Here is a 56,878-nt window from a genome sequence, read left to right as displayed (position 1 = left end):
CGGCCTTGCGGGGTGCGTGGCCGCGCACGGTCGCGACGGTCACGAGCGCGCCGGGTTCCCGGCGGTCCCGCAACCGCGCGACCGCGGCCACCCAGGTCATGTCAGGCATGGCTCAGGGCGCTCGTGCCGGTGCGCGACGGCACGCCGGCGCGGGCCGCCTCGATCGCCCAGTACACCGCTTCCGGGGTCGCGGGGGAGGCGAGTTCCACACTGGCCCCGGCCGGGCCGAAGGCGGCCGCCGCCTGCCGCAGTGCCTCGCGGACCGAGAACGCCAGCATCAGCGGGGGCTCGCCGACCGCCTTCGAGCCGTAGACCGCCCCCTCCTCGGTGGCGTTCGTCAGCAGGGTGACGTGGAACTCCTCGGGCATCTCCGAGAAGCTGGGCAGTTTGTAGGTGCTGGCGGCCTGCGTCAGCAGCCGGCCGCGGCCCGGTCCGTCGCCGGTGTCCCAGCGCATGTCCTCCAGGGTGAGCCAGCCGGCGCCCTGGACGAAGCCGCCCTCGACCTGCCCGATGTCGATCATCGGGGAGAGGCTGTCGCCGACGTCGTGCACAATGTCGACGCGCCGGATGCGGTAGGCGCCGGTGAAGCCGTCCACCTCCACCTCGGTGGCGGCGGCGCCGTGGGCGAAGTACTTGAACGGCGAGCCGTGGAAGGCCTTCGCGTCCCAGTGCAGCCCCTCGGTGCGGTAGAAGCCGGCCGCCGAGAGCTGGACCCGCTGGAGGTAGGCGGTGCGGACCAGGTCGTCCCAGGCCAGCTCGCGGTCGCCGCCGAGGACGCGGGCGACGCCCTCGACGATGCGCACGTCCGAGGCGTTGGCGCCGAGCTGGGTGCCGGCCACCTCCAGCAGGCGGCCGCGCAGCTGTTCGCAGGCGTTCTTCACGGCCGCGCCGTTGAGGTCCGCTCCGGCGCTGGCGGCGGTGGCGGAGGTGTTGGGCACCTTGTCGGTGCGGGTCGGTGCCAGCCGGACCTTGTGCAGGGGGATGCCCAGGGTGGTCGCGGCGACCTGGATCATCTTGGTGTGCAGGCCCTGGCCCATCTCGGTGCCGCCGTGGTTGATCAGGACCGAGCCGTCCTTGTAGATCAGCACCAGCGCGCCGCCCTGGTTGAAGGCGGTGAGGTTGAAGGAGATGCCGAACTTGATGCCGGTGAGGGCGAGGGCCCGCTTGGTGTCCGGGTGCGCGGCGTTGAAGGCCGCGATCTCGCGCCGGCGGTCGGCGAGGGCGCCGTTCTCCTTGACCTGCTCCCAGACGGCGGTGATCCGTTCGGGCTGGGTGACGGGCTGCCCGTACGGGGTGTGCTGGCCGGGGCGGTAGAAGTTGCGCTCCCGCAGCTCGGTGGGGTCGAGGCCGAGAAGGGGCGCGCACCGGCCCATGACGTCCTCGATCACCAGCATGCCCTGGGGGCCGCCGAAGCCCCGGAAGGCGGTGTTGGAGACCTTGTTGGTCTTGGCGACGCGACCGGAGACGCGCGCGTTGGGGATCCAGTAGGTGTTGTCGATGTGGCACAGGGCCCGGGCCACGACCGGCTCGGACAGGTCCAGGCTCCAGCCGCCGTCGGCGGTGAGGGTGGCCTCCAGGGCCTGGATGCGGCCCTCGGCGTCGAAGCCGATCTTCCAGGCGGCGTGGAACCCGTGGCGCTTGCCCGACATGGTCAGGTCCTGGGTCCGGTTGAGCCTGACGCGGACGGGCCGGCCGGTGAGCCTGGCGCCGAGGGCGGCGACGGCCGCGAACCCGTGCGGCTGCATCTCCTTGCCGCCGAAGCCGCCGCCCATCCGCAGGCACTGCACGGTCACCTCGTGGCTGTGCAGCCCGAGGACGTGCGCGACGATCTCCTGGGTTTCGGAGGGGTGCTGGGTGCTGCTCTGGACGAAGACCTGTCCGGCCTCGTCGATGTGGGCGAGGGCCGCGTGGGTCTCGAGGTAGAAGTGCTCCTGCTCGGAGAAGCGGAACTCGCCCGTGAACACGTGCGCGGAGTCGGCGAATCCGGCGTCGACGTCGCCGGCCAGCATGACGGGGCGGGCCCCGTGGAAGCTCTCGGCCTCGATCGCCTCCGACAGGGTGACCAGCGAGGGCAGTTCGTCGAGTTCCACCTCGACGGCGGCGGCGCCGAGCCGGGCGGCCTCCAGGGTCTCGCCGAGCACCCAGGCGACGGCGTGGCCGTGGAACATGACCGTGTCGGGGAAGAGGGGCTCGTCGTGCTTCATCCCGGCGTCGTTGACGCCGGGCACGTCGGCCGCGGTCAGTACGCGGACGACGCCGGGCACTTCGAGCGCGGGTCCGGTGCGCAGGGCGGTGATCCGGCCGTGGGCCTTCATGACCTGGACCGGGTAGGCGTGCAGGACGTCCTTGGTGCGGTGGATCAGGTCGTCGGTGTAGAGGGCGGCGCCGGTGACGTGCAGGCCGGCGCTCTCGTGCGGCAGGGGGAGCCCGACGGCGGGCTTTTCGGGGCGCTGGGACAACTGGCTCATGAAGACACCGCCTCGGTGGTCTGTGCGTACAGCTTCAGCAGGCTCTGGCCGAGCATCGCGGAGCGGTACCCGGCGCTGGCGCGGTGGTCGTCCATGGGCGTGCCCTCGGCCCTGAGCACCTCGGCCGCGGCCTCGGCGGTCTCCCGGGTCCAGGCCCGGCCCTCCAGGGCGGCCTCGGTGGCGAGGGCGCGGATCGGGGTGGCGGCGACGCCGCCGAGGCCGATGCGCGCCTTGCGGACGGTCCCGTCCTGGATGTCGAGGGCGAAGGCGACGGCGACGCTGGAGATGTCGTCGAAACGCCGTTTGGCGATCTTGTGGAAGGCCGTGACGGGCGACAGCGGCAGCGGGACGCGGACGGCGCGGATGAGTTCGCCGGGGCGGCGCACGCTCTGCCGGTAGCCGGTGAAGTAGGCGGCGAGGGGGACTTCGCGTTCGCCGTCGGCGTCGGCGAGGACCACCGACGCCTCCAGTGCGAGCAGCACCGGCGGGCTGTCGCCGATGGGCGAGCCGGTGCCCAGGTTGCCGCCGAGGGTGGCGCTGTTGCGGATGAGCCGGGAGGCGAACTGGGGGAAGAGCTCCGCGAGGAGGGGGACGCGGCCGGCGAGGCGGCGTTCGATCTCGGTGAGGGTCTGGGCGGCGCCGATCTCGATGTGGCCGGACGCGATGTCCAGGGCGCGCAGTTCGGGCAGCCGGTCGACGGCGATCACGCAATCGGCGCGGCGGGAGCGGATGTTGACCTCGACGCCCCAGTCGGTGCTGCCGGCGACGACGACGGCCCCGGGCCGCTCGCGCAGCAGCCGCAGCGCTTCGGCCAGGGTGCCCGGCCGCAGGAAGGCTGCGCCGCCCTGGGTGTAGGCGGTGGCGGCGGGCCCGGGCGGGGCCTGCTCGCGGCGCCGCGCGAGGGGGTCGTCCCCGGTGGGCGTGCCGACGGCGAACGCGGCGTCGCGGATGGGGCGGTAGCCGGTGCAGCGGCAGAGGTTGCCGCTCAGGGCGTGCAGGTCGAAGCCGTTCGGGCCGTGTTCGGGGCCGGCTCCGGCGTCCGTCGCGGCGTGGGCGCAGCGGTCGGGACGGTAGTACTCGGCGGCCATGCTGCAGACGAACCCGGGGGTGCAGTAGCCGCATTGGGAGCCGCCGCGGACGGCCATCTCCTCCTGGACGGGGTGCAGGGCCGGCGGGGTGCCGGGCTCGCCCGCGGTGGCGAGGCCTTCGGAGGTGACGACCTCCTGGCCGTCGAGTGCCGCGGCCGGCACCAGGCAGGCGTTGACGGCCACCCAGTCGGTGGGCTTGTCCACGCCGGGCCGGGCCACCAGGACCGAGCAGGCACCACACTCGCCTTCGGCGCAGCCCTCCTTGGTGCCGGTGAGGCCGCGTTCGCGCAGGAAGTCCAGCACCGTGGTGTGGGGCGCGGCCGGCGCGAGCGGGGTCTCTTTCCCGTTGACGGTGAGGTGTGCCGCTGTCATCGCGCGGCCTCATTTCCGAACATAACGGGGTTGGTCGTCCTAGTCGCCATATTTCAGGAGCTTTCTCTTTCGGTGGCGCAGCTCGAAGAACCCGGGGCGCGCACGTCGGTATGACGGCGCGCCACGGGCGGTGCGGGAGAAACAGGAGAAACGGAGAAACCGGGGCCGCGATCGGGCACACCGGGATGAGGGGGGCGTTCAGCAGCCGTGTGCTACACGGCCGGGGGCCCAGGCGACCTCGTGGGCGGGGCGGAGCGGTGCGGAGACGGTGGACATCCGACGTCGCCTCCTTCCCTGGGCTCACGAGTCGTTCCGCCCGAAGCTACGACGCCGCAGGTTGATCGGTCAAGCACCTGTCCACGGGGCGGCGACGGGCTGCCCCGTGGACCTGGCGCGATGATCCGCCCGGTGGCGGTCAGCGGCCGGTGTCGAACACCGGCGGCTTCAGGCCCTTGAGGCAGCTGGTGCCGGGGGCCGTGGGGGTGTCGAAGAAGGAGACCACGATGGACTGGGCGCACTTCGAGGTCGCGAAGACCACGTGCGGCTCGTACGGGACCGTGACGACGGTGGCCCGGCTCAGGGTGCGGGCGACGTACGGGCCGTTGGCCGCTCCGGTCTGGGAGTCGAAGCCGCCCGAGATGGCCAGGGTGGGGACGTCGCTCGTGGTGGCGTCCCGGATGGAGCGCGGAGCGGCGGGGACGTTCCAGGTGTCGCAGTCCTGGTGGAGGAAGGCGAGTTGCGGGGACTGGGACTGGACGGTGCGCGGGAAGGACGGGAAGGCCTCCTCGCCGCCGCGCAGCGCCGCGTCGCGGGCCTCGTACGGGGTCCACTCGCTGCAGAAGACGCCGTAGACCAGTCCGTGGGACACCCGGCCGACGGCCTGGGGGCTGTACTTGGCGGCCGACCACTGCTCGGCGATCCGCTGGGGTCTGCCGTGGTCCAGCTCGTCGAGGGCCCGGGGCACCTGGGTCGCGACGTGGGTGGCCGAGGTCAGCCAGTTCACCAGGGCCACGCCGTCCAGGACCACCTTGACCTGCCGGTGGGTGTCGGGCAGCTTCACGGTGGTGGTGACCGGCTTGGCCTGGAGTTCGCCCACGAGGCGTTCGAAGGTGGCGGGCAGGTTCGGATAGCGGTCGTTGCAGGCGGGCTGCTCGGCGCAGGCCTTGAACAGGCCGTCGAAGCCCTGCTTGGCGGCGCTCCAGGTCAGGGCCTCACCGGCGGTGGAGGGCGGCAGGATGCCGTCGATGCCGACCGAGCGGATGCCCTCCGGGTGCAGGCGCAGGGTGACGAGCGCCAGCTGGGTGCCGTAGGAGATGCCGTACAGGTTCCACTGCTTGAGGCCGAGCGCGGTGCGCAGGTCCGCGAGGTCGGCGGCGCTCTCGACGTCGTTGTAGGCCCCGAGGTCGGCGCCGAGGCCGGCCAGCCGGTCCCGGCAGGTCTTCGTGGCCTGGACGTGCAGGCGTTCGGTGTCGGGCGAGTCGTAGGCGAGTCCGGTCGCGCGCGCGTTGAACTCGTCGATGTTCGGGCAGGTGAGCGCCGGGTCGGCGGAGTACGTACCGCGCTGGGACATGAAGATGACGTCGCGGTCGCGGTTCAGGCCGCCGTCGAGGGCCAGCTTCACCTCGCTGACCGCGTCGTCCCCGGGGCCGCCCGCGAGCCAGACGATCGGGTCGGGCCGGGGGTCGGCCGCGAGCGCCGGCACGATCGCCACGCCGAGCCTGATCTTGCGGCTGCCGGGCTTCGTCCGGTTCTCGGGCACGGTGAGCGTTCCGCAGCGGGCGCCCTTGAGTCCGGGGGCCGGGTCCGCCGTCCTGGGGCAGGGGCCCGGGTCGAAGCGGGCGTCGCCGGCCGCGCGGGCGGCCGTACCGGCCGGACGGGCGTGGGCGGGCACCGTGAACAGGCCGGTGACGAGGACGCCGGCGGCCAGGGCGGCCGAGGTGGTGCGCAGCCGCCTCGCGGTGGTGCTGCGGCGGGGCTTGCGGTGGAGTGTCATGTGCCCTCCGGCTCGCTTCGGGCGGTCACTTCGGGGTGATCGTGAACGGGGCCGGCGCGAGGCCGGTCACGCATCCGGTGTCGGGTGCGGTGGGGCGGTCGAGGAAGGAGGCGAGCACCTTCGCCGCGCAGGGCGACTGGGGGACCACCCAGTGCGTGATCCCGGGGATCTTCACGGAGGTCGAGCGGGACAGCGTACGGGCCGCGTCCTTGGCGAACTCCGAACCGGTCTTCTGGTCGAAGGTCCCGGAGAGGAGCAGCACCGGCAGGGAGCTGACGGCGGCCACCCGCTGCTGTGCGGCACGGTCGGGAACGTTCCAGGTCCGGCAGACGTCGAACTGGAAGGGAAGTTGCGGTGTCTGCGCGAGGACGGTGTCGGGCCAGCCGGGGAAGGCCTTGCGGCCGGCGGCCAGCACGTCGGATTCCGCGACCCCCGGCGTCCATTCGGCGCAGGCCACGGACTCCGTCAGCCCGTGGGCGGTCATGCCGAGGGACGGGGTCGCGTCGACCGCCCGGGCGCGGGCGAAGCGGTCGGGTTTCCCGTGGGCCAGTTCGTCGATGGCCGCCGGGACGTCGACGGGCTTGATGGTGTTGGCGACCAGCACGTTGAGCACCGCTCCCCCGTCGAGGACGACCTTGACCGGGTTCCCGCCCTTGGGCGGGGAGGCGGTGAGCGTCAGCGGGTGGGCCTCCAGCCTGCGCACCTGTTCGTCCAGGGTCCTGCGGAGGTCCGGGTAGCGGTTCTCGCAGGCCGGCTGGGCCGCGCAGGCGTCGAGGATGGCGCCGACGCCCTCCTGTGCGCTGGGCCAGCCCCAGGGCAGGACCACGCTCTGCGGGGGCGTCACCGAGTCGATCGCCACCGCGCGGATCCCCTCGGGGTGGGTGCGCAGGAGGGTGAGGGCGAGGTTGGTGCCGTAGGAGTACCCGTAGACGTTCCATCGCGCGATGCCGAGGGCCGTGCGCAGGTCGGCGAAGTCGGCCGCGTTCTCCACGGTGTTGTAGGCGCCGAGGTCGGTCCCGTCGGCGGTCAGCCGGGCCCGGCACTGTTTGAAGGCGTCCAGCATCTGCGACTTCGCCTGCGCGGAGTCGTAACCGAGGCCCACGTAGCGGGCGTTGAAGCGGTCCACCTCCGGGCAGGCCAGGTTCGGCTCGTCGTAGCGGTTGCCGCGCTGCGCCATGACGATCAGGTCGCGGCCCGCGTTGAGCCCGGAGGAGACCAGGAAGGGGATGTCGTCGAAGGTCTCGCCGCCGGGGCCGCCGGCCATGAACACCACGGGCTCGGCCGCGGGCTTCGCCGAGACGGCCGGGAGGACCGCGGTGGCCAGCCGGAGGGTGCGTCCGCCGGGGCGGGCCCGGTTCTCGGGGACCTCCAGGAAGCCGCAGCGCGCCTTGGCCAGCTCGGGGACCGGTTCGGCCGTCTTCGGGCAGGGGCCGGGCACGAACCGTGCCCGGGACGACGATGGGGACGAGGAGGAGGACGAGGACGGGGCGGGGGACGCGGGGCCGGGGGTGGCGGCGCCCGCCGGCGCGGCCATCAGCCCCGTCAGGAAGACCAGGGCGGCCGCCGCGGCCGCCGTGTCGCGGGTGTGTTTCGCCATGGGATCCCGTTCCTCTGCCGGCTCCTGCGGCTGCCCGTTGCGGACAGCGGCGCGACGGTATGGGCGGAACGTACGCATTTCGACGCTACCGGGTCCCCCGGGCCGACGCACTCCGGCGGCCGCGGGCGTCCGGTGACGGGCCCTGTCACCGGACGCCCGGCACCGGTCCTACCGGACCGGCTGCTGCTGGGTGACGCAGTGGATGCCGCCTCCGCCCGTGCCCAGGCGGTCGATGTTCAGCTGCTCGATCACCCGGTCCGGGTAGAGGCGGGCGAGGGTGGCCCGGGCCGCCGCGTCGGCGCGGGTGTCACCGAAGTGGGCGGTGATGACGGCCCCGTTGCACAGGTAGTAGTTGGCGTACGAGGCGAGGAAGTCCCGGTTCGTCGAGCGGATCTTGCCGTAGTCGGGGCCCTGGATCCGCTCCACGGCCATGCGCGTGCCGTCGGCGGCCGTGGCGGCGGACAGGACCTGGTACTGCCGGCGGGCGTCCTCGGCGTAGGCGTCGGTGTCCGTGGCCAGGGGCATCTGGACCACGGCCCGGCCGGGGGCGAGGAAGCGCGAGGTCGCGTCCACGTGGTCGTCGGTGATGTCCTGGCCGGCCACGCCGTCGAACCAGATGACCTCGGATGCCCCGTAGGCGGTGCGCAGCGCCGCCTCGACCTGTGCCTGGGACAGCCCCGGGTTGCGGTTCCTGTTGACGAGGCTGCTGCGGGTGGCCATGAGGGTGCCGGCGCCGTCCTGTTCGACCGCGCCGCCCTCCCCGACCACCCCGGCGGCGGTGAAGGGGACCCCGGCGTAGGCGGCGATCCGGCCGGCGACCAGGGCGTCGCGGGCGTGGGTCTGCTTGCCGCCCCAGCCGTTGAAGTTCAGGCCGACGGCGTCGAGGCCGCCGGCCCCGTCGGTGCGGAAGACCGGTCCGCTGTCGCGCATCCAGCAGTCGTCGACCGGGATCGAGGTGATGACGGTGACGGTCGGGCCGGCCAGGGAGCGGGCCCGGGCGGCGCTCGCCGAGTTGGCGCAGAGGTGGACGGGTTCGTACTTGGCGATGGTCCGGGCGATCAGGGCGATGTCCGACTGGACTCCGGAGAGCTTGCCGCCCCAGATGGAGCCGCTGTCCGGGAAGGCCATCCAGGTGCGGGTGTGGCGGACGTCCTCGGCCGGTACGCGGAACGCGCCGGCCGCGGCCGGGCGGGGCGCGGCGGCGGCCCGGGCCGGGCCCTCGGACGCGGCGAGACCTGCGGCGGCGGCGATTCCCGTGGCGGCGGCCGCCGTCAGGAACCGGCGTCTGTCCATGGCCGCGCCCTCGGGCCGTTTCCTCACGTGGTCGTTCATGACGGTTCCTCCGATGCTCCAACTGCCCACGCGGACGGTGGGGTTGGCCGGAAAGCTAGAACTGGCCAAGCGCTCGGTCAATACGTGCGGCAGGCTTCTTCCGGTGGATCGGGGAAAACCCCAGGTGGCGTGGTGGAGGCTGGTTAGAGTGGCGCCCATGGCAGCTTCCGCGCAGCACTCCGAGGTTCCGCCCGCCCCGCCCGTACGGGCCCCCCGGCCGCGCGCCTCGGCCAAGGGCGAGCAGACCCGGGCACGGCTGATCGCCGCCGCGCGGACCCTGCTGGCGGGTGAGCCGGGGGAACGGTTCACCACGCGCAACGTGGCGGCGCTGAGCGGGGTTTCGCACGGGATGTGCCACTACCACTTCCAGGACCGCACCGATCTGGTCCTGGCGGTCATCGCGGACATCCACCCCGAGTGGATCACCCCGCTGGAGGAGGCCGTGTCCGGCCCCGGCACCTTCGCGGAGCGCGCCGAGCGGGTGGTCGGGCTGCTGGGCCGGCCCGAGGGCGCGGAGCTCTCCCACCTCCACTCCGCCCTGCACTGGCACGCCCTGAACGACGCCCGGGTGCGGGAGGGGCTGGAGGCCGAGTACCGGCGCTGGCGCGCCTGTTTCGTCGCGCTCTTCCAGGTCCTGGCGGACGAGCGCGGCGGCGGCCTGGACCCCCGCCCGCTGGGTCTGGCGGTGGCCGCGGCCGTGGACGGGCTGGCGGCCATGGAGTCCCTGGGCGGCGAGACCGGCACCGAAGCCGTCTCCGGCGCCGGCGGCGAGCCGGTCCTGCGGACCTTGATCCGCACCCTCGCCGCCGGCGCCTGAGGCCCCCGTTCCCGCCACCCCCTACAGCGCCCTGCGGGCGGCCGCGATGGCCTGCGGGTCCCAGCCCGGGCGCGGTACCGACTCCAGGAGCAGCCGGGTGTACGCGTGCCCGGGCGCGGCGAGCACCTCCGTCGTGGGGCCCGCCTCGACGATGCGGCCCCGGCGCATCACGACGATCTCGTCGGTGACGCACCGGACGACGCCGAGGTCGTGCGTGATGAACAGGTACCCGATCCGGGTCTGCTCCCTGATGTCGGCGAGCAGGTTGAGGATCTGCGCCTGCACCGAGACGTCGAGCGCGGCGACGGCCTCGTCCAGGACGAGGACGGCCGGTTCGACGGCCAGGGCGCGGGCGATGGCCACGCGCTGGCGCTGGCCGCCGGACAGCTGCCGGGGCAGGGCGTCGGCGGCCCGGGTGCCCAGGCCGACCTGGTCGAGCAGCTCGCGGACCCGCCGGCCGTGGTCGCGGCCGGGGAAGTGCAGGCCCAGCGGTTCGCGCAGGGCCGCCTCGACGCTGGTACGGGGGTCGAGGGAGAGGTAGGGGTCCTGGAAGACCATCTGGACCTCCCGGGCCCGGGCGAGCCGCCGGGCTCTCCCCCGTCCGCCGCCGGGGGCGGTACGGGACCGGCCGCCGACCAGGACCTCGCCTCCGTCGGCCTCCTCCAGGCCGACGATGATCCGGGCCGTGGTGGTCTTCCCGGAGCCGGACTCCCCCACGATCCCCAGCGATCCGCCCGCCGGGAGGGCGAAGGAGACGTCGTCCACGGCGCGCACGGGCCCGTAGGAGCGGCTCAGCCCCTTGACCTCCAGTACGTTCTCCGTGTCCCGTACGGCATCCACGTCATCGGGCATCGACGGCGCTCCCTTCGAGCCGGTCACCGTGGTGGCAGGCGGCCAGGTGGTCGGGCCGGCCCGGGGCGGCGGCCGGCAGCGGGGCCCGCTGGTCGCAGACCTCGCTGGCGAGTGGGCAGCGGGCGGCGAAGGCGCAGCCGGGCAGTTCCCGGCGCAGGTCCGGCGGCTGGCCGGCGATGGCGGCGAGCCGGCCCCGGGGGCCGTCCATGCGCGGGGTGGAGGCGAGGAGGGCGGCCGTGTAGGGGTGGCGCGGCCGCGCGAAGAGCTCCTCGGCGGGGCCGGTCTCGGCGATCCGCCCGGCGTACATGACGTAGACCCTGTCGCTGATGGCGGCGGCGAGGTCGAGGTCGTGGGTGACGAACAGCAGTCCGGTGCCGAAGCGTTCGCGCAGCGCGGCCAGCAGGGCGATGACCTCGGCCTGGCTGGTGACGTCGAGTGCCGTGGTGGGCTCGTCGGCCAGCAGGAGCGCGGGGTCCCCCATGAGGGCGGCCGCGATGACGACCCGCTGGAGCATGCCGCCGGATACCTGCCCGGGGTACTTGCGCCGGACGGAGGGGTCCAGGCCGACGGCCCGCAGGAGTTCGGCGGCCCGCGCGTCGGCCTCGCCCCGCCCCATGGCTCCGGTGAGGGTGACGCTCTCGGTGAGGAAGTCACCGATCCGGCGCAGCGGGTTGACCGCGGCGCGGGGGTCCTGGAAGACCATGGCCGCGGTGCCCGACCGGACGGCGCGCAGGGCGGCGGCGTCCATGGTGAGGACGTCCCGGCCGCCGACCTCGACCGTGCCCTCGACGGCCGCGCCGGGCGGCAGCAGGCGCAGGGCGCTGCGCGAGGTGAGGGTCTTGCCGGAGCCGGACTCGCCGACGAGGGCGACGGTCTCTCCCGCGCCGACGGTGAGGTCGACCCCGTCGAGGACGGGGCGGGCGGTGCCGGGCAGGGTGATCCGCAGCCCGCGGACGTCGAGGGCGGGGGCGGAGGGGTCGGGTGTTCTCATCGGTCTCTCCTGGCGACGCGGTCCGCCCAGTGCTCGCCCACCACGTTGAAGGCGACCACGGTCAGCACGATGACGGCGCAGGGCAGGATCGCGGACAGCGGGTAGCCGTGCTGGACGGCGGTCTGTCCGTCGAAGACCATGCGGCCCCAGTCGGGGGTGAGCGCGGGGACGCCGAGTCCGAGGAAGGACAGGCCGGCGAGGTCCATGAGGGCGTAGCCGAAGTTGACGGCGGACTGGGCGAGGACGACGGGGGCGATGTTGGGCAGGACGTGGCGCAGGCAGATCTGGAGGGCGGAGTGGCCCTGGACCCGGTAGGCGCTGACGTACGGCCGGGCCCGTTCGGCCAGGACCAGGGAGCGGGTGAGGCGGCTGACGTAGGGGGTGTAGGCCACGGTGAGGGCGAGGACCGGGGCGAGCAGCCCCTCGCCGTAGACGGAGATGATCAGGATGGCGAGCAGCATGCCGGGGAAGGCGAAGACCAGCTCGGTGCCGCGGGAGACGACGGAGTCCGGCCAGCCCCCGCGCCAGGCCGCCGCCGTGCCGAGGGCGATGCCGGCAACGGTGGAGAGGGCGACGACGCCGAGCGGTCCGAGCAGGGAGGTCCGCGCGCCGAGCAGCAGCCGGGAGAGGGTGTCGCGGCCGGCGGCGTCCACGCCGGAGGGGTGTGCGGCGGAGGGCGCGGCGAGGGCGTCGCCGAGGTCGACCGTGTTGGGGTCGTGCGGGGCGAGCCAGGGCGCGAGCAGGGCGGCGAGGACGACGAGGGCGACGAAGGCGAGGCAGGCCAGGTGGAGCGGGGAGCCTGCCGCGCGGACCCGGGCGAGGCCGGGTCTGCGGGTCAGTACGGCGGTCACGTGGATGCCCTCCTGGAACCGAGGGTGACCCGGGGGTCGACGAGGGGCAGGGCCAGGTCCACGAGCAGGTTCACGGCCATGAAGAGGGCGACGATGATCAGCGAGATGGCCTGGACGGTCGGGAAGTCCTTGGTGGTGGTGGCCAGTTCGAGGAGCTGGCCGATGCCGCCGACGCTGAAGGCGCTCTCCACGAGGATGGTGCACACCAGCAGGGTGGAGACGATCAGGCCGCCGGTGGTCAGCACGGTCCCCAGCGAGTTGCGGAAGACGTGGCGCCGGATGACCTGGCGTTCGGGGACGCCGCGGCTGCGGGCGACGGTGACGTGTTCCCCGTCGAGGGCTTCGAGCATGGCGGAGCGGGTGACCCGGGCGAGCATGCCGATCAGGTACAGCGCGAGGGCGACCGAGGGCAGGACGAGATGCCGTACCAGGTCCCCGAAGCCGCCGTCACCCGTCCCGCTGCTGGGGAACCAGCCGAGGCCGACGGCGAACAGGCCCTGGAGGAGGACCGCCGCGACGAAGGACGGGGTGCCGACGGCGAAGGTGGTGGTGACGAGGATCGCGGAGTCGGTGGCCCCGCCGCGGACGGCGGCGACGCGGCCGAGCAGCAGGCCGACGGTGACGACCACGACGAGCGACATCCCGATCAGGACCAGGGTGGTGGGCAGCCGGTCGGCGAGCAGCCGGGAGACGTCGGTGCGGTAGGTGATCGACCGGCCGAAGTCCCCGTGCAGGACGTCGCCCAGCCAGCGCAGGTAGCGGACGAGGAAGGGCTCGTCCAGGTGGTACCGGGCGTTGACGGCGGCGAGGGCCTCGGGCGAGGCGGAGCGGCCGGCGAGCAGGAAGCCGGCCGGGCTGCCCGGCGCCAGGTACAGGGCCCCGAAGACGACGAACGAGGCGACGAGCAGGGTGGCGGCCATCTCCGCCACCCGTCGTACGGCGAACCTGAGGAAGTTCACCGCGCGGCCCCGACGTCCGCGGCCCACGGGTAGTACATGTAGGAGATGGTGGTGGGGGCGCCGGTGATCCGCTTGTTCATGAACAGGGCGGTGGGCCATTCGGCGACGGGGATCCACAGCAGCTGTTCCGAGGCCTGGTGCTGGAGCCTGGCCGTGATGTCCATGCGCTCCCGCGCCGGGTAGACGGCGGTGGCCTCATCGACGAGGCGGTCGTACTCGGGGTCGCTGTAGCCGCCGAAGTTGAGGTAGGCGCCGGTCTTGAAGTTGACCAGCAGGTCGAGCGGGTCGGTGATCGAGTCGTAGTAGGTGAGCGGGAACATGTCGATGCCCTCGCGCGCCTTGGGGTCGGTGAACAGGGCGGTGAAGGCGTTCGGGGCGATCGTCTTCAGCCGGATGTCCAGGCCGATCCGGGTGCCGGCCGCCTGGACGGCGGTGGCGAGGAGGGAGACGTCCTGGCCGATGGAGCTGGTGGCCACGGTCAGGGTCTTGCCGGTGGCCCCGGCCTCCTTGATCAGGGCCGTGGCCTTCTCGATGTCCTGTCCGGTGGGCGGCAGTCCGTCGAAGGCGGTCTTGAGGGTGCGCTCGGGTGCGGCGGCCCAGGCGGCGTGGGAGGTCAGGGAGTTGGTGACGGTGCCCGCGCCGCCGAGTCCGGCCTTGACGAAGCCGGTGCGGTCGAGGGCCAGGGACAGGGCCCGGCGGACGCGGATGTCGCCGAGGGGGCCCTTCATGTCGGTGATGTTGACGTTGACCGTGCTGAGGCCCTCGCCGAAGAAGAGCTTGCCCGTTCCGCTGTCGCGCAGCCGGGCGTAGCTCTCGGTGGGGATCAGGTAGCCGCCGTCGGCCTCCCCGCTGAGCAGGGCGTTGGTGCGGGCGGAGGGGTCGGTCAGGATGCGGAAGACGGCCTTCTTCGACTTGGCCCTCGTGCCGTGGTAGCCGTCGAAGCGGTCCAGCTCGATGGACTGGCCCTTGTTCCACGCGCCCAGTCTGAAGGGGCCGGTGCAGCCGAGGTCGCCGGTGGTGCCGTAGTCCTTGCCGGCGGCCTCGACGGTGGCCCTGGACGCCACCACCCCGGCGGCGGTGGCCATGTACTGGGGGAACTGCGAGTCGGGCTTCTTGAGTTTGACGGTGACCTGGAGCGGGCCGCTCTGGGCGACCGAGGCGACGTTCTGGAAGACCTGGGCCCAGGCGGCGGCGTTCTCGGGGTCCATCTGCCGGGTGAGGCTGAAGACGGCGTCGTCGGCGGTCATCTCCCGGCCGTCGTGGAAGCGGACGCCGGGGCGCAGGTCGTAGACCCAGGTGGTGGGGTCGGGGTTGGTCGCCTGCCGGGCCAGGCCGGGTTCCGTGGTGAGCGAGGGGGTCCAGCGCATCAGGCTCTCGCACACGTTGGACAGCACGGTGTTCTGCGGGTAGTCGAAGGCCGCCGTGTAGTCGAGGGTGGGCGGCTCGGCGTAGACGGCCCAGGTGAAGGAGTCGATCTCGCCGCGGGCCTCCGGGGTGGAGGGCGACAGCTTCACGTCGGTGACTCCGCCGGCGGCCTGGTCCTTCGGCGGGCCGGAGCAGGCGGAGAGGAGGGCGCAGGAGGTCAGGACGGCGGTGACGGCGGCGGCCGTGCGCGGGAGGAGGCGGGGGCGTCTGCTCGTGCGGGGTGGGGATGTGGTCATCGTCGCGCTCTTTCGTTCCGGGAGGGGCGGGGGGAGGAGCGGGGCGGACCGCCGGTGCGGGCGGTCCGCCTGGAGCGGCAGAACCGGGCTGTGTCCTTGGGGTCAGTCGGCGGCGGGCAGGGCGGGGATCTGCTGGGTGACGCAGTGGACGCCGCCGCCTCCGAAGGCGATGGCCGGCGCCCGGACGCCGACGATCTTGCGGCCGGGGTGGGCCGAGGCGATGACGGCCAGGGCGTCCTCGTCCTGGGGCACCCCGGCGACCGGGACGACGACCCCGCCGTTGGCGATGTAGTAGTTCAGGTAGGACACCTCGATCTCGGCGCCGGCGAGACCGGTGAAGGCCGTCTGCGGGAGCTCGATGATCTCCAGGCGGCGGCCCCGGGCGTCGGTGACGGCCTCCAGGACGGCGCGGTTGGCGCGCATCCGGGCGTAGTCGGGGTGGTCGGGGTCGGAGGGCAGGGAGACGACGACCGTGCCGGGTGCGGCGAAGGCGCAGACCCCGTCCACGTGGCCGTCGGTCTCGGTGTCGCGCAGGCCGCCGTAGGGCAGCCAGATGACCTTGGTGACCCCGAGCCGGGCCTTCAGCTCGTCCTCGATCTCCTCGCGGGTCATGCCGGGGTTGCGGTTGGGGTGCAGGAGGCACTGCTCGGTGGTGATGAGCGTGCCCTCGCCGTCGACGGTGAGGGCCCCCCCTTCGAGGATCATGCCGGAGGGGATGCGCTCGACACCGAGGTGCTCCAGCAGCAGGGAGCTGATCCGGTCGTCGGCGTCGAAGGGGTGGTGCTTGCCGCCCCAGGCGTTGAAGCGGAAGTCCACGCCCGCGCGGCGGCCTTCCCCGTCGAGGACGAACAGCGGGGCGGAGTCGCGGAACCAGGAGTCGTCCAGCGGCAGCTCGATGACGGTGACGCCGTCCCCGCAGTGGCGGCGGGCGTCCTCGGCGAACCCGGGCGGGGCGACCATGGTGACGGGCTCGAACGCGGAGACGGCGCGGGCGACGTTCGCGTACTCCTCCTTGGCGTCGGCCAGGACACCGCCCCACAGGTCCTCGCGGGTGGGCCAGGCCATCAGACAGCCCTCGTGCGCGGACCACTCGGCGGGCATACGGTATTCAGCCATCAGGTGTCTCGTTTCTTCTGTCGGCGGAGTCTTCCACCGAACTGAAATTTCAGTCAAGAGTGGGCGGTAAAGGAAGCGCGGGCGCCGGCCGGCCTCAGAGGAAGTAGAGGCGGTTGAGGGAGACCCGGTCCGCCGGCTCGGAGCGCAGGGGTTCCCCGTCGAGGGTCACGAGGCCGCTTCGCGGGTCCACGTCGACGTCCCCGAGGCGGGCGTTGCCGATCATGCTGGCCGGGCCGATCCCCCGGGTGCCGCGGACGGCCACCCTGCGGCGCCGGGTGCCCAGCGCGTCGTACGGGGAGCCGAAGGAACCGGACTCGGCGGCGGCGCGGCTGACGAAGGCGACCGAGAGGTCGGCGGGGGCGGCTCCGTGGGCACCGAAGAGCGGGCCCAGGACCAGGGGTTCGCAGCAGTCCGTGGCGGCGTTCGGGTCACCCGTGACCCCGTAGGCCGGGAAGCCGGACTTGAGCACCATCTGCGGCTTGGCGCCGAAGAACTGGGGGCGCCAGAGCACGATGTCGGCGAGCTTGCCGACCTCGATGGAGCCGATCTCGTGGGCCAGGCCGTGGGCGATGGCCGGGTTGATGGTCAGCTTGGCCATGTAGCGCAGGACGCGGGCGTTGTCGTCGCCCTCGCCGTCCCCGTCCATCGGCCCGAGCTCGCCCTTCATCTTCCCCGCCATGGCGAAGGTGCGGCGGACGGTCTCCCCCGCGCGGCCCATGCCCTGGGCATCGGAGGAGGTGATCGCGATGGCGCCCAGGTCGTGCAGGACGTCCTCAGCTCCCATGGTTCCGGCGCGGATGCGGTCGCGGGCCATGGCGGCGTCGCCGGGGAGGTCCGGCTTCAGCGCGTGGACGGAGACGATCATGCCGTAGTGCTCGGCCACGGCGTCCCGGCCGAAGGGCAGGGTGGGGTTGGTGGAGGAGCCGATGACGTTCGGCACGCCCGCCATCTTCAGGACGTTGGGGACGTGCCCGCCCCCGCAGCCCTCGATGTGGAACGCGTGGATCGTGCGGCCTTCGAGGACGCGCAGGGTGTCCTCCACCGACAGGCACTCGTTGAGGCCGTCGCTGTGCAGGGCCACCTGGACGTCGTGCTCCTCGGCCACGCGCAGGGCGGTGTCCAGGGCGCGGGTGTGGGCGCCCATGTCCTCGTGGACCTTGAAACCGCAGGCACCTCCCTCGGCCAGCGCCTCGACCAGGGGCGCGGCGTCCGAGGAGGAACCGCGGGCGAGGAAGCCGATGTTGACGGGCCAGGCGTCGAAGGCGTTGAACCCGTGTCTGAGTGCCCAGGGCGAGTTCACGCCGACACCCCAGGTGGGCCCGATCTCCTGGCCGATGATCGTGGTGACGCCGCTGGCGAGCGAGGCCTCCATGATCCGCGGGGAGAGCAGGTGGACATGGGTGTCGACCGCCCCCGCCGTGGCGATCAGGCCCTCGCCCGCGATCATCGTCGTGCCGGTGCCGACGACGACGTCGACCCCGTCGAGGGTGTCCGGGTTGCCGGCCCGGCCGATCGCGTGGATCCGGCCCTCCCGGATACCGATCGACACCTTCCGGATGCCGAGGACGGCGTCGATGACCAGGGCGTTGCTGATCACCACGTCACAGGTCTCGCGGACGGCGGCGGCCTTCAGGTGCAGCCCGTCGCGGGCCGTCTTGCCGAACCCGGCCAGGAACTCGTCACCGGGCTTCTGCGCGTCCGATTCCACCCGGACGACCAGCCCCGAGTCGCCGAGCCGGACCCGGTCCCCCGCGCGGGGGCCGTGCACCGTGGCGTACTCGTACGGATCAATGTGCCGGCCGCCCGGGGCGCAGTGGTCGCTGTGGCGGGACGGTCTGCTCATGCCGCGCTCCCTTCCGGGGCCGCCGCGCCGAGGTAGCCGCAGGCGGCGGCCCGGCGCAGGGCCTCGGCCTTGGCGCCGGGGGCGTCGAGGGGGCCGTCGACCAGCCCGGCGAAGCCGATCGCGATCCGCGCGCCGCCGATCGGGACCAGCCCCACCTCGACGACGGCGTCGGGGTCGAACCGCGTGGACGAGCCCGCCGGGACGCACAGCCGCATGCCGTAGGCGGCGGCGCGGTCGAAGTCGAGGCGGGGGTTGGCCTCGAAGAAGTGGAAGTGGGAGGTGACGCTCACCGGCACGGAGGCGGTGTTGCGCACGGCCAGGGTGAGCGCGGGCTCCGACGCCTCGACCGTGCCGGCGCCCGGCAGGACGGCGCCGGGGGCCTCGTCGTCGCGGGGCCGTGCCCCGAAGGGGTCGCCGACCGCCGCGAGCCGGGTGCCGTCCTCGAAGACGGCCTCGACCATGACCTCGGTGACGATGTCCACCACGCCCGGCAGTACGTCACCGGGGCCGAGGACACAGCGGCCGCGTTCGAGGGCCTCGGCGAGGCGGACGCCGTCGCGGGCGGCCTCGCACACCGTGTCTGCGATCAGTGCGGTGGCCTCGGGGACGTTGAGCCGCAGGCCCCGCGCACGCCGGGCCCGGGCCAGCTCGGCAGCGCTGAACAGCAGGAGCCGGTCGCGTTCGGTGGGTGTCAGCGGCACGGGGACCACCGCCTACGGGAAACATTCATGATCATTCCTTTGGATTGCACCCGGCCCGTAGATGACGTCCGGGCGACGCGAGGAACTGTGGCACTGACTGAAAATTCAGTCAAGAGTGCGGACGAGGAAAAGCCCCGGCCTACGGCAGGACGGGACCACGCGGTCGCATCCGGGCAGGCCGGGGCGGCCCACCGGGGGCGGGAAGGGGGCGAGGCGCGACGCCTCAGTACCGCTGGAGGCCGGCCAGCTCGGCGTCGATGGCCCCGCGCATCAGCTCGCGCGCGTGGCCGATCCGGATCCCGCCGCTGAGCCAGCGCATGCTCAGCCCCTCCAGCAGGGCGGTGAGGCGTTCGGCGGCCTCGGCGAGCGAGGAGGCGGTCGCCATCGGCTGGACCTGTCCCAGCAGCGCGGCGACCTCCTGGACCCACACCAGGGTGGCCCGGGCGAGGTCCTCGCGCAGCACCTCGTCGAAGACGGCGCTGGCCCGCAGCTCACCCCAGGCCGAGCTGTTCTCCCGGACCTCCACGGTGTCCTGGAGTTCCAGCAGCAGGGTCTCGTCCAGCTCCTCCCGGGGGGTGAGGGGAGGGGCGTCCGGGTCTCGGTCGGTGGTGTAGCGCTCGGCGCGGTCGTTGATGAACTCGAGGGTCTGGCGCAGGACCCCGGTACGGTCCTTGAAGTGGTAGTAGATCAAGGCGGTGGACACCCCGGCCTCGGCCGCGAGCTCTTCCACGCGCAGCCCGCGGACCCCGCGCCGGGCGATCACCCGGGCGGCCGCTTCGAGGATCTGAGTGCTGCGAGACGCCATGACCCGCACCTTACCGGGGCGTTCGGCCGCAGGCGCACGCGGCCCGTCCCCGGTCCGGCGGACCTGCCGGGGCACGGCGGCCATCAGACCGCCGGGGGGACGGCCGGGTGCGACTGGGTGGCGCAGTGGATGCCGCCGCCACCGCTCGCGATGCCGTCGATGACGATCTGCACCACCTCCCGTCCGGGGTGGGCGGCCTGCAGGATGGAGTAGGCCACGCCGTCCGCGTAGGCGTCGCCGAACCGGGGGACGATCACCGCCCCGTTCGGGGTGTAGTAGTTGGTGTAGCTGGACAGGAACTCCTCCCCCTTGCCGGTGATCTTCTTGCGGTTCGGGCCGGGCAGCTCGGTGACGGCCAGAGCGCGGCCCCGGGCGTCGGTGGCGGCCCGCAGGACCTTCTTGGTCTCCTCGTAGACCGCGACCCACTTGGGGTCCGTGCCGGGTCCGGGCTGGTCGAGGATGACCTTGCCCGGGGCCGTGAAGCGGGCCAGGCAGTCGATGTGGCAGTCGGTGATGTCCGCGCCCGCCAGACCCGGCGCCCAGATGACCTTCTCGATGCCGAGCGCCGTCTTCAGCTCCTGCTCCACCTGCCGCTGCGTCATGCCCGGGTTGCGGTTGGGGTTCACCAGCGAGCTGACGGTGGCCAGCAGGGTCCCCTCTCCGTCGGTCTCCAGCGAGCCGCCCTCGCCGGTGAAGCCCGCCTGGATCCGGCTCACGGCGTACTCGCCGAGGAGGATGCCGGCGGCCGCGGCGTCGTTGGCGTAGGGCTGGGCGTACGGGGTGCCCGTCTTGCCCCAGCCGTTGAAGTTGGTGTCCACGCCGGCGACGGCTCCCGGGCCCGCCAGGAAGGTGGGGCCGAAGTCGCGGATCCACAGGTCGTCGACCGGTATCTCGATGACGTCGATGGCGTGGCGGGCGCCGCGTCCGCACTGGTAGCGGGCGTCGGCGGCCTGGCCGGGGCGGGCCAGTACCACGACCGGCTCGAAGCGGGAGATCGTGTGGGCGACGTTCGCGACGTCCGCGCGTACGTTCTCCAGCCCGCCGCCGCCCCAGACCCGGGAGAGGGCGGGCCAGGCCATGTACGTGCGGACGTGCGCGTCGGTCTCGGCGGGCATGGTCAGCCCGGCCGGGGCGCCCGCCGCGCGGGCGAGGGCGGAGGGGAGGGCCGGGCCGAGGGCCGCCAGCGGCAGGGCCGCCGCGCCGAGCTGGAGCAGCCTGCGACGGGAGGTGGTGGGCGATTCCATGGGGGCTCCCTGATGAGGAGGGATGGGGATTGATCGGCATCCTTGCGCTAACTGAAAATTCAGTCAATACATCGAGGGGGAATGGGAGGAATCCGTTCCACGCGGGGCCTCCGGCTCAGCCGAGGTGGTACTGGTCCACGACGATCGTGACGGGCCCGGCGGCGGCCGCCTCGCGCAGCCGGACGACGGCCAGCTCGCGCCGGTCGGGGCTGCGGACGCAGAACGGCCGCTCCCCCGCCAGGGCGGTGAAGGGCAGGGAGGTGACGGGCTTGGTCTCGATGCCGTGGAGGCAGCCGGGCACCGTGAGCGCCTTGCCCTCGGAGACGAAGGAGTCGGACTCCTCGGAGGGGACGAAGGACTGGGCGTCCCGGGCGAGGAACCAGGTGGCCGTGTCGGCGGGCACCACCTTCCCGGCCTTCAGGTCGAACTCGTAGCCCGCGTCGGGGGCGGTGAGCTCGACCTGGGTGTACCCGGCCGGATAGGGCCTGGCGGACCGGGACGGCTGCTCGGCATCCCCGTCGGCCGGGTCCCGGTCCTCAGCGGAAGCGGCGGCCCCCTCGCCCGGGCCGTCCAGGACGTACACCGCCGCGCCGCAGACCAGCAGGGTCACGGCCACCGCCCCGGCCACCGCGGGCAGCCGCCGCCCGCGGCGCTCCGCCCGGCGGCCGGGCGACGGCGCGGGGCCGGGCTCGGGCGCCGCCGCCGGGAGGGCGGCCGCCAGCGGGGGTGCGGGGGCGTGCGCGCCGGGCCTGGGGGCGGAGGCGGTGGCCGTCGCCGTGGCCGCAGCCGCCATGGCCGTCGGCGCGTGGGGCACGGGGCCGGGTTCCCCGGGGGCGGGGGCCCGCACCGGGCCGACCTCCTCCCGGACCGGATGGGGAAGCCAGCCGTCGGTGAACTCCGGCCGCCCGCCGACGGCGGGGTGCGCGTGGACGTACGCGATCAGCTCGGCGCCGGTCGGGCGGTCCTGGGGCCGCTTGGCCAGGCACCACGCCACCAGGTCGTGCAGCCCGGCGGGGATCCGCGTCAGGTCGGGGTGCTCGTGGACCACGCGGTACAGGGCGGTGGACTCGGGCCCGGCCCCGAACGGCGGGGTACCGCCCGCCACGTAGGCGACGAGCGCGCCCAGGGCGAAGACGTCGGTGGCCGGGGTCACCCGGTGGCCGAGGGCCTGCTCGGGCGCCATGAAGGCGGCGGTGCCGATCCGCAGCCCGGTCCCGGTCAGCGCGGAGGAGTCCGCCGCGTGCGCGATGCCGAAGTCGATCACCCGGGGGCCGTCCCCGGCGATCAGCACGTTGGCGGGCTTGAGGTCCCGGTGGACGACCCCGGCCCCGTGGATGGCCTGGAGCGCCTCCGCGATGCCCGCGACCAGCAGCAGCACCGTCCGCACGGGCAGCGGGCCGTGCCGGCGCACCACCTCGTGCAGGGAGGGTCCGGGCACGTAGGCGGTGGCCAGCCAGGGGGTGCGCTCGTCCACCCCGAAGTCGACCACCTGCGCCGTGAACAGGCCGTGGATCCGCCGGGCGCTGGCCACCTCACGGGCGAACCGCTCCCGGAACTCGGGGTCCGCGGCGAACTCGGCGCGTACGGCCTTCAGCGCGATCGGGCGGCCCCCGGGCGTGTACGCGAGGTAGACCACCCCCATCCCGCCCGCACCCAGCCGGGCGTGGAGGCGGTAGCCGCCGATCTCGCGGGGGTCGTCGGCGGTCAGTCCCGCGGGACCGGGCTGTACGCCGGGAAGCTGGTCGGGCATGCGGTGCTCTTTCCACGATGCGGCAGGCCGGATGGCCGGTTTTCATCGTCTCCTTAACTAAAGTTTCAGTCAACGTGTGACCATACGTACCGCACCCCGCCGAAGGGCTCACCCGGGAAGGACCACACCGTGACGGACCGCAGACGGACCATCCTCGAGGGCGCCGCCCGCGTCATCGCGCGCCGGGGCGTCCGCGGCCTGCGGGTGACCGAGCTGGCGGCCGAGGCGGGGGTGTCCACCGCCCTCGTCTACTACCACTTCAAGGACCGGCCCGGCATCCTGCGGCAGGCCCTGGCCTTCATCGGGGACCGGGCCGACCGGTACACCGAGCCCTCGGACGGCACGGCCGCAGAGCGCCCCGCCGACCCCCGCGAGCTGCTGGAACGCACCCTGCTCCTGGAGTTCCAGGACCTGCCCGAGGTCCGCGAGAACAGTACGGCCTGGGGGGAGCTGCGGGCCCACACCGTCTTCGACCCGGAGCTCCGGGAGGAGCTCGCGGCGGCCGGCACCGCCTGGGCGGCCGAGGTCGCCGAGCTGATCGCCGCCATCCGCCCGGGCGCGGCCCCGGCGGAGGTCACGGCCGCCGCCGAGCGGCTGACCGCCCTGCTGGAGGGGCTGAGCGTGCGCTGGCTCAGCGGCCTGCTCCCCCTGGGCCACGCCCGCCACCTGATGCGCGAAGCCGTCCGCGTGGAGGTCGACCGGCTGCCCTGAGCGGCCCGGCCGGATCCACCGGCCGATCGGGCTCTCGCCAGGCGTGGCTGTTTGACTGAATTTTCAGTCAGTGTCACAGTGGCGGGACGAGTCCACGATCGGAGCCTCCCGTGACGAACCCTCCCCCCACCCGCCGGTCCGCCCTCCGCGCCCTCGCCGGTTTCGGCGCCCTCGCCCTCGGCGCCGCCGCCTGCGGCCCCGCCGACGGGGCCGCCGAGCGGCCCGGCACCCCGGCCGGAACCCCCGGGCAGACCGCCGCCAACGGCGCGAAGCGCCGCCTCGGCGCCGAGTGGGAGAGCCACACCCGTACGTTCATGGCCTGGCCGGCCCTGGCCACGGGCGTGTGGGAGCAGGACCTGCCCGCCGTGCGCGAGGACATCGCGCGGATCGCCCGCGCCGTCGGGAAGTACGAGGCGGTGGTCGTGATGGCCCGCCCCGACCAGGTGGACGCGGCCCAGCGGGCCTGCGGCTCCGGGGTGGAGGTCATCCCGCTGGCCGTCGACGACCTGTGGGCCCGGGACACCGTCCCCGTCTTCGTCGAGCAGGCCGGCCAGGTCATCGGCGTCGACTTCAACTTCAACGGCTGGGGCGGCAAGCAGCAGCACGGCGACGACGCCCAGGTCGGCCGCGTCCTGCTGCGGAAGTACGGGATCCCCCGGGTCCAGGCCCCGCTCGTCGCGGAGGGCGGCTCCTTCGAGACCGACGGCGAGGGCACGCTCCTCGTCACCGAGAGCTCGATCGTCAACGACAACCGCAACCGCGGGAAGTCCCGGGACACCGTCGAGGCCGAGCTCAAGCAGACCCTCGGCATCGAGAAGGTCCTCTGGCTGGCCGGAGTGCGCGGCGAGGACATCACCGACGCCCACGTGGACAGCCTCGTCCGCTTCACCGCGCCCGGCGTGGTCCTGCTGGACCGCGCCCACCCGAACACCCCGCCGGACTCCTGGTCCCGCTCCGCCGACCAGGCGAAGTCCGTCCTGTCGAAGGCCACGGACGCCCGCGGCCGGCGCTTTCAGATCATCGACCTGCCGCAGCCCGACCTGGACCTGATCACGGGCCGGGGGGACGCCTTCGTCTCCACCTACGCCAACTTCTACGTGGCCAACGACGCCGTGTTCCTGCCCCGGTTCGGCGACCGCCGGGCCGACGACCGCGCACGCGGCATCCTCCAGGACCACTTCCCGAAGCGGGACGTGGTCCAGGTGCAGATCGACACGATCGCCTCGGGCGGCGGCGGCATCCACTGCTCCACCCACGACCAGCCCGGCAAGCCCGCCCGCTGACCGGCCGCGCGGCGGCTGCCCACCGGACCCGGCTGCCCACCGGACCCGGCTGCCCACCGGACCCGGCGGACACCCCGGGCCCGGTCGGCGCGGTGCCGTTACGGCGCCATCTCGTACGCCCCCGAGAGGGCCTCGACGCGGTCCCAGACCCGGGCCGCGCGGGCCTCGTCGACGACCGGGCGGCGCACCGCACCGAGCGCCCAGGCCTGCTGCGCGTCGGTGGCGGAGTCCTTGCCGTGCAGTTCGACGGCGTGGCCGGAGAAGTCGCGGACGAGGACGGAGAACAGCTCGTCCAGGACGTCCCGGTCCAGGTCCGTCAGGCGGGCCTGCTCCAGGATCAGCTGGCCGTGCACCACCAGGGCGAACAGCTGGCCCACGGAGAGCAGGAAGTCGAGGTCGCGGCTCTGCGCCTCGTCGGGGGCCATGGTGGCGACGAACGCGCAGAGGGCGTCGGCCTGCTCGCGGAAGCGGGCGACGTTCGGCAGGTCGGCGTACGCGTCGAAGGCGGGCCGCCAGTCGTGGAAGCGGACGGAGCCCAGGCCGCGGGCCGGGCCCTGCCGGAAGAGGAAGTCGTCGTCGGCCGCGTCGAGGCGGGTCGGCACGGCCGGGTACTCGACCGGCTCCAGCAGGTGGTTGCGCATGAACTTGAGGATCAGCGCGAGGTTGACGTGGACCGTGCCCTCCAGCTTGGGCAGGCCCCGGATCTCGACGGCGGCGTTGGCGAAGTAGGTGTCCTTCTCGAAGCCCTTGGCCGCGATGACGTCCCACATCAGGTCGATGACCTTCTCGCCCTCGGTGGTCACCTTCATCTTCGTCATCGGGTTGAAGAGGAGGTAGCGGCGGTCCTCGGGACCGGCGGAGCGGAAGTAGTCCACGGCGCGGTCGCTGAACAGCTTCATGCCGACGAGCCGGACGTAGGCGTCGGCCAGCTCCCGGCGCACGTGCGGGAAGGCGGTGACGGGCCGGCCGTAGAGGACGCGGTTGTGCGCGTGGGTGACGGCCTCGTACATCGCGTGCTCACAGATGCCGATGGAGGCGGTGCAGAGGTTGAACTTGCCGACGTTGACCGTGTTGAGCGCGGCGTCGAAGGCGGCGCGGCCGGTGTGCAGGACGTCCCCGGCGGTGACCGGGTAGTCCTGGAGCCGGAACTCGCTGACGTACTTGGACGAGTGGACCACGTTCTGTTCGAGGTGGTACGCCGGGTGGCGGCTGTCGGCGGCGAAGAAGACGTAGCCGTCCGGGCCCTCGACGTCGGTGCGGCGGCCGAAGACGGAGACCAGGCCGGCCGCGTTGCCGTTGCCGATGTAGTACTTGGAGCCGCTGGCGCGGAAGCCGCCGTCGCCGTCGGGCTCCAGGAGCATGTCGGTGGAGTAGATGTCGGCGCCGTGGGTCCGCTCGGACAGGCCGAAGGCGAACACCTCGCCCTGCGAGAGGAGCTCGGCGGCGCGGGCGTGGGCGCCGGCGTTCGCGCTCTGCCAGACCGGGCCGAGGCCGAGGATGGTCACCTGCCAGGCGTACCAGTAGTCGAGGCCGTAGAAGCCGAGGATCTCGTTGAGGGCGGCGATCCGGGAGGTGTCCCAGCGCTGGTCCTCGCGGCCGGCGGCGGAGGCCGGGGTGAGGAAGGTGGAGAACAGGCCTTCCTTGGCGGCGAAGGCGAGGAAGTCCGCGAGCCACGCGCGGGTGCGGTAGTCCTCCAGCAGCCGGCGCTTGCCGCGCTCCTCGAACCAGTCGACGGTGGCGCGCAGCAGGCGCCGGGTCTCGGGGTCGAAGTGCGCGGGGTCGTAGGTACGCGGGTTGAAGAGGAGGGGGTCGGCCATGAGGGGTCGCCTTCCGGAGGGTGGTGGGTGGGGTGCGGTCAGGCGGACGGGGGTGGCGTCGCGCCGAGGCGGTGCAGGGTGGCGAGGACGTCGTCCAGCCAGGCGACGGTCATCCGCTCGTACGCGATGCCGCCGCGCAGCACCACGTGCTGGAGCTCCTGCCCGGCGTCGAGCGGGCCGGGGGCGCCGGGGCCGGTGAAGTCCCGCCGCTCCCCCGCGAGGTAGTGCGCGAGGCGGTCGCTGTGGGCGCGGTGGTGCCGTTCGACCTCGCGGATCAGGGCGGCCGGGTCGTCGAAGGCCGCGCCGCGGATCTTCACGGCGAGCTCGTGGCGCATGCTCTCGGGTTCGATCGGCTCGTGCAGCCACCGGGCGAGGGCGGCGCGGCCGGGGGCGGCGACGGAGTACTCCTTCTTGTCCGGCCGGCCCTGCTGGGGGACTTCGCGGACGGTGAGCAGGCCGTCGCCCGCCATGCGCGCCAGGACCCGGTAGATCTGCTGGTGCGTGGCGGTCCAGAAGTAGCCGATGGACCGGTCGAACCGCCGGGCCAGTTCGTAGCCGGAGCCCGGCATCTCCAGGAGGGAGACGAGGATCGCGTGGTCGAGCGCCATGCCCCGATCTTTCTATGCAACTCGTTGCATAGACAAGGGGCACCGTCCGGGTGAGACACGGCTCACCCCCCGCTTGTGCGGGGCCCGGGGAAACCCGTTTGCCGCCCCGGCGGCCGGTGGATAGCTTCCGGGCCATGACCCCGACGCTGCGCACCGAGCGCCTCCTGCTGAGCCCCTACGTCCCCGGGGACGAGGAGGCGTTCACGGCCCTGTTCCAGGACCGGCGGGTGTCCCGGTGGATGGGTGACGGGCCCGTCTCCGAGGCCGAGGACCGGGCCCTGTTCGGCCGGATCTTCACCAAGGTCTACGCCCGGGAGCTGTTCGACGTCTGGGCCGTGCGCCACGACGGGCCGCTGGTCGGCCACGCCGAGATCAAGCGCACCGACGAGGCCGGCGGGTACGAGATCATCTACGCGCTGGCCCCCTCGGCCTGGGGCGCGGGCCTGGGCACCGAACTGGCCCGGGCCCTCACCGCCTACGGCTTCGAGACCCTGGGGCTGGCCGAGGTGCACGCCACCGTGGCGGCGGAGAACGGCGCCTCGCTGGCGCTGCTGGAGCGGATCGGCTTCGCGCACGTACGGGACGTCACGGAGGACGACGGCTCCACCACCCGGGTGCTGACCTGCCGCCGGACGGCGCCGGACACCCTTTAGGCCGGTTCGTTCGGATCAGGCCGCACCCCTCGCCCGTGGCCGGAACGCTACGGTGCGCCGGAGTCCGTCCCGGTGCTGCGGCGACGGCCGTTCGGAGCGGCGGGTACGGTTCCGGCATGGATGTTTCAGCAATCAGTTCGAACGACGACGCCCCGGACCGGGCGGGGGCGGTCAAGGAGACCGCCCGCCGGCAGCTGGTGGAACTGGGGGCCGCGGGACTGTCCCTGGAGGGCGTGGCCCGCGCGGCCGGTCTCGGCCTCGCCGACGTCGAGGCCGTCTTCCCGCACCGGGACGACCTGCTGACCGCGCTGGTCATCGACGCCTACGACGCCTCGGGCGCCGCGATGGAGCGGGCGGACACCGCCGGCGCCCCGGCGGGGGCGCGGCTGCTCGCCGTCACCCGTGCGCTGCGGCGGTGGTCCTTCGCCAACCCCGGCGAGTTCACCCTGATCTACGGTTCGCCGGTGCCGGGCTACCACGCCCCCGAGGACACGGTCCCGGCCGCCGCGCGGACCCCCGCCGTGCTCGCCGGGATCATCCGGGCGGCGCTGGAGGGCGGCGAACTGACCCCGCCCCGGCGTGCGGTGCCCGGTCCGCCGCTGCTGCTCCCCGCGGCCGTCGAGGCCTTCGGCGGGGTGCCCGAGGCTCCGTTCTCGGACATCATCGAGCGCGGCATCGTGCTGTGGAGCAACCTCATCGGGCTGCTGGTGTTCCAGGTCTTCAGCCGCACCCACGACAGCGTCAAGGACGAGGCCGCGTACTTCGACTACGCGATCGCGGTGGCGGCCGAGAGCATCGGGCTCGAGGTCCCCCCGGGCGAACCCACCGACTGACCCTTCTGCCGCCCCCCACGGCCCCCGTAGGAAACCGAGCCTTGAACACCATCAGAACCCTCTGCTTCGTCATCGCGGCGCTCTCCTCGTACGCCGCGCTCATCTACCGCCTGTGCCAGGTGCGGCGCAGCCGGCACGACAGCGCCTACTGGACGCTGATCACGACCCTGGTCCTCCAGTGCTTCACCTTCACCATGGGCGCCGTGGCCATGAGCGGCCCGTCCTTCCTGGGCGTCGGCAACCTCGCCATCCTCCTCATGCACCTGTCGGCGGTGGCCTACTGCGTCGCGGCGGAGATCATCCTGCTGCGGTGGGCGGCGCCCGAGGAGGAGGCCCGGCGCAGGACGCGGTGGTGGCTGATCACCGGGGGCGCGCTCGACGTCGCCCTGGTGGCGCTCTTCCTCCTGGCCGACGGGTCCTCCCGGCCGTCCACGGACTTCGACACGGGCAGCGGGCAGCCGCTGGTCCTCGTCTACCTCCTGGCCTTCATGGTCTCCCAGGCGCTGCCGTGCGTGACCATCTTCCGCCAGTGCGGCGCGTACGCGCGGATGACGGACAACGAGTCGCTGCGCCAGGCCCTGCGGGTGCTGCGGGTGGCCGCCGTGGTGCTGTTCCTGTACTGCTCGTGCCGGACCCTGAACATCCTGACGGCCGCGGCCGGGGTCGACATCGGCGTCTGGAAGCTGGCCTCGAACCTCTTCAGCGCGGCCGGCATCGTCATCCTGTCGCTCGGCCTGACCAACTCCTCGTGGGGTCCGGCGGCTTCCCGGCTGCTGGCGTGGGGCCGGAGCTACCGCTCGTACCGGGCGCTGTACCCGCTCTGGCGGGACCTGTACGAGTCCTCCCCGGACATCGCCCTGGAGCCGCCGGGCGCCTCGGTCTCGGACCTGGACTACCGGCTGCACCGCCGGGTCGTCGAGATACGCGACGGGTGGCGGGACCTGCGCCCGTACATCGACCGTACGACCGTGGGCGGTCCGGGCGGCGCCCCGGGCAGGGAGGAGAGCGAGGAGTCGCGGCAGGCCTTCACGGAGGCGGCGCGGATCAAGCGGGCGCTGCTGGCCAAGCAGGCCGGGACGATGCCGCACGACAACAAGGACGCGGGCGACTTCGACGACCGCGACACGGACAACTTCACGGCAGAGGTCGCCTGGCTCACCAAAGTGGCGTCCGCCTACAGTAAACTCGGCACCGCGAGTTGAAAGCTCCCGCCCGGTTCGTATCCCCCGTCGAACCGGGCGGGCCTCCCCCGTTCCCCCCGTGTGTTACGTCGGGCCGGACGGGTGGCTCCCGCCCGGACTGGCCCGGCCCATCCCCCGAGGGCCGGGCCAGTCCGATTTTCACCACCTGCCTCCCCGTCGGAACATCCCCCGTGACGAGTTAGCTGGCAGCTATCGGCGAGACCCAACGTTGGCGGAGTCCAGGCCAATTGTCAACTGACCGCTATTCTGTGAAACTGGCGTATAGCCAAGGGCTATACCGAGGAGGTGACGGGAGGAAGATTCACCATGAGCGAGAGCGACGACCGGCCCCTGCTCGCCAGGCGCCTTGACGATCTGTTCAAGACGGTCCGTCCCAAGGGCAAGCACTGGACCAACGCCGAGGTGGCGGAGGAACTGAAGCGGGCCAACCCCGAGCTCAAGGCCGGGGGCGTGTACCTCTCGCAGCTGCGGACGGGCAAGCGCTCCAACCCGTCACCCGACCTCCTGGCCGCCCTGGCCAAGTTCTTCGGCGTCTCGGTCGCCTACTTCTTCGACGACAAGGTCGCCGAGTCGGTGCTCAGCCAGGTCGCCGCCATCGAGGCGCTGCGGCAGTCCGGGGTCCGGGCCGTGGCGATGCGCGCGGCCGGGATGAAGAAGGAGAACCTCGCGGCCATCACGGCCATCATGGACCAGTACCGGCAGATGCAGGGCCTCCCGCCGGTCACCGACGCCGACTCCCCCGCCGCCGACGGGCCCGGCCCCTCCGAGCCCGTATGAGGGGCTCCTGGAGGGAGCGGGCCGCCGACCACGACCGCCGCAGCCGGCTCAAGAAGCTCCGCAAGGCCGGCACCCGGCGGCTCGCCGAACTCGGCCTCCCCGAGGTGTCCGACGTCGCCGAACTCTGCCGTCTCCTCGGCGAGGCGCGGGACCGCCCGATCCTCCTGGTCCCGATGCAGATGCCCTCGTCGCACCCGTGCGGCATGTGGGTCGCCGCCCGCGACGAGGACCTGATCTTCTACGACGCCAACACCACCAGCGCGCATCAGGAGCACATCATCTTGCACGAGCTGGGCCACATCATCTGCTGCCATCGCGGGGCCGGCGGACTGGACGAGGCGGCCGCCCGCCTCCTCTTCCCCGACCTCGACCCCGACATCGTGCGCGACATGCTCCTGCGCGCGACCTACGACGACGTACAGGAGCAGGAGGCGGAGATCATCGCCTATCTGCTCGCCCAGCGGATGGAGGGCGCCGAACAGCGGCATCCCGCGCACCCCGAGGACGGGGCGGGCGAGGACGGGGACCCGGGCAAGAGCGCCATGCTCAGCCGGATCGAACGCACCCTGTTCTGACGTGGCCCCTCACGCCGTGCCGGCGGACGCCACCTCCTCGGCCAGGACCGCCACGGCCCGGCGCAGGTCCTCCTCGCGGTGCTGCGCGGTGAGGAAGAACCGCAGCCGCGACAGCCCCTCCTCCACGGCGGGGTGGAAGATCGGGTCGGCGATCACGCCCCGGGCGTAGAGCCGGTCGGCGACGCGCAGGGTGCGGGCCGAGTCCCCGAGGATGCACGGCACGATGGGCGTGTGGGCACTGGAGCCGGTCGCCAGGCCGGCGGCGGAGGCCAGGCCCAGGAAGAGCTCGGAGTTGCGCCGCAGCGCGCGCACCCGCTGCGGCTCCGCCTCGATCAGCTCGGCGGCGGCCAGGGCGGCCGCCGCGTTGGGCGGGGTCAGGCCGACGCTGTAGACGAAGCCCGGCAGGGTGTGGCGCAGCCAGCGCACCATACGGGCCGAGCCGCCGAGGTAGCCGCCGCAGCTGGCGAAGGCCTTGGAGAGGGTGCCCATCCACAGGTCCACGTCGCCGCGGTCGACGCCGAAGAACTCGCCGACGCCCCGGCCCCGTTCGCCGACGGTGCCGATGCTGTGCGCCTCGTCCACCATCAGCAGGGCGCCGTAACGTTTCTTCAGGTCGATGACGGCGGGCAGGTCCACGAGGTCGCCGTCCATGCTGTAGGCGCCCTCGACGGCGATCAGCACGCGGCGGAACCGGGACCGGTTGAGCCGCAGCAGGTGTTCCAGCCGCTCCGTGTCGTTGTGCGCGAAGGGGCGCCGCGCCGCACCGGACAGGGCGCAGCCCTGGAGGATGCTGTCGTGGGCCAGCGCGTCGTGCAGGACGAGGTCCTCCGGGCCGACGAGGTGGCCGATCGCGGTGACGTTGGTGGCGTGGCCGCTGACCAGGGTCAGGCAGTCGCCGACCCCGAGGAACTCGGTGAGGGTGCGTTCCAGGCGGACGGTGAGCTCGCGTTCACCGGACAGGACCCGGCTCGCGGAGACCGAGGTCCCGTACCGCTCCACTGCCCGGTGCACGGCCTCGTTGACGGCCGGGTGCCCGGAGAGGCCGAGGTAGTTGTAGCTGCCGAAGGAGAGGTACGGGCGGCCGCCGATCACCGTGGTGTCGCGGATGGTGCCCTCGTGGACCCGGAAGTAGGGGAAGCCGGCCCCGGTGTCCGCGATGGATCCCAGGAGTTGTTCGAGCGCGCCCACCTCGGGGAAGTCGTCGACGTGCGCCGTCCCGGCGCTCCACTCCGGGGCGGCCGCCGCCGCCGGGCCCGCGTCCGGTCCGGGGGGCCTGGGGCCCGCGCCGTGGTCCGGGGCGACGAGGGCGATCAGCCGGCCGACGGTGAGGTCCGGGGTGAACATCTCCTCGGTCCGGAACCCCGGCACCCGGTTCGCGATGCGGGTGTCCAGCTCGTGCAGCATCAGGGAGTCGAAGCCGAGGTCGGCGACGAGCGTCTGGTCCTCGTGCAGGTCGGACACCGGGTAGACGCCGGTCCGCGAGACCTCTTCGAGGACGATGGCCGCGGCGCCCGCTCCCCCGGAGCGCACGCCCTGCGGCCCGTCGGGGGACGGGTCCGGGAGAGGTACGGGCTCCGGGTCGGCCGTCTCGCGCGCCTCCTCGTCCACGATCCAGTGGCGGCGCGGTGCGAGGGGGCTCGGCGGCAGGGTGCACGGGGGTACGCGCTCCCCCGCCGCCGGGACCTCCCCGGCGGGCGGGTCCACGGGGAGGCCCGCCTCCACGGCCTCGGCCGCCCCGGTCAGCCGCGCGACCGCGCCGGCGGTGTCGCGGGCCTCCACGGTGAGGCGCTGCGTGAGGGGGGCCCGGCGGGCGAGAGTGTCGGCCACGGCGGCCAGCGGCGGCCGGTCCTCGGCGACGGCACGGGCCAGGTCCCGCGCGTACCGGGCCAGCCCGGCGCGGTCGCGGGCGCTGAGGGTCAGGACGTGGGCCCTCCCGGACGGCCCCGCCGGCTCGGGGCGGGCCGGCGGCGCGGCGGTCTCCTCCACGACGAGGTGCACACCGGTACCGCCGAAGCCGAACGCGCTGACGCCGGCCCGGCGCGGCCCGCCGTCGTGCGGCCAGGGGACGGGCGCCGTCGGCACGGTCAGCCGGGCGGCCTCGAGCACGCCCTGCCCGGCGAGCCCGAACTCCGGCTGCGGGGGGATCACCCCGCGCTGTACGGCGAGGACGGTCTTGATGAGCCCGGCCAGACCCGCCGAGTTGAGGGAGTGCCCGACGACCGCCTTGACCGCGCCCAGGTGGGCGGGGGCGGCGTCCGGCCCGCGCAGCTCGCGCAGGACGTCGAGTTCGACGGGGTCGCCGACGGTGGTGCCGGTGCCGTGCGCCTCCAGGTAGCCGACCTCGCCGGGGGCCAGGCCGGCGTCCCGGTAGGCGCGGCGCAGGGCGCGCAGCTGTCCGGCCGCCTGGGGGTGCATGCCGCCCTGGACGGTCCCGTCGTTGGCGGTGCCCACGCCGCGGATCACCGCGTACACCCGGTCGCCGGCGGCCCGCGCGTCGGACAGGGGCCGCAGCACCAGTACCCCGGCGCCCTCCCCGAGGACGAAGCCGTCGGCGTCCGCGCCGAACGGCAGGCAGCGGCCGCTGCGCGAGATGGCGCCGATCCGGCACAGCCCCACGAGCAGGTCGGGGGTGATCACCAGCTGGGCGCCGCCGGCGAGGGCGATGCGGGTGCGGCCCGAGCGCAGCGCGTGGACGGCGTTGGCGACGGCCATCAGGCCGCCGGAGCAGGCGGAGTCCAGGGCGTAGCTCTCGCCGTGCAGGTCGAAGACCGAACTGATCGTGTTCGGGCCCATGTTGAGCAGGATCCCGGCCACGGAGGTGCCCTGCATCCCGTCGACGGCGCGGAAGGTCTCCCGCCAGCCGGGGTCGCCCGGGCGTGCCCCGAACTCGCCGCCGGCCAGCTGCCGCATCCGGATCCGGAGGGTGGTCAGGCCTCGGTAGCCGCTGTCGGTGAGGGCCGTGATGACCGAGGTCTCCTCACGGTCGAAGCCGTCGGCCTCCCATCCGGCGTCCTGGAGCGCCTCGCGGGCGAGGTCGATCAGCAGCCGGTGCTGGGGGTCCATCGCCTTGGCCCGCCGGGGCGGGATGCCGTAGTGGGCCGCGTCGAAGAGGTCCACGTCGGGCAGCAGCGCCATGGTGTCCGTGTAGGCGGCCGAGGTGTCGCGGAAGTCGTCGCTGAGGAAGGCGTCGGCCCGCCACCGGCTGTCGGGGACACGGCCGAACTGGGCGTGCGGGTCCGTCAGGAGCCGCCAGTACTCGTTCAGGTTCCGGGCGCCCGGGAAACGGCAGGCCATCCCGACGACGGCTATGTCGTCCCGCTCCCGCGCCCGGCCCGCTCCGTTGGGGTCCACTGTGGAATCCATCCTTGTCACCGAAGCCGTCACCCGGTGGTGGCCAGGCGTTCGCGCCACCAGTCCACCGTCGCCTTGACCTGCTGGTCCAGGGGGGTGGCCCGGGTCGCGAACGCGGTCTCGTAGGCCGTCGAGTCGACCGTGAACGGGCGGTCGAACTGGTAGCGGATCTCCTTGAGTTCGCGCAGCAGCGGGGAGAACAGCCCGCCCACGGCCAGGGCGAGGGGCGGGACGCCGCGGACGGCGACGGGTCCGGTGCCGGCCTGGGCGGCGAGCCGGCCGACCATCTCCCGGACGGACAGCGCCGGTTCGGTCGGGACGTGCCAGGCCCGGCCCCAGGCCCGCTCGTCGCCCGCGACCTCGGTCAGGGCCCGGGCCACGTCGGGCAGGTACGTCCAGCTGTGCGGGGCGTCCGGGTCGCCGAGGGTGGAGACGGGCTTGCCGCGCAGCAGCGGCGGCAGCACCCGCGCCGCCAGGTGCCCGCCGTCGGTGACGCCGGGCCCGAAGAAGTCGGAGGCGCGGACTTCGACGGCCCTGATCCGGCCCTGCGCGTGCAGGTCGCGCGCCTGCTCCCAGACGGCGGCGCGCACCCGTCCCTTGGTGCCGGTCGCCGCGAGGGGCAGGTCCTCGGTCAGGGGGCCGTCCACGGGCCCGTACCCGTAGAGGTTGCCCAGCATGACCAGCACCGCCCCGGTCGCCTCGGCCGCCGTGCAGAGCGAGGAGGCCAGCGCCGGCCACTCCCCCGCCCAGCGGTGGTAGGGCGGTGCGGCGCAGCCGTAGAGCGCGGCCGCGCCCCGTACCGTCTCGGTGAGCCGCCCGCTGTCCTTCGCGTCCAGCGCGACGTGCTCGATCCCGGGCTCCGGACTGCGGCCCGACGTGGTGACGACCTTCACCGCGTGGCCCTGCTCGACGAGCAGCCGTGCGGTGGCGGCACCGGCGGGGCCGAAACCTATGACGACATGAGTGTTCACGTACGCACACTAGCGCGGGCCCCGGGGCGGGCGGCGGTGACGCCCCCCGGGCCCGCGGCCGAAACCCCCACCCCTGCCGGAAGCGCCCGCGGCGGTCGTTCCGCGATGTTCCGGAGCCCCCGGTGACGTGCCCGTTGCCGGTCTCCCGATCGCCCGTCCACACGGTTCACCGGACCCGGGCGTCCCGTCGGCTCCGCACGCTCGCGATCAGCAGGCCCCGCTGACCGCGCGCCGTCCCGTCCGCAGGAGCGGCATGATTGGCCGGAACCCTGCGTCCGCCGGGCGGGGCCCTCGGGCCGGTGCCCGGCTGCCGGCCCTCCGCGCGGAGGACCGCCCGGCCCTGCCCGCCCGCCCGGACCGGTCACGACAGGAGAAGCGGCGGCCCCGGGCCCTGTCGTAGCGTGGAACGGCCGGGCGCCGAGGGACGCCGCCGCGGCCGCGCCGACGAGGGAGAGACGATGAGCAGGGGCACGAAGAACGACAGGCCCGCACCGCACGCCGCCGACGGCCACGACATGATCCGCGTGCACGGGGCGCGCGAGAACAACCTCAAGGACGTCAGCGTCGAGATCCCCAAGCGGCGGCTGACGGTGTTCACCGGTGTCTCCGGCTCGGGCAAGAGCTCGCTCGTGTTCGACACGGTCGCGGCGGAGTCGCAGCGGCTGATCAACGAGACGTACAGCGCCTTCGTGCAGGGCTTCATGCCCGCGGCGGCCCGTCCCGACGTGGACGTGCTGGACGGGCTGACGACGGTGATCGCCGTCGACCAGCAGCGGATGGGCGGCGACCCCCGTTCCACGGTGGGCACGGCCACCGACGCCAACGCGATGCTGCGGATCCTCTTCAGCCGGCTCGGCGCCCCGCACATCGGCGGCCCGAAGGCGTACTCCTTCAACGTGGCCTCGGTCAGCGGCGCGGGCGCGGTCACCCTGGAGCGCGGCGGGCAGAAGGTGAGGGAGCGGCGCGAGTTCAGCGTCACCGGCGGCATGTGCCCGCGCTGCGAGGGCCGGGGCACGGTCAACGACCTCGACCTCGCCCAGCTCTTCGACGAGTCGAAGTCCCTCGACGAGGGGGCGCTCACCATCCCCGGCTACAAGCCCGGCGGCTGGAATCACCGCCTCTACGCCGAGTCGGGCCTCTTCGCCCCGGACGAGCCGATCCGTTCGTTCACGAAGAGGCAGCTGGCCGACTTCCTGTACCGCGAGCCGGTCAGGATGAAGATCGCCGGCATCAACATGACGTACGAGGGGCTGATCCCGCGGATCCGCAAGTCGATGCTGGCCAAGGACAAGGAGGCGATGCAGCCGCACATCCGGGAGTTCGTGGAGCGGGCGGTCACCTTCACCACCTGTCCCGACTGCGAGGGCACCCGGCTGAGCGCGGGCGCGCGGTCCTCGAAGATCAAGGGGATCAGCATCGCCGACGCGTGCGCGATGCAGATCAGCGACCTGGCCAAGTGGGTGAGCGGTCTCGACGAGCCCTCGGTGGCGCCGCTGCTGGCCACCCTGCGGCAGACCCTCGACTCGTTCGTGGAGATCGGGCTGGGTTACCTGTCGCTGGACCGGCCGGCGGGCACGCTGTCGGGCGGCGAGGCGCAGCGCGTCAAGATGATCCGCCACCTCGGCTCGGCGCTGACCGACGTCACGTACGTCTTCGACGAGCCCACGACGGGTCTGCACCCGCACGACATCGAGCGGATGAACGGGCTGCTGCTGCGGCTGCGCGACAAGGGCAACACGGTGCTGGTCGTGGAGCACAAGCCGGAGGTCATCGCGATCGCCGACCACGTCGTCGACCTGGGGCCGGGCGCCGGTGCGGCGGGCGGCACGGTGTGCTTCGAGGGCGGTGTGGAGGGGCTGCGGGCCAGCGGCACCGTCACCGGGCGGCACTTCGACGACCGGGCCCGGCTCAAGGAGTCGCCGCGCGTGCCCTCGGGGGCGCTGGAGATCCGCGGGGCGTCGGCGCACAACCTGCGCGGGGTCGACGTGGACGTTCCGCTCGGGGTGCTCACCGTGGTGACGGGCGTGGCCGGTTCGGGCAAGAGCTCGCTCATCCACGGCTCCGTGCCGGCCTCGGCGGGGGTGGTGTCGGTGGACCAGGCGCCGATCCGGGGCTCGCGGCGGAGCAACCCGGCGACGTACACGGGGCTGCTGGAGCCGATCCGCAAGGCGTTCGCCAAGGCCAACGGGGTGAAGCCGGCGCTGTTCAGCGCCAACTCCGAGGGCGCCTGCCCCACCTGCAACGGTGCCGGGGTGGTCTACACCGACCTGGCGATGATGGCGGGGGTCGCCACCACGTGCGAGGACTGCGAGGGGAAGCGGTTCGACGCGTCGGTGCTGGAGTACCGGCTCGGCGGCCGGGACATCAGTGAGGTGCTGGAGATGCCGGTGGCGGAGGCGGAGGGGTTCTTCGGCTCGGGCGAGGCGCGCACGCCGGCCGCGCACCGGATCCTGGAGCGGCTGGTGGACGTCGGGCTCGGCTACCTGACCCTGGGCCAGCCGCTGACCACCCTGTCGGGCGGTGAGCGGCAGCGGCTGAAGCTGGCCACGCACATGGGCGAGAAGGGCGGGATCTACGTCCTGGACGAGCCGACCGCGGGCCTGCACCTGGCCGATGTGGAGCACCTGCTGGGCCTGCTGGACCGGCTGGTGGACTCCGGCAAGTCGGTGATCGTGATCGAGCACCACCAGGCGGTCATGGCGCACGCCGACCGGATCATCGACCTCGGTCCGGGCGCGGGGCACGACGGCGGCCGGGTCGTCTTCGAGGGGACCCCGGCGGAGCTGGTGGCCGCCCGGTCCACGCTCACGGGCGAGCACCTCGCGGCGTACGTGGGCGCCTGACGGCCCGCTGGGGGCGGCCCGGGCGGGCCGCCCCGTCAGCGGGTCAGCGCCAGTCGTCCCACGGCGGGTCCATCTCGTCGAGGTCGAAGGGCGGTTCCTCCTCGAACGGCGGCTCCTCGGGGGCCTGCGCCGTCGTGCGGGGCGCGGCGGCGGGCGCCGGAACGGCGGCGCGGGGCGCCCCTGCGGCGGGCTCGCCGGCGGCGGGCGCTGCGGTGGCGGGCGCCTCGGTGGCGACGGCCCCGTCGGCGCGGCACGCGGCCAGGGCGTCGAGGAGGCCCTCGGCGTACTTGGCGAGCTTGGCCTCGCCGACGCCGCCGATGCCGCCCAGTTCCCCGACCGTGCCGGGCAGCCGGGTCGCGATCTCCCTCAGCGTGGCGTCGTGGAAGACGACGTACGCCGGGACACCCTGCTCGCGGGCGGTCGCCGCCCGCCAGGCGCGCAGGGCCTCGAAGACCGGAACGGCGGCCGGCGGCAGGTCGACGGGGACGCGGGCTCCCTTCCCGGAGCGGGACCCGGACTCCTTGCGGGAGGCGGCCGGCGCCTTCTTCTCCTTGCGCATCTGGACGGTGCGGCGCCCGCCCAGCACCTCGCCGCTGGCGTCGGTGAGGACGAGGGTGCCGTAGTCGCCCTCGACGGCCAGCAGCCGCAGCGCCAGCAGCTGCCGGACGACGCCGCGCCACTCGGCGGTGCCCAGGTCCGCGCCGACGCCGAACACCGAGAGCCCGTCGTGGTCGAACTGGATGACCTTGGCGGTCTTCTTGCCCTGGAGGATGTCGATGATCTGGCCGGCGCCGAACTTCTGGCGGCGCTCCTTGGCCAGCCGCCACACCGTGGACAGCAGCTTCTGCGCGGCGACCGTGCCGTCCCAGGACTCGGCGGGGGTCAGGCAGGTGTCGCAGTTGCCGCAGGGGCCGCCGTGCTGGCCGAAGTACTCCAGCAGCCGCTGCCGGCGGCAGTCGACCGTCTCGCAGAGGGCGAGCATGGCGTCCAGGTGCATGCCCAGGGAGCGGCGGTGGGCGTCGTCGCCCTCGGAGCCGTCGATGAGCTTGCGCTGCTGGACCACGTCCTGGAGGCCGTACGCGAGCCAGGCCGTGGCGGGCTCGCCGTCACGGCCGGCGCGGCCGGTCTCCTGGTAGTAGCCCTCGACGGACTTGGGCAGGTCGAGGTGGGCGACGAAGCGGACGTCGGGCTTGTCGATGCCCATGCCGAAGGCGATCGTGGCGACCACCACGACCCCGTCCTCGCGCAGGAAGCGGGCCTGGTTGGCGGCGCGCGCCCGGGAGTCCATGCCGGCGTGGTACGGGACGGCGTCGATGCCCTGTTCCACCAGGAAGGCGGCGGTCTTCTCCACCGACGCGCGGGACAGGCAGTAGACGACTCCGGCGTCCCCGTCGTGCTCGGTGCGGATCAGCTCCAGCAGCTGCCGGGCCGGGTTGTCCTTGGGGACGATGCGGTACTGGATGTTCGGCCGGTCGAAGCTGGCGACGAAGTGCCTGGCGTCCTCCAGACCCAGCCGCTTGGCGATCTCGGCGTGGGTGGCCTCGGTGGCCGTCGCGGTGAGGGCGATGCGGGGCACCTTGGGCCAGCGCTCGTGCAGCATCGACAGCGCGAGGTAGTCGGGCCGGAAGTCGTGGCCCCACTGGGCGACGCAGTGCGCCTCGTCGATGGCGAACAGGGAGACCTTGCCCCGGTCGAGCAGGCGCTGGGTCCCCTCGGTGCGCAGCCGCTCGGGGGCGAGGTAGAGCAGGTCGAGCTCGTCGGCGAGGAAGGCCTGTTCCACGGCCTGCCGCTCGTAGGGGTCCTGCGTCGAGTTGAGGAACCCGGCCCGGACGCCGAGGGCGGTGAGCGCGTCCACCTGGTCCTGCATCAGCGCGATCAGCGGGGAGATCACGATGCCCGTGCCTTCTCTGACGAGCGCCGGGATCTGGTAGCAGAGCGACTTGCCGCCGCCGGTGGGCATCAGCACGAGGGCGTCGCCGCCGCCGATCAGCTGCTCGATGATCTCCTGCTGCTCACCGCGGAAGGAGCTGTATCCGAAGACGCGGTGGAGCACGCGCAATGCCTCGGGGACCTCGTCTGAGATCTCGGGGGAAGCGTCCGAAAGGGCCATCCGAGAAGCCTAGCGGCACCCCGTGACACTCCCGTCCCGTCCGTCCGGGCCGGCTCCCGCCGGGGGCCGGCCCGGACCCGGGCGCACGGGGCGCCGCCTCAGGCGCGGACCAGGCGGGCGATGGCCCGCGAGGCCTCCTCGACCTTGTCGCGGGCCTGGTCCCCGCCCTCGGCGATGGCGTCCGCGACGCAGGAGTGCAGGTGGTCCTCCATCATGGTCAGCCCGAAGGACTGCAGGGCCTTGGTGGCGGCGCTGACCTGGGTGAGCACGTCGATGCAGTACGTCCCCTCCTCGACCATGCGCTGGAGGCCGCGCACCTGGCCTTCGATGCGGCGCAGCCGCTTGAGGACGTCGTCCTTGTGGGAGGTGTAACCGGGCACGGCGATCGCTTCCCTTCATCGGGCCTTCTTTACCCCTGGGGGGTATGTCGACAACGAGGACGGGCCGCGGGATGTTCCGCCGGGCGGTCAGTGGGAGTGACCGCCCGACTCCTCCCCGGCCGGCTGTGCGGGCTGCGCGGCGGGGGCGGGGGCCGTCCCGTCGCCGCCGGCCCGGACGGTGAAGGCGGCGGTGCGGACCTTGCCCTGGTGCTGGAAGTCCAGGAAGAGCCGGTAGGTGCCGGCGCTGGGGGCCGTGGCCGTGAAGGAGACGTCCGGGCCGGGGCCGCCCTCGTTGGGGTGGACGTGCAGGTAGGCGAGGTCGCCGTCGCGCAGGGCGACGAGGTGTCCGTACGCCCCGAGGTAGGGCTCCAGGTCGGTGACGGGCCGGCCGTCCTTGCTGACGGTGAGCTTCAGTTCGCCGGGCTTGCCGGGGGCCAGGGTCCCGCCGAGCGCCACCTGGTAGCCGTCCACCTCGGCGGTGGGGGCGACCGGGGGCATCGGATTCGGCGCGTAGGCGCCGGGGACGGTGAGGTCCGCGCCCAGGGTGACGTTCTTCGCGGCCCCGTCCGAGGGGGCGAAGTCGGCGAAGGCCTTGTAGGCGCCGGCGGCGGGCAGGTCGACGGGGGTGGACCAGGTGCCGTCCTGCGCGCGCACCGGGTGCAGGTGGCGGAAGACCGTGAGGTCGCGCGAGGCGACGATGAAGTGCAGTTCCTTGCCGTGCTCGGTCTTGTAGCCGGTGACCTTGCGGCCGGCCGCGTCCTTGACCGAGAACCTGAGCTCGCCCTGGCCCGGGGCGATGCTCGGGGTGTCCAGGCTCAGGGTGTAGCCGGCGTCGGAGACCTGGAGGCCGCCGGCCGCCGGGCCCTGGGCCGCGGCCTGCTCGTGGCCGCCGTGTCCGCCTTCCGCGGCCGGCGCCTTCGCCTGGCTCGCGTGGCTCGCGTGTTCCGCCTTCGCCGGCTCGCCCACGGGGCCGACGCCCGCCCCGACCCCGTAGGCGGCGCCGAAGGCCCCCGCGAGTGCGGCGGCGAAGGCGGTGATCTTCACTCCGGTGTTCATGCCTGGTCTCCCGTACGACGTAGATGCCGCGTACAGCGGTTCAATGGATCTCCACCATACCCCCAGGGGGTATCAAGTCAAGCGCGGGAAACTCTTGCGGACGGATACCTAGGGGGGGTATATCTGGAGTCAGAGCCCGGATACCCCCCGAGGGTATCTGAACGATCAAGGAGAAGCCCATGTCTTCCTGCTGTTCCCCCGATGGCGCCTGCGCCTCCAACGGTGAGACCACGACCACCGTCGCCGTCGTCGACAGCACCGCCACCGTCTACCGCGTGTCCGGCATGAGCTGCGGACACTGCCGGACCGCCATCACCGGGTCCGTCGGCGCGCTCGCCGGGGTCCTCTCGGTGGACGTGGACGTGGACGGCGGCACGGTCACCGTGACCACGGCCGGCGAGCCGGACGACGCCGCGATCGCCGAGGCGGTCGACGACGCCGGCTACGAGCTCACCGGCCGGGCCTGACGCCCCGCCCCACCCCGACCCACCCGGACGCCGGGGCCCCGTCCGTCCACCGGGCCCCGGCACCGACCCCGCGCTCGAACGAGGAGCAGCACTCATGACCACCATCACCCCCGGCGCCGCCCAGGTCGAGCTCGCCATCGGCGGCATGACCTGCGCCTCGTGCGCGGCACGCATCGAGAAGAAGCTCAACCGGATGGACGGCGTCGAGGCGACCGTCAACTACGCCACCGAGAAGGCGAAGGTCACCTTCGACGCCGACATCTCCGTCGCGGACCTGATCGCCACCGTCGAGGCCACCGGCTACACCGCGCACGAGCCCGCGCCGCCGCGCTCCTCCGCCGCGTCCGGTCCCGGGGAGGAGCCGGCCGAGGCCGACGAGCTGGCCCCGCTGCGCCAGCGGCTCACCACCGCCGTCGTCCTGTCCGTGCCCGTCATCGCGATGGCCATGGTCCCCGCGCTCCAGATCGACTTCTGGCAGTGGCTCTCGCTGACCCTGGCCGCGCCCGTGGTCACGTACGCCGCCTGGCCCTTCCACCGCGCCGCCTGGACCAACGCCAAGCACGGCGCGGCCACCATGGACACCCTGATCTCGGTGGGCACCATCGCCGCGTTCCTGTGGTCCCTGTGGGCCCTGTTCTTCGGTACGGCCGGCACCCCCGGCATGCGGCACGCCTTCGAGTTCACCATCGCCCGCACCGACGGCGCCGGGAACATCTACCTGGAGGCCGCAGCCGGCGTCACCACCTTCATCCTGGCCGGCCGGTACTTCGAGGCGAAGTCCAAGCGCAAGGCCGGCGCCGCCCTCAAGGCGCTGCTGGAGCTGGGCGCCAAGGAGGTCACCGTGCTGCGCGGCGGCCACGAGGTGACCGTACCCACGGCCGACCTCCAGGTCGGCGACCGCTTCCTGGTCCGGCCGGGCGAGAAGATCGCCACCGACGGCACCGTCGTCGAGGGATCCTCCGCCGTGGACGCCTCGATGCTCACCGGCGAGTCCGTACCCGTCGAGGTCTCCGTCGGCGACTCCGTCACCGGCGCCACCCTCAACGCCGGCGGCCGCCTGGTCGTCGAGGCCACCCGGGTCGGCTCCGACACCCAGCTCTCCCGCATGGCCCGGCTGGTCGAGGACGCGCAGAACGGCAAGGCCGCCGCCCAGCGGCTCGCCGACAAGATCTCCGCCGTGTTCGTGCCGGTCGTCATCGCCATCGCCCTGGCCACCCTCGGCTTCTGGCTCGGCACCGGCTCCGGCCTCTCGGCCGCCTTCACCGCCGCCGTCGCCGTCCTGATCATCGCCTGCCCCTGCGCCCTGGGCCTCGCCACCCCGACCGCCCTCCTGGTCGGCACCGGGCGCGGCGCCCAGCTCGGCATCCTGATCAAGGGCCCCGAGGTCCTGGAGTCCACCCGCAAGGTCGACACCATCGTCCTGGACAAGACCGGCACCGTCACCACCGGCCGGATGACCCTGCTGCACGTGCACACCACCGAGGGCACCGCCGAGACCGACGTCCTGCGCCTGGCCGGAGCCCTGGAGCACGCCTCCGAGCACCCCATCGCCCAGGCCGTCGCCGCGGGCGCCGCCGCCCGCGTCGGGACCCTGCCCGTCCCCGAGGACTTCGCCAACATCCCGGGCCTGGGCGTCCAGGGCGTCGTCGAGGGCCACGCCGTCCTGGTCGGCCGCGGCAAGCTGCTCGCCGAGTGGGCGATGGAGCTGCCCCCGCACCTGGAGCGCGCCAAGTCCGACGCCGAGTCGGCCGGGCGCACCGCCATCGCGGTGGCCTGGGACGGCGAGGCGCGCGCGGTGCTGGAGGTCGCGGACGCCGTCAAGGACACCAGCGCCGAGGCGATCCGCCGGCTGCGCGCCCTGGGCCTGACCCCGATCCTGCTGACCGGCGACAACAAGGCCGTGGCCGAGTCGGTGGCCCGCGAGGTCGGCATCGACGAGGTCATCGCCGAGGTCATGCCGCAGGACAAGGTGGACGTCGTCAAGCGGCTCCAGTCCGAGGGCCGCAGCGTCGCGATGGTCGGCGACGGGGTCAACGACGCGGCCGCCCTGGCCCAGGCCGACCTGGGCCTGGCCATGGGCACCGGCACCGACGCCGCCATCGAGGCCGGCGACCTGACCCTCGTACGGGGAGACCTGCGCTCGGCGGCCGACGCCATCCGGCTCGCCCGCAAGACGCTCGGCACGATCCGCTCGAACCTGTTCTGGGCCTTCGCCTACAACGTGGCCGCCCTGCCGCTCGCCGCGGCCGGACTGCTCAACCCGATGATCGCCGGAGCGGCCATGGCCTTCTCCTCGGTCTTCGTCGTCGGCAACAGCCTGCGTCTGCGCGGCTTCAGGGCCGCCTCCAACTGAGGAGCCCCCGTGGCCGGTCCTGCAGAACACAAGGAAGACGTCATCCGGCGCCTGCGGCGGATCGAGGGCCAGGTCCGCGGCGTCCAGCGGATGGTCGCCGAGGACGTCTACTGCGTCGACGTCCTGACCCAGGTGTCCGCGATCAACGCGGCACTCCAGTCCTGCGCCGTGACGCTGCTCGACGAGCACCTCGCCTGCTGCGTCACCGAGGCCATCGCCCGGGGCAGGGACGAGGCCAGGGTCAAGGTCGGCGAGGCGAGCAAGGCCATCGCCCGGCTGATCCGCGCGTAGCCCGGCGGCCGCGGGATCCGGGAGCCCCTCCACACGACGGACCGTGTGGAGGGGCTCCCGGCTTTCCGGGCCGCCGCCGGGCCGCCGCCGGGGGGCCGGTGTACCGGGCCGGGGTATGACCGCGCCGCGAGGGCGGGCCGTACGATGAGCCGCTGCCGAGGGGAGGGCTACGAGCATGCGCGTACGCCGGCTGGGAGAGCTGGAAGCCGAGATCATGGACCGGGTGTGGCAGTGGGAACGCCCCGCCTCCGTCCGGGAGATCGTCGACGACATCAACCGGGGCCGCCAGGTCGCCTACACCACCGTGATGACCGTGGCCGACATCCTGTACCGCAAGGGCTGGCTGAGCCGGGAGAAGTCCGGCCGGGCGTGGATGTACCAGGCGGTGCGCAGCCGCGAGGAGTACACCGCGGCGCTGATGCAGGACGCGCTCGGCGACAGCCAGGACCGCCGGGCCACGCTGCTGCGGTTCGTGGAGCGGATGTCCCACGAGGACGTGGAGGCGCTGGACGAGGCCCTGCGCGCCGCCCGCTGCGAGCGTCCCTCGGGTGCGGCGGGTGAGGCCCGGTGAACCACCACGTGCTGCCGCCGCTGGGGCTGGCCCTGGTCACCGGGCTGTTGCTGCCGTGGATGCTGGTCCGCGCCGCATGGGCGCAGCAGGCGCCCCGGCTGGGGCTGGCCGTGTGGATCCTATGCGGGGCCCTGTTCGCGGCGTCCACGGCGATGCTGCCGGCGCAGCTGCTGCTGCCCGAGCGGACCAGCCACCGGCTGGTCGACATGGTGCTGACGCTCGACCCGCCCTCGCCCGGCCGGCTGCTCGGCGCGACGCCCCGCGAGGCCCTCGCCGCGCTGGCGGCGCTCGCGGTGCTGGCGGTGCCCGGGACCGGTTTCGTACGGGAGCTGCTGCGGGCGCGCCGGGCCCGGACCCGGCACGCCGAACTGCTGCGGCTGGTGGGCCGGTACGACGGGCGGCTGGGGGTGACCGTACTGGAGGACCCGCGTCCGGCCGTGTACTGCCTGCCGGGGCGTTCGCGCCGGGTCGTGGTCTCGACGGGGGCGCTGGAGGTGCTGACGGAGCGGGAGCTGGCCGCCGCGCTCGCGCACGAGCGGGCCCACATCGGCGGCCGGCACCATCTGCTGGTGGCGGCGGCGGGGGCGTACGCGTCGGTGTTCCGCCGGCTCCCGCTGGCCCGGATCGGCGGGCGGACGGTGCCGCTGCTGGTGGAGATGGCCGCCGACGACCGGGCGCTGCGCCGCTGTTCGAGCGACGCGCTGGCCGCGGCGCTGTACGCGCTGGCGACCGGGCGGGCGCCGCACAAGGCGTTCGCGGCGGGCGGTCCGTCGGCGGCGGTGCGGATGCGCCGCATCCTGGGGCCGCGCGGGACGGGGCGTCCGGTGCTGCGCGGACTGTTCTCGGTGGCCGCCTCGGCGTCGGCCATCGTCCCCCTGGTCGCCCTCTGTTGTTGGACCCGTTGATAGCGGGACCGGCAACCCCGTTATTTACTAAGCCAATTCGTAGATTTCCCCCCGACCCCGGCCGCTCGAATTGGCCGCTATTGTGGGCGCGTGCGGGCTCAGGACCGGCACGGCGAGAGGTGGGGGATAGATGCTGCTGGCTGACGTGCGGACGGCGGTTCCGCGTGACGCTGCGGCGATTTCCCGGCTCCTCGCCGAGGCCATACGCGAGGACTACGGCAGCCTCCTCGGAGAAATGCGCGTCGGCCGGCTGGTGTCGGACCATTGCTCGCTCCCCCGCATTCGGGCGGAAATTGAAATTCCCGGCGGAGCGCCCACCTGGCTCGGCTGGCTGGTCGCCGCCGACGCCGACGGCACCGTCGTGGGGGCCGTCTCGGGCGGGGTCCCCTTCCCCTCCGAGGGCGAGCTCTACGCCCTGTGCACCTCCCCGGCCCACCGCCGGCAGGGGGTCGGCACGGCCCTGCTGGCGGCCGCCGGGACGCGGATGCGGACGCACGGGGCGGCGTCCCAGCGGATCACCCTCCCCGCCGAACGGGCCCCGGGCCTGCCGTTCTTCACCCACCACGGGTTCACCCCGCTCACCGCGGTCCGCCTCGGCCGCACCCTCTGACGGACCGCCGCTCCCCGTCCTCCACGTCCTCCACGGGAGCGTGGCAGATCCACGCCATCGCGTGTTCACGCAGCCGGCAACGCTGGCCCCGGCGCCCGCCCCCGGGACAGGATGTGACCAGCGGCGCGGTCCCCCGGCGGCACGGGAGCCACGCCCCGGACGGCTGGACCGAGCGAGCCCCTGGAGGAGCGATGCACACACCGAGCGGCACTCCCCTGCCCGTCATGCCGGTCGTGCCCGCGGTGTTCGCGCCGGTCCCGCCGCCCCCACCGGCCGGCTCCCGGCTCCCCGCCCACTACGGCACGCCCGCGCCGGCCCCGGCGGACCACCTGCCCGGTCTGGAGTCGGCCGCCCCGGTGGACGAGGACTCCGGCTGGCTGCACGACGCGCTGCTCGGCCCGTACAGCGCGGACATCGTCGGCTACCTGCGCCTCGCGCGGGCCTGCGGCGGGCCGGTCCTGGACCTGGGCTGCGGGGCGGGGCGCCTGGCGGTGCCGTTCGCCCGGCACGGGTTCCCCGTCGAGGCGGTGGACCGGGACCCGGCCGGCCTGGAGCGGCTGCGGGCCTGGGGCCGGCGGATCGGGCCGCAGGTCTCGCGGCTCCTGGTCACCACCCGGGCCGATCTGGCGGACCTGCGCCTGCGGGGGACGTACCGGCTGGCCCTGCTGGCCGGGGCGATGATCTCGGCGGTGCCGCCCCACGCCCGCCCCGGGCTGCTGCGGGAGATCGCCGGACACCTGGAGCCGGGCGGCACCCTGGCCCTCGACTACACCGCCCACGGGCTGCGCGGGCTCTCCGAGGAACCCCGGCGCACCTGGGTGTTCCAGGTGCCCCGGTTCGACGGGGTGGAGGAGTGGACCGTGGCCCGGCAGGTCTTCGACCTGGACACGATGGGCGAGCGGATCACCTACCACTCCGTGCGCACGGGCAAGGTGCGCACCGAGCGCGTGGTGCGGGCCACCGAGAAGTGGATCGTCGACCCGGAGGCCCTCGCCGCCGAGCTCGACGCGGCGGGGCTGCGCGTGGAACGGCGCCGCTCCCACCGGGTGGACGAGCGCACCGAGAGCGTCCTGCTCGTGTGCCGGGCGGCCGGCTGACGCGGGCCCGTCCCCTTTCCGCTCCTCCCGCTCGAGAAGGACTCGCAAGAGGTACGATGCCCCCAAAGGTTTGAGTCGACCAGATGGCGGATGGTGGCGCAGTGATGGCTGTCGTGGAGGAGTCGACCGGCCGCGAGGCAGTGATCCAGCGCCTCCGCGACGTGGGACTGCGGGTCACCGGGCCGCGCCTGGAAGTGCTCCAAGTCCTGGCGGCGGGCGGGCACATGGACGTCGAGTCCATCACGGCCACCGCCCGTGACCGGCTGGGGACCCTCACCAGCCAGGCCGTCTACGAGATGCTGCGGCACTTCCTGGAGACCGGCCTGGCCACGAAGTTCGACCGCCCCGGTCTGCCCGCCGTGTTCGAGATCTCCGGTCCGCCGCACCAGCACGCGCTGTGCGTGCGCTGCGGCCGGGTGGAGAACGTAGAGGCCGAGGTGCCGGAGCCGGCGGGCGACGCCCTCGCCGCCTGGCGGATGAACGGGGGCGCGGAGGTCGTCTTCAAGGGGCTCTGCCCCGACTGCGCGCACGCCTCCCGGGACTGATCCGGACCTCTCGCACGCCCACCTCCTCGCAATCACATTGGCATGTGCCAAAGTGTGACTGTCGATTCGTAAGACGAGGGGGTCGCTTCGCGATGGCAACGGGGGATGGCAGGGACGGCGTCCAGTCGGCCGACAGGGTGCTGGCCCTCTATCAGGAGCTGCGCCTGCGCGGGGTGTCCAACCTCAACGACGCCTTCGAGGAGCTCGCGCTCCCGCCCGAGGAGCGGGAGAAGTGGCGCGAGGAGCTGATCGCGCTCGGCCTCATCGTGCCCACGGGCACCACCCACGCCACCCGCGCCGACCTCCAGTCCGGCGCCTGGCGTCCGGGCCCGGACGCCGTCGCCGCCGTCGACCCCGAGATCGCGCTGCTGCGGATGCTCCAGCGCGAGCGCGAGCGGCTGCGCGAGCACCTGGACGAGTCGGACCGCGCGTACAGCGCGCTGGAGACGCTGGTCGGAAGGTTCCTGCGGCCGGGCACGCTGAGCGGGTCCGAGGTCGAGGTGGAGATCCTCGACGACTACGGGCGGATCCAGCAGGTACTGGAGGACATCACCGACGTCATCCGGCACGATCTGACGTCCATGCACGTCACCGCCCTGGTACGGGAGGTCGCGGACCGGGTGCTGAGCCGCGACCGCCGGCAGATCGACAACGGGGTGCGCATCCGCGCCATCTACCACCAGCGGATCACCACCTCGCCGGAGGCGGTGGAGATGCTCCGGCGCCGGGTCGAGGCCGGTGTGGAGATCCGCCTCTCCCCCGCCGTCCCGATGAACATGATCATCGCGGACCAGCAGTTCGCCGTCCTGCCCGTGCACCCCGACGACCGGGCGGCCGGCGCGATCCTCGCCCGCGGCCCGGCCCTGGTCCGCTCGTACCTGGCGCTGTACGAGCACTGCTGGCACGCCGCCACCCCCTACGGCGACGACGTGGCGCCGGAACTCGGCGGCGACGGATTGTCCGAACAGCAGCGGGCGGCCCTGAAGATGCTGGCGTCGGGAATGAAGGACGAAAAGGTCGCCCGGACCCTGGGGGTTTCCCTGCGGACGGTGAGCCGAATGCTGTCCGAGCTGATGCAGGAAATGGGTGCGTCCAGCCGGTTCGAGGCGGGAGTACGCGCACAGCGGCTCGGCTGGCTCGACTGATCAAGGGGGCGTCCCTCGTCCGCAATGACCGGAAACGAAAACCCCGCGACCGCCCGGAAGGGCGATCGCGGGGTCTTGTCCGCCGCGGTGACCGGCAGTTCAGTCCCAGCCGTTGCCGTTGTCGCGGAGCGTACAGAGCGGGCGGACGGTGACGGTGTGAGCAGCGGACATGATTCCTCCAGGAATTACGAAAGGTCGTTTTCGTCTCCGTGGATCCGTGCCGCCGGAATTCCTTCGAAGACTTCTCCATTATCGTATGGATTCCAGGAGCGGGCCAGTTCCCTATAGCGCACCTGAGGCGGATCTGAAGGAGTTCATACAGACGTTACGCTTGCGCACCTTTGGTCAGCCCAAAAGAGCTGCTAGGGTGGAATTCCGGCCTTCTCGGCCCTCCAGGGGAGAGGTGTCGGCGAGGCAGGAGCGTGCCGCCGCTCCTGCCTCACTCATGTCCGCACCCGGCCGCGCCCCTTCCTCACGCAGGACCTCCCGGTACACCTCCAGCGTCGCGGCCGCCGCTCCGGCCCAGCTCATACCGCGGGCGTGGGCGACCGCGGCCCGGCCCATCACCGCGGCCTCGGCGGGGTGTTCGGCGAGCCAGAGCAGCCGGCGGGCGTACTCCCGCGGATCGTTGCCGTGGACGAGCAGCCCCGTCTCCCCGTCGCGCACGGCGGTCGGCAGCCCGCCGACCGCCGAGGCCAGCACCGGGGTCCCGCACGCCTGCGCCTCCAGCGCGACCAGTCCGAAGGACTCACTGCGCGAGGGAACCATGAGGACGTCCGCCGCCCGGTACCAGAGCGCCAGTTCCTCCTGCGGTACGGGCGGGTGGTGACGCAGTACGTCCGACACCCCGAGTTCGCGGGCCAGTTCCCAGGCCTCCCCGCGCGGACCGGCACCCGAGTTGCCGCCCACCACCGGGACGAGGGTCCGCGCGCGCAGGTGCGGGGCCCGCTCCAGCAGGGCGGCGACCGCGCGGACCATCACGTCGGGCCCCTTGAGGGGCTGGATGCGGCCCGCGTAGAGGGGGACGAACGCGTCGGCCGGCAGGCCCAGCCGGGCCCGCGCCGCCGCCCTGCCCCCACCGGGACCGAAGGTTCCCAGGTCCACGCCCGGCCGGACGATCTGCGTCCGGCCGGCGTCGGCCCCGTACAGCTCGCGCAGCGCCCGGGCCTCGTCGCCGGTGTTGGCGATCAGCCGGTCGGCGGAGCCGACGACCTGGTGCTCGCCGCGGATCCGCAGCTCCGGCTCGGGGGCGTCGCCCTCGGCGAGGGCCGCGTTCTTGACCCGGGCCAGGGTGTGGGCGGTGTGCACGAACGGGATCCGCCACCCGGCGGCCGCGATGCGCCCGGCCTGGCCGGAGAGCCAGTAGTGCGAGTGGACCAGGTCGTAGCGCCGCTCCTCCTTGAGCAGCGCCAGCGAGAACGGCACCACCAGGGCGGGCATGTCCTCCTTGGGCAGGGGCGCGCGCGGTCCCGCCTCCAGGTGGCGCACCCGGACACCGGGGCCGAGGCCGGCCGGGTCCGGGTGCTCCTCGCCCCGGCAGCGGGTGAACAGGTCCACCTCGACGCCCTGTTCGGCGAGGGCCCGGGAGAGCTGGACCATGTAGACGTTCATGCCGCCCGCGTCCCCGGTGCCCGGCTGGTGCAGCGGTGAGGTGTGGACGCTGAGCATGGCGACGCGCAGGGACACGTGGAACTCCTACGGGGAGAGGCCGCGCGCCCCGCACCGCCGGGTGACCGGCGCGCGGTCACGCGGCGAAGGAGGGTGGTCGTCTCGCTGTGGTGCGGTGGTGCGGGGCGTGCCGTCGTGTGGGGGGCGACGGCACGGGCCGGGGCCGGTCAGAAGCCGAACACCGGGCCCGAGGTCGGGGCCAGCCGGGTGCCCGGGGCGGGCGGGAGCAGGGCGGCCGCCGAAACCGGGCCGCCGGGCGGCGTCTTGAGGGCGGCGGCCAGCCGGTCCGCGCCCTCGGGCATCACCGGCCGCGCCCAGGCGGCGAGCGCCCGGGCCACCGCCAGCTGCGCCGCGAGCGCCGGGAGGTGGCGGCTGTCCGCCGTGGGGCGGTGCGCCTCGTGCGCGTTGACGTGGCCGAAGTCGGCCGCCGAGCGCACCATCTCGTCGAGCAGGGCGACCGCCCGGCGGGGGTCGAAGGACTCCGGCGAGTAGGCCTCGCGCAGGTCTTCCACGCCGCGCAGCAGCCGCCGTTCCAGCACCTCCCAGCCGGCGCCGCCGGGCAGGGCCGCCGGGGCCAGTCCGGCGCACTCCTCCCGGACGGCCGCGAACAGCCGCGCCAGCCAGCTGTTCCAGCTCTCGTCCAGTTCCCGGCGGGCGGCGGCGAGCCGCTCGGGGCGGAACTCGGTGCGCCGGCCCAGCGGCCGGGCCTGGAGGACGTGCCGGCGCAGCGTGTCGGAGCCGTACTCGGTGATCAGGTCCAGGGCCCAGGCCTTCTGGCCGGAGCCCCAGACCAGGGCCTCGTCCTCGACGACGTACGCCTCGTTGACGCAGAAGTGCTGCGGCAGCTTGACGCCCTGGGCGAAGAGCAGGACCGGCAGCAGTACGGCGTGGCAGAAGGCGTGGCCGAAGCCGCAGAAGTGGATGGCCCGTTCGGGCAGGGCCTGGTCGCCGTAGCCGAACAGGTGCATGGCGGCGGCCTCGAAGCAGCCGTCGATCCGGTGCTCGGGGAAGCCGTCGACCGGGACGGGCAGCCCCCACTCGGCGGGGTGGGCCACCGCGATGTCGGGCAGGCCGTCCTCGACGAGGGACTCGCAGAGCGCGGCCAGGCGTGGCGGCAGGCCGGCGGTGGCCCAGTACTCGGCGAGGGCCTCCCGGTGCGGCTCCAGCGGGACGTAGAGCCGGCGGCAGCGCCGGGGCACGGCCGCGGAGCCGCACTGGGCGCAGCGGGGTTCCAGGAGGTCGCCGCCGTCGTTGGGGCGGGCGCACTCGTGGCACATGCCGCCGTCGCTGGGGGCGGTGCAGTGCGGGCAGGTCCCGGTGACGTGGGCCCCGTGGAGCCAGCGCTCGCAGGACTCGCAGTACGGGGTGAGGCGGGTGCGGGCGGCGATGACGCCCTCGGCGTGCAGGCGCCGGAAGAGGTCCGCGAGCCAGCGTCCGTAGCCCTTGTCCTGGCGGGGGCGCACGACGTGGTCGAACTCCACGCCCGAGCGCAGCCAGTCCGAGGTGATCGCCGCCCGGTACCCCTCCGCGACCTCCTCCGGCTTGCGGCCCGCGCGCAGGGCGCGGGCGTGCACGGAGCTGTTGTGGTCGGCCGTGCCCGTGGTGAACAGGACGGGCTCGCCTTCGGCCCTCAGGTAGCGCGACAGGACGTCCGCCGCGACGTAGGGGCCCGCGAGGTGGCCGACGTGGAGTTCGCCGTGGGTGGCCGGCGGGGTCGCGGTGATCCATACGGGGGTGCTCATGGGACCTCCTTGACGTTGTGGTGCGCAGTACGCAGCGGGGCTCGGCACGGGATGAGCGGTCGGGGCGGGCGGGCCGCTGCCCGCCGCCGGGAAGCCCGGGGTGCCGTACCAGCGTGACAGAGAAACGAACCGTACGGTCTGCTATGCGGCTGCGCGTTCACGCCGTTGCGTGGACACGCCAGGAGGTACCGGCCGGTCGGCCGGGCGGCTCCGTGGCGCGCCCACGGGGCCAACGCCGTTACCCGGTAGGGCCGTTCAGGCGGCGTGATCGAGCGGGACGCGCATGCCCCGGACCACTTCGGTCCACAGCTCGTGCGCGGCCAGCGCCCACAGGGCGAGCGCGTCAGCCTCGGAGGGCCGCTCCAACTGGCGTTCCAGCAGGGCCCGGACCCGTTCGGGCCGCAGCCGCCCGTCCCGGGCCAGCCGCCGCGGGGACAGGAGTTCGCGCACCGGCTCCAGGAGCGGGCCGCCGGGCGCGATCAGCGCGGCGAGGGGCAGGGCGGGCGGCTGCCGGGGACGGCGCGCCACGGCTTCGGGCAGCAGCCCCCGCCCGGCCCCGTACAGGGCCCGCCGGTCCGGTACGGCGGCGGGCGCGAGGGTGCGGGCGGGCGCGAGGGTGCGGGCGTGTGCGAGGGTGCGGGCGTGCGCGATGAGGGCGGGCCGGCAGAACGGCATCCTGGCCTCGACCGCCCAGGCCATGCCCAGGTGGTCGGCCCGGCGCAGGGGTCCGGCGGGCAGCCGCCAGCGGGTCTCGAAGGCGGTGACGGCGGCGAGCCGGTCGCCGTCCGGCCGGGAGCGCAGCTCCCGCTCGACGCGGTCGGCGGCGGAGCCCTCACCGGCGAGGTGGGCGCGGTAATCGCACGTGTAGAGCCAGGAGCGGAGCATCCGGGGGGCGGCGCCCAGCGCGTCGGTGTAGGAGGCGGCCCAGTCACCGCCGGAGGGGGAGGCGGCGGCGTGCAGGCGTGCGGGGGCGCCGAACAGCTCGTCGGCGCCGTCCCCGGTCAGGGCGACGGTGTAGCCGGCCTGCCGGACCGTCCGGAAGAGGGCGTACGCGAGGAGGGCGGCGGGGTCGGCGTCCGGCTGCCCCAGGTGGCGGGTGGTACGGGTGAGCAGCGAGGGCAGTTCAGCCGGGTCGAGGAAGACCTCGTGGTGGACGGTGCGGGCGCGCCGGGCCGTCTGGCGGGCCCGGGCGTCCTCGGCACCGGGCGGGCGGCCGCGCAGGGCCAGGTGGAAGGTGTGCGGGGCGGGGGCCCCGGCCGCCCGGGCCTCCTCGGCGGCCAGCGCCGTGACCAGGCCGGAGGCGAGGCCGCCGCTGGTGAGCACGCACACCGGCACGTCGGCCCGCGCCAGGCGCCGCACCTCGCGGCGCAGCGGCTCCCGGACGCCCTCCCCCGCCGCCTCGGGGGCGGTCTCCGCGGCGCCGGGGCCGGGGGGCCGGCGCCGTACGACGGGTGCCCGGCCCGGCCGCACGACGGCGGTCGCGCCCGGCGGCAGCAGGCCGATCCCCTCCAGCGCGGTGCGGGCCGAGACCGGGGTGCGCAGGCACAGGACGGTGTCGAGGCTGTCCTCGCGCGGAACGGCCCGCACCCCGTCGAAGGCCAGCAGTGCCGGGATCTCCGAGGCGAAACGGAACGTCCCGTCCGGGCCCTGGTGGTGGTGGAGGGGCTTGATCCCGAGCGGATCGACGGCGAGCACCAGCCGGGGGGCGGCGCGCAGGTCGAGCACGGCGACGGCGAACATGCCGTCGAGGCGCCGCGCGAAGTCCGGCCCGTACTCGGCGTACAGCGCGGGCAGCAGGGTGCCGTCGCACCCGTCGGGGAACCGGTGGCCACGGGCGGCGAGTTCGCGCCGCAGCTCGGTGTGGTTGCAGATCTCGCCGTTGAACACGGCCGTGATCCCCGGCAGATGCGCCAGCCGGTACGGCTGGCTCCCGCCGCGCGGGTCGGTGACGGCGAGCCGGTCACAGCCCAGGGACCAGCCGGGCCCGCGCAGCACCCGGTGCTCGTCGGGGCCGCCGTGCCGCTGCCGGGCGGAGACGGCGGCGAGTTCACCCGGGTCGGGGAGGGCCGGCGCGGCCGAGAGGGAACCGAAGATCCTGCACATGCCGGGCGCCTCCGCTTCCCACGCGCACGTGGTTCCTGAGCGATGTGGTGCGGTGAAGTCCGCAGGTGGCGTACAGGCGACATGTCGCGAGTACGCCAAAGGAGCCGCCTTGCGGGCCACGGTCACGCCCAAGAGGCTGATCTCATGGAACACTTCGCGACCAATCACATTGACCGCAGCGCACCCGAATCCCTGCTGGTCGTGGCCGCGCACCCGGACGACATCGAGTTCTGCGTCAGCGGGACGGTCATGCGGTGGATCGCGCAGGGCACGAAGCGCGTGACGTACTGCATCGTCACGGACGGCGGCGCCGGCGGCTACGACGAACGGCTCCCCCGCCAGGCCATGGGCGACCTCCGCCGGGCCGAGCAGGTCCATTCGGCCAAGCGCAGCGGCGTCGACGACGTGCGCTTCCTCGGCTACCCCGACGGTTACGTCGAGCCGAGCGTGGAGCTGCGCCGCGACCTGTGCCGGGTGATCCGGGAGGTCCGTCCGCAGCGGGCCGTCATCCCGAGCCCGGAGATCAACTGGTCCCGCATAGCCGACCTGCACCCGGACCACCGGGCGGTGGGCGACGCCGCCCTCCGGGCCATCTACCCCGAGGCCCGCAACCCGTTCGCCCATCCTTCCCTGCTCAAGGAGGAGGGGCTGGAGCCGTGGATCGTGCCCGAGCTGTGGCTGATGACCGGACCGACCCCGAACCAGTACGTGGACGTCACCCCGGTCTTCGACCGGAAGGTCGAGGCGCTGCGCATCCACACCTCCCAGACCGCCCACTTCGACGACCTGGCGGGACTGCTGCGGGAGTGGCTGGGCGAGCACGCACGGACGGCGGGGCTGCCCGCGGGCCGGATGGCGGAGGCCTTCCAGGTCGTACGGATCGAGGGGTGAGGGCGGTCCGGGCCGGGTCCCGGCCCGAACGGCCCTCCAGGCTCACCGGTCTCACCGGTCTCACCGATAGATGAGCAGTTCCCCTTCGGTCGCGCCCGCCAGTTCGTAGCGGGTGGCGACCAGCGGACGGCCCGAGTAGATCCGGATCAGCGTCGCCGCGTCACCGCTGAACCGGGCCGGCGGCCGGCCGTCCACCTCGTTGCCCAGTTCCAGCGCTCCGGCGTGACCGTCGATGTCGGCGATCAGCCGGGGCGTCTCGCGTTTGCGGCTGGTCACGCGCAGCAGGGGCAGGGCGAGGGCCAGGCTGCTCCCGGCGTACGCGCCCGGCTCCCCAAAGGCCTCGCGGACGTCGCCCGCGTGGATCCACTCCCCCAGGGCCACCGCGTCCAGCGTGCCGTCACCCGCGGCGATGACCGCACCCGCCTCCGTGAACCCGCGCTCCAGCTCGTCGACGATCCGGCCCACCGGCCAGTGCGCGCGCTCGGCCACGTCGGCGGCGTTGGCGGCGGGGAGGAAGACCCCCTCCTCCAGCCGGCCCTCGACGATCCGGATGAGGGCGGCGGCGCAGTGGGCGAGCACGTCCCGGGCGGTCCAGCCCGGACAGGCGGTCCGCAGCCCGTACGAGGCCTCCGGTGTGCGGCGCAGCAGCGGGATCAGCGCGTCCCGTTCGGTGCGCAGCAGCATGTCCGGGAGCCACGGGTCCCGTACGTCGGGGGCATCCGCCACGGTGTCCGGCGCGAGGGCCGGAGCGGTCTGCACGATGGTGTCCACGGTGTCCCCGGCGCTCAGTAGCGGTAGTGGTCGGGCTTGTACGGGCCCTCGACCTTGACGCCGATGTACTCCGCCTGCTCCGGACGCAGCGTCGTCAGCTTCACGCCCA

The 56,878-nt window shown here is 73.7% G+C and carries 48 protein-coding genes (1 of these 48 cut by a window edge); 19 read left to right on the top strand and 29 right to left on the bottom strand.

Annotated elements, in window-relative coordinates; all coding sequences use genetic code 11:
* From xdhC to ABT403_RS28475, 6 genes are all read right to left on the bottom strand, one after another.
* Positions 1-100, bottom strand: the 5' portion of a protein-coding gene (xdhC, locus tag ABT403_RS28500; RefSeq protein ID WP_344150929.1) for a xanthine dehydrogenase accessory protein XdhC. 710 nt of this gene lie to the left of the window's left edge; the window shows 100 of its 810 coding nt (coding positions 1-100); the start codon lies at positions 98-100; its stop codon lies beyond the left edge, outside the window.
* A gap of 1 nt (position 101) precedes the next feature.
* Positions 102-2,468, bottom strand: a complete 2,367-nt coding sequence (gene xdhB, locus ABT403_RS28495; RefSeq protein WP_344150314.1) for a xanthine dehydrogenase molybdopterin binding subunit — start codon at positions 2,466-2,468, stop codon at positions 102-104.
* The gene (locus tag ABT403_RS28490; RefSeq protein ID WP_344150311.1) at positions 2,465-3,928 is read right to left on the bottom strand and encodes a xanthine dehydrogenase small subunit; all 1,464 of its coding nucleotides are present in this window, start codon (positions 3,926-3,928) and stop codon (positions 2,465-2,467) included. Before ABT403_RS28490 ends, xdhB begins: the two co-directional genes overlap by 4 nt.
* A gap of 415 nt (positions 3,929-4,343) precedes the next feature.
* Positions 4,344-5,921, bottom strand: coding sequence for an alpha/beta fold hydrolase (locus ABT403_RS28485; RefSeq protein WP_344150308.1), 1,578 nt, complete (start codon positions 5,919-5,921; stop codon positions 4,344-4,346).
* Between the two features lie 25 nt (positions 5,922-5,946).
* Positions 5,947-7,518, bottom strand: coding sequence for an alpha/beta hydrolase (locus ABT403_RS28480; protein WP_344150305.1), 1,572 nt, complete (start codon positions 7,516-7,518; stop codon positions 5,947-5,949).
* Between the two features lie 168 nt (positions 7,519-7,686).
* Entirely contained in the window at positions 7,687-8,850 is a 1,164-nt protein-coding gene (locus tag ABT403_RS28475) for an agmatine deiminase family protein (protein ID WP_344150302.1), read from the bottom strand.
* 157 nt (positions 8,851-9,007) lie between these two features.
* On the opposite strand from ABT403_RS28475, the gene ABT403_RS28470 reads away from it, so the two are divergent.
* Positions 9,008-9,667 (top strand): TetR/AcrR family transcriptional regulator, encoded by a 660-nt coding sequence (locus ABT403_RS28470; protein ID WP_344150299.1) that lies wholly within the window; start codon positions 9,008-9,010, stop codon positions 9,665-9,667.
* Between the two features lie 21 nt (positions 9,668-9,688).
* Here ABT403_RS28470 and ABT403_RS28465 read toward each other — a convergent pair whose 3' ends face one another.
* From ABT403_RS28465 to ABT403_RS28415, 11 genes are all read right to left on the bottom strand, one after another.
* Positions 9,689-10,519 carry an ABC transporter ATP-binding protein gene (locus ABT403_RS28465; RefSeq protein WP_344150296.1) on the bottom strand — a complete coding sequence of 277 codons (831 nt, stop codon included), beginning with the start codon at positions 10,517-10,519 and terminating at the stop codon, positions 9,689-9,691.
* Positions 10,509-11,510 (bottom strand): ABC transporter ATP-binding protein, encoded by a 1,002-nt coding sequence (locus tag ABT403_RS28460; RefSeq protein WP_344150293.1) that lies wholly within the window; start codon positions 11,508-11,510, stop codon positions 10,509-10,511. Before ABT403_RS28460 ends, ABT403_RS28465 begins: the two co-directional genes overlap by 11 nt.
* Complete coding sequence (locus ABT403_RS28455) at positions 11,507-12,361, bottom strand: ABC transporter permease (RefSeq protein ID WP_344150290.1); 855 nt, start codon at positions 12,359-12,361, stop codon at positions 11,507-11,509. Before ABT403_RS28455 ends, ABT403_RS28460 begins: the two co-directional genes overlap by 4 nt.
* Complete coding sequence (locus ABT403_RS28450) at positions 12,358-13,320, bottom strand: ABC transporter permease (protein WP_344150287.1); 963 nt, start codon at positions 13,318-13,320, stop codon at positions 12,358-12,360. The genes ABT403_RS28455 and ABT403_RS28450 overlap by 4 nt, the downstream gene beginning before the upstream one ends.
* A complete protein-coding gene (locus tag ABT403_RS28445) occupies positions 13,317-14,981 on the bottom strand; it encodes an ABC transporter substrate-binding protein (RefSeq protein ID WP_344150284.1) in 1,665 nt (554 codons plus the stop codon). The genes ABT403_RS28450 and ABT403_RS28445 overlap by 4 nt, the downstream gene beginning before the upstream one ends.
* 102 nt (positions 14,982-15,083) lie before the next feature.
* Complete coding sequence (locus tag ABT403_RS28440) at positions 15,084-16,097, bottom strand: agmatine deiminase family protein (RefSeq protein ID WP_344150281.1); 1,014 nt, start codon at positions 16,095-16,097, stop codon at positions 15,084-15,086.
* Between the two features lie 94 nt (positions 16,098-16,191).
* Complete coding sequence (locus ABT403_RS28435) at positions 16,192-17,940, bottom strand: urease subunit alpha (protein ID WP_344150278.1); 1,749 nt, start codon at positions 17,938-17,940, stop codon at positions 16,192-16,194.
* Entirely contained in the window at positions 17,937-18,641 is a 705-nt protein-coding gene (gene ureA, locus ABT403_RS28430) for an urease subunit gamma (RefSeq protein ID WP_344150275.1), read from the bottom strand. The genes ABT403_RS28435 and ureA overlap by 4 nt, the downstream gene beginning before the upstream one ends.
* Positions 18,642-18,864: 223 nt before the next feature.
* The gene (locus ABT403_RS28425; RefSeq protein WP_344150272.1) at positions 18,865-19,446 is read right to left on the bottom strand and encodes a TetR/AcrR family transcriptional regulator; all 582 of its coding nucleotides are present in this window, start codon (positions 19,444-19,446) and stop codon (positions 18,865-18,867) included.
* Between the two features lie 83 nt (positions 19,447-19,529).
* Entirely contained in the window at positions 19,530-20,690 is a 1,161-nt protein-coding gene (locus tag ABT403_RS28420; protein ID WP_344150269.1) for an agmatine deiminase family protein, read from the bottom strand.
* 115 nt (positions 20,691-20,805) lie between these two features.
* Positions 20,806-22,440, bottom strand: coding sequence for a serine/threonine-protein kinase (locus tag ABT403_RS28415; protein WP_351650142.1), 1,635 nt, complete (start codon positions 22,438-22,440; stop codon positions 20,806-20,808).
* A 129-nt stretch (positions 22,441-22,569) separates the two neighbouring features.
* Here ABT403_RS28415 and ABT403_RS28410 point away from each other — a divergent pair, with 129 nt between their 5' ends.
* Together ABT403_RS28410 and ABT403_RS28405 are read left to right on the top strand one after the other, a co-directional pair.
* Complete coding sequence (locus ABT403_RS28410; protein WP_344150263.1) at positions 22,570-23,151, top strand: TetR/AcrR family transcriptional regulator; 582 nt, start codon at positions 22,570-22,572, stop codon at positions 23,149-23,151.
* Between the two features lie 110 nt (positions 23,152-23,261).
* Positions 23,262-24,434, top strand: coding sequence for an agmatine deiminase family protein (locus tag ABT403_RS28405; protein ID WP_344150260.1), 1,173 nt, complete (start codon positions 23,262-23,264; stop codon positions 24,432-24,434).
* Between the two features lie 98 nt (positions 24,435-24,532).
* Here the strand turns inward: ABT403_RS28405 and ABT403_RS28400 are convergent, their stop codons facing one another.
* Complete coding sequence (locus ABT403_RS28400; protein WP_344150257.1) at positions 24,533-26,251, bottom strand: acyl-CoA dehydrogenase family protein; 1,719 nt, start codon at positions 26,249-26,251, stop codon at positions 24,533-24,535.
* 38 nt (positions 26,252-26,289) lie between these two features.
* Positions 26,290-26,859 carry a PadR family transcriptional regulator gene (locus ABT403_RS28395; RefSeq protein WP_344150254.1) on the bottom strand — a complete coding sequence of 190 codons (570 nt, stop codon included), beginning with the start codon at positions 26,857-26,859 and terminating at the stop codon, positions 26,290-26,292.
* Between the two features lie 134 nt (positions 26,860-26,993).
* On the opposite strand from ABT403_RS28395, the gene ABT403_RS28390 reads away from it, so the two are divergent.
* The 5 genes from ABT403_RS28390 to ABT403_RS28370 all read left to right on the top strand — a co-directional run bounded on the left by ABT403_RS28390 (position 26,994) and on the right by ABT403_RS28370 (position 30,899).
* Positions 26,994-27,512 (top strand): GNAT family N-acetyltransferase, encoded by a 519-nt coding sequence (locus ABT403_RS28390; RefSeq protein ID WP_344150251.1) that lies wholly within the window; start codon positions 26,994-26,996, stop codon positions 27,510-27,512.
* Positions 27,513-27,628: 116 nt separating this feature from the next.
* Positions 27,629-28,345 (top strand): TetR/AcrR family transcriptional regulator, encoded by a 717-nt coding sequence (locus ABT403_RS28385; protein WP_344150247.1) that lies wholly within the window; start codon positions 27,629-27,631, stop codon positions 28,343-28,345.
* 41 nt (positions 28,346-28,386) lie between these two features.
* On the top strand, positions 28,387-29,547 hold the full coding sequence (locus tag ABT403_RS28380; RefSeq protein ID WP_344150244.1) for an MAB_1171c family putative transporter: 1,161 nt from the start codon (positions 28,387-28,389) through the stop codon (positions 29,545-29,547).
* A 306-nt stretch (positions 29,548-29,853) separates the two neighbouring features.
* Entirely contained in the window at positions 29,854-30,324 is a 471-nt protein-coding gene (locus ABT403_RS28375) for a helix-turn-helix domain-containing protein (RefSeq protein WP_344150241.1), read from the top strand.
* Positions 30,321-30,899: a toxin gene (locus tag ABT403_RS28370; protein ID WP_344150238.1), complete on the top strand. Its 579-nt coding sequence runs from the start codon at positions 30,321-30,323 to the stop codon at positions 30,897-30,899. The genes ABT403_RS28375 and ABT403_RS28370 overlap by 4 nt, the downstream gene beginning before the upstream one ends.
* A gap of 9 nt (positions 30,900-30,908) precedes the next feature.
* On the opposite strand, the gene ABT403_RS28365 is transcribed toward ABT403_RS28370, so the two are convergent.
* Together ABT403_RS28365 and ABT403_RS28360 are read right to left on the bottom strand one after the other, a co-directional pair.
* Complete coding sequence (locus ABT403_RS28365; protein WP_344150235.1) at positions 30,909-34,262, bottom strand: aminotransferase class I/II-fold pyridoxal phosphate-dependent enzyme; 3,354 nt, start codon at positions 34,260-34,262, stop codon at positions 30,909-30,911.
* 17 nt (positions 34,263-34,279) lie between these two features.
* The gene (locus ABT403_RS28360; protein ID WP_344150232.1) at positions 34,280-35,221 is read right to left on the bottom strand and encodes an NAD-dependent epimerase/dehydratase family protein; all 942 of its coding nucleotides are present in this window, start codon (positions 35,219-35,221) and stop codon (positions 34,280-34,282) included.
* A 458-nt stretch (positions 35,222-35,679) separates the two neighbouring features.
* Here ABT403_RS28360 and ABT403_RS28355 point away from each other — a divergent pair, with 458 nt between their 5' ends.
* Positions 35,680-38,064: an ATP-binding cassette domain-containing protein gene (locus ABT403_RS28355; protein ID WP_344150229.1), complete on the top strand. Its 2,385-nt coding sequence runs from the start codon at positions 35,680-35,682 to the stop codon at positions 38,062-38,064.
* A gap of 43 nt (positions 38,065-38,107) precedes the next feature.
* On the opposite strand, the gene recQ is transcribed toward ABT403_RS28355, so the two are convergent.
* The 3 genes from recQ to ABT403_RS28340 form a co-directional block, all read right to left on the bottom strand.
* Positions 38,108-40,174 (bottom strand): DNA helicase RecQ, encoded by a 2,067-nt coding sequence (gene recQ / locus ABT403_RS28350; protein ID WP_344150226.1) that lies wholly within the window; start codon positions 40,172-40,174, stop codon positions 38,108-38,110.
* Between the two features lie 98 nt (positions 40,175-40,272).
* Positions 40,273-40,554, bottom strand: a complete 282-nt coding sequence (locus ABT403_RS28345) for a metal-sensitive transcriptional regulator (protein WP_425580089.1) — start codon at positions 40,552-40,554, stop codon at positions 40,273-40,275.
* 87 nt (positions 40,555-40,641) lie between these two features.
* A complete protein-coding gene (locus ABT403_RS28340; protein WP_344150223.1) occupies positions 40,642-41,610 on the bottom strand; it encodes a DUF8832 domain-containing protein in 969 nt (322 codons plus the stop codon).
* 179 nt (positions 41,611-41,789) lie between these two features.
* On the opposite strand from ABT403_RS28340, the gene ABT403_RS28335 reads away from it, so the two are divergent.
* From ABT403_RS28335 to ABT403_RS28295, 9 genes are all read left to right on the top strand, one after another.
* Positions 41,790-42,077: a heavy-metal-associated domain-containing protein gene (locus tag ABT403_RS28335; protein ID WP_344150220.1), complete on the top strand. Its 288-nt coding sequence runs from the start codon at positions 41,790-41,792 to the stop codon at positions 42,075-42,077.
* Between the two features lie 94 nt (positions 42,078-42,171).
* On the top strand, positions 42,172-44,430 hold the full coding sequence (locus tag ABT403_RS28330) for a heavy metal translocating P-type ATPase (RefSeq protein ID WP_344150217.1): 2,259 nt from the start codon (positions 42,172-42,174) through the stop codon (positions 44,428-44,430).
* A 9-nt stretch (positions 44,431-44,439) separates the two neighbouring features.
* Complete coding sequence (locus ABT403_RS28325; RefSeq protein WP_344150214.1) at positions 44,440-44,721, top strand: metal-sensitive transcriptional regulator; 282 nt, start codon at positions 44,440-44,442, stop codon at positions 44,719-44,721.
* A gap of 175 nt (positions 44,722-44,896) precedes the next feature.
* Complete coding sequence (locus ABT403_RS28320) at positions 44,897-45,292, top strand: BlaI/MecI/CopY family transcriptional regulator (protein WP_344150211.1); 396 nt, start codon at positions 44,897-44,899, stop codon at positions 45,290-45,292.
* Positions 45,289-46,197, top strand: coding sequence for a M56 family metallopeptidase (locus tag ABT403_RS28315; protein ID WP_344150208.1), 909 nt, complete (start codon positions 45,289-45,291; stop codon positions 46,195-46,197). The genes ABT403_RS28320 and ABT403_RS28315 overlap by 4 nt, the downstream gene beginning before the upstream one ends.
* A 130-nt stretch (positions 46,198-46,327) precedes the next feature.
* Entirely contained in the window at positions 46,328-46,807 is a 480-nt protein-coding gene (locus ABT403_RS28310; protein ID WP_344150205.1) for a GNAT family N-acetyltransferase, read from the top strand.
* A gap of 191 nt (positions 46,808-46,998) precedes the next feature.
* The gene (locus ABT403_RS28305) at positions 46,999-47,904 is read left to right on the top strand and encodes a class I SAM-dependent methyltransferase (RefSeq protein WP_344150202.1); all 906 of its coding nucleotides are present in this window, start codon (positions 46,999-47,001) and stop codon (positions 47,902-47,904) included.
* A 104-nt stretch (positions 47,905-48,008) separates the two neighbouring features.
* Complete coding sequence (locus tag ABT403_RS28300; protein WP_344150199.1) at positions 48,009-48,449, top strand: Fur family transcriptional regulator; 441 nt, start codon at positions 48,009-48,011, stop codon at positions 48,447-48,449.
* A gap of 92 nt (positions 48,450-48,541) precedes the next feature.
* Positions 48,542-49,594, top strand: coding sequence for a helix-turn-helix transcriptional regulator (locus ABT403_RS28295; RefSeq protein WP_344150196.1), 1,053 nt, complete (start codon positions 48,542-48,544; stop codon positions 49,592-49,594).
* A 345-nt stretch (positions 49,595-49,939) separates the two neighbouring features.
* Here the strand turns inward: ABT403_RS28295 and mshA are convergent, their stop codons facing one another.
* From mshA to ABT403_RS28280, 3 genes are all read right to left on the bottom strand, one after another.
* Positions 49,940-51,280: a D-inositol-3-phosphate glycosyltransferase gene (mshA, locus tag ABT403_RS28290; RefSeq protein ID WP_425580088.1), complete on the bottom strand. Its 1,341-nt coding sequence runs from the start codon at positions 51,278-51,280 to the stop codon at positions 49,940-49,942.
* A 149-nt stretch (positions 51,281-51,429) separates the two neighbouring features.
* The gene (locus tag ABT403_RS28285; RefSeq protein WP_344150193.1) at positions 51,430-53,004 is read right to left on the bottom strand and encodes a class I tRNA ligase family protein; all 1,575 of its coding nucleotides are present in this window, start codon (positions 53,002-53,004) and stop codon (positions 51,430-51,432) included.
* 255 nt (positions 53,005-53,259) lie between these two features.
* Positions 53,260-55,107: an asparagine synthetase B family protein gene (locus ABT403_RS28280; RefSeq protein WP_344150190.1), complete on the bottom strand. Its 1,848-nt coding sequence runs from the start codon at positions 55,105-55,107 to the stop codon at positions 53,260-53,262.
* 144 nt (positions 55,108-55,251) lie between these two features.
* Between ABT403_RS28280 and ABT403_RS28275 the strand changes: the two genes are divergently transcribed.
* Positions 55,252-55,998 (top strand): PIG-L deacetylase family protein, encoded by a 747-nt coding sequence (locus tag ABT403_RS28275; protein WP_344150187.1) that lies wholly within the window; start codon positions 55,252-55,254, stop codon positions 55,996-55,998.
* 60 nt (positions 55,999-56,058) lie between these two features.
* Here the strand turns inward: ABT403_RS28275 and ABT403_RS28270 are convergent, their stop codons facing one another.
* Together ABT403_RS28270 and ABT403_RS28265 are read right to left on the bottom strand one after the other, a co-directional pair.
* On the bottom strand, positions 56,059-56,682 hold the full coding sequence (locus ABT403_RS28270) for a maleylpyruvate isomerase family mycothiol-dependent enzyme (RefSeq protein WP_344150920.1): 624 nt from the start codon (positions 56,680-56,682) through the stop codon (positions 56,059-56,061).
* 101 nt (positions 56,683-56,783) lie between these two features.
* Positions 56,784-56,878 (bottom strand): adenosylhomocysteinase (locus ABT403_RS28265; RefSeq protein WP_351650166.1); only part of this gene is annotated, 95 nt, incomplete at its 5' end.

The organism is Streptomyces sp. NPDC000075, from assembly GCF_040301925.1.
In the GTDB taxonomy this organism is placed as follows: domain Bacteria; phylum Actinomycetota; class Actinomycetes; order Streptomycetales; family Streptomycetaceae; genus Streptomyces; species Streptomyces polychromogenes.
The sequence above is the reverse complement of the archived record's forward strand: the minus strand, read 5'-3'. Positions and strand labels throughout refer to the sequence as shown.

Coding starts and splice junctions, on each gene's coding strand:
- xdhB (WP_344150314.1), bottom strand. CDS start 2,468: ATGAGCCAGTTGTCCCAGCGCCCCGAAAAGCCCGCCGTCGGGCTCCCC.
- ABT403_RS28490 (WP_344150311.1), bottom strand. CDS start 3,928: ATGACAGCGGCACACCTCACCGTCAACGGGAAAGAGACCCCGCTCGCG.
- ABT403_RS28485 (WP_344150308.1), bottom strand. CDS start 5,921: ATGACACTCCACCGCAAGCCCCGCCGCAGCACCACCGCGAGGCGGCTG.
- ABT403_RS28480 (WP_344150305.1), bottom strand. CDS start 7,518: ATGGCGAAACACACCCGCGACACGGCGGCCGCGGCGGCCGCCCTGGTC.
- ABT403_RS28475 (WP_344150302.1), bottom strand. CDS start 8,850: ATGAACGACCACGTGAGGAAACGGCCCGAGGGCGCGGCCATGGACAGA.
- ABT403_RS28470 (WP_344150299.1), top strand. CDS start 9,008: ATGGCAGCTTCCGCGCAGCACTCCGAGGTTCCGCCCGCCCCGCCCGTA.
- ABT403_RS28465 (WP_344150296.1), bottom strand. CDS start 10,519: ATGCCCGATGACGTGGATGCCGTACGGGACACGGAGAACGTACTGGAG.
- ABT403_RS28460 (WP_344150293.1), bottom strand. CDS start 11,510: ATGAGAACACCCGACCCCTCCGCCCCCGCCCTCGACGTCCGCGGGCTG.
- ABT403_RS28445 (WP_344150284.1), bottom strand. CDS start 14,981: ATGACCACATCCCCACCCCGCACGAGCAGACGCCCCCGCCTCCTCCCG.
- ABT403_RS28440 (WP_344150281.1), bottom strand. CDS start 16,097: ATGGCTGAATACCGTATGCCCGCCGAGTGGTCCGCGCACGAGGGCTGT.
- ABT403_RS28435 (WP_344150278.1), bottom strand. CDS start 17,940: ATGAGCAGACCGTCCCGCCACAGCGACCACTGCGCCCCGGGCGGCCGG.
- ABT403_RS28425 (WP_344150272.1), bottom strand. CDS start 19,446: ATGGCGTCTCGCAGCACTCAGATCCTCGAAGCGGCCGCCCGGGTGATC.
- ABT403_RS28420 (WP_344150269.1), bottom strand. CDS start 20,690: ATGGAATCGCCCACCACCTCCCGTCGCAGGCTGCTCCAGCTCGGCGCG.
- ABT403_RS28415 (WP_351650142.1), bottom strand. CDS start 22,440: ATGCCCGACCAGCTTCCCGGCGTACAGCCCGGTCCCGCGGGACTGACC.
- ABT403_RS28400 (WP_344150257.1), bottom strand. CDS start 26,251: ATGGCCGACCCCCTCCTCTTCAACCCGCGTACCTACGACCCCGCGCAC.
- ABT403_RS28395 (WP_344150254.1), bottom strand. CDS start 26,859: ATGGCGCTCGACCACGCGATCCTCGTCTCCCTCCTGGAGATGCCGGGC.
- ABT403_RS28390 (WP_344150251.1), top strand. CDS start 26,994: ATGACCCCGACGCTGCGCACCGAGCGCCTCCTGCTGAGCCCCTACGTC.
- ABT403_RS28385 (WP_344150247.1), top strand. CDS start 27,629: ATGGATGTTTCAGCAATCAGTTCGAACGACGACGCCCCGGACCGGGCG.
- ABT403_RS28375 (WP_344150241.1), top strand. CDS start 29,854: ATGAGCGAGAGCGACGACCGGCCCCTGCTCGCCAGGCGCCTTGACGAT.
- ABT403_RS28370 (WP_344150238.1), top strand. CDS start 30,321: ATGAGGGGCTCCTGGAGGGAGCGGGCCGCCGACCACGACCGCCGCAGC.
- ABT403_RS28365 (WP_344150235.1), bottom strand. CDS start 34,262: ATGGATTCCACAGTGGACCCCAACGGAGCGGGCCGGGCGCGGGAGCGG.
- ABT403_RS28355 (WP_344150229.1), top strand. CDS start 35,680: ATGAGCAGGGGCACGAAGAACGACAGGCCCGCACCGCACGCCGCCGAC.
- recQ (WP_344150226.1), bottom strand. CDS start 40,174: ATGGCCCTTTCGGACGCTTCCCCCGAGATCTCAGACGAGGTCCCCGAG.
- ABT403_RS28340 (WP_344150223.1), bottom strand. CDS start 41,610: ATGAACACCGGAGTGAAGATCACCGCCTTCGCCGCCGCACTCGCGGGG.
- ABT403_RS28335 (WP_344150220.1), top strand. CDS start 41,790: ATGTCTTCCTGCTGTTCCCCCGATGGCGCCTGCGCCTCCAACGGTGAG.
- ABT403_RS28330 (WP_344150217.1), top strand. CDS start 42,172: ATGACCACCATCACCCCCGGCGCCGCCCAGGTCGAGCTCGCCATCGGC.
- ABT403_RS28320 (WP_344150211.1), top strand. CDS start 44,897: ATGCGCGTACGCCGGCTGGGAGAGCTGGAAGCCGAGATCATGGACCGG.
- ABT403_RS28310 (WP_344150205.1), top strand. CDS start 46,328: ATGCTGCTGGCTGACGTGCGGACGGCGGTTCCGCGTGACGCTGCGGCG.
- ABT403_RS28305 (WP_344150202.1), top strand. CDS start 46,999: ATGCACACACCGAGCGGCACTCCCCTGCCCGTCATGCCGGTCGTGCCC.
- ABT403_RS28300 (WP_344150199.1), top strand. CDS start 48,009: ATGGCTGTCGTGGAGGAGTCGACCGGCCGCGAGGCAGTGATCCAGCGC.
- ABT403_RS28295 (WP_344150196.1), top strand. CDS start 48,542: ATGGCAACGGGGGATGGCAGGGACGGCGTCCAGTCGGCCGACAGGGTG.
- ABT403_RS28285 (WP_344150193.1), bottom strand. CDS start 53,004: ATGAGCACCCCCGTATGGATCACCGCGACCCCGCCGGCCACCCACGGC.
- ABT403_RS28280 (WP_344150190.1), bottom strand. CDS start 55,107: ATGTGCAGGATCTTCGGTTCCCTCTCGGCCGCGCCGGCCCTCCCCGAC.
- ABT403_RS28275 (WP_344150187.1), top strand. CDS start 55,252: ATGGAACACTTCGCGACCAATCACATTGACCGCAGCGCACCCGAATCC.
- ABT403_RS28270 (WP_344150920.1), bottom strand. CDS start 56,682: ATGCTGCTGCGCACCGAACGGGACGCGCTGATCCCGCTGCTGCGCCGC.